Annotated in this window: 56 protein-coding genes and 1 pseudogene; 24 read left to right on the top strand and 33 right to left on the bottom strand. The window is 64.0% G+C overall.

The window, feature by feature from the left end; all coding sequences use genetic code 11:
• Positions 1-9: 9 nt before the first annotated feature.
• From ACZBJS_RS27560 to xoxF5, 3 genes are all read right to left on the bottom strand, one after another.
• Complete coding sequence (locus tag ACZBJS_RS27560; protein ID WP_026193090.1) at positions 10-1,119, bottom strand: S-(hydroxymethyl)glutathione dehydrogenase/class III alcohol dehydrogenase; 1,110 nt, start codon at positions 1,117-1,119, stop codon at positions 10-12.
• Positions 1,120-1,169: 50 nt separating this feature from the next.
• Entirely contained in the window at positions 1,170-1,652 is a 483-nt protein-coding gene (locus ACZBJS_RS27555) for a c-type cytochrome, methanol metabolism-related (RefSeq protein ID WP_076834145.1), read from the bottom strand.
• Positions 1,653-1,775: 123 nt separating this feature from the next.
• Positions 1,776-3,581: a lanthanide-dependent methanol dehydrogenase XoxF5 gene (gene xoxF5, locus ACZBJS_RS27550; protein ID WP_076834147.1), complete on the bottom strand. Its 1,806-nt coding sequence runs from the start codon at positions 3,579-3,581 to the stop codon at positions 1,776-1,778.
• Positions 3,582-4,001: 420 nt separating this feature from the next.
• Here xoxF5 and ACZBJS_RS27545 point away from each other — a divergent pair, with 420 nt between their 5' ends.
• Both ACZBJS_RS27545 and ACZBJS_RS27540 read left to right on the top strand, forming a co-directional pair.
• Positions 4,002-4,976, top strand: coding sequence for a helix-turn-helix domain-containing protein (locus tag ACZBJS_RS27545; protein WP_016847804.1), 975 nt, complete (start codon positions 4,002-4,004; stop codon positions 4,974-4,976).
• Between the two features lie 30 nt (positions 4,977-5,006).
• A complete protein-coding gene (locus tag ACZBJS_RS27540) occupies positions 5,007-5,441 on the top strand; it encodes a YkvA family protein (RefSeq protein WP_076834149.1) in 435 nt (144 codons plus the stop codon).
• Here ACZBJS_RS27540 and ACZBJS_RS27535 read toward each other — a convergent pair.
• Positions 5,438-6,802: a histidine kinase gene (locus ACZBJS_RS27535; RefSeq protein WP_463439511.1), complete on the bottom strand. Its 1,365-nt coding sequence runs from the start codon at positions 6,800-6,802 to the stop codon at positions 5,438-5,440. The genes ACZBJS_RS27540 and ACZBJS_RS27535 overlap by 4 nt on opposite strands.
• 181 nt (positions 6,803-6,983) lie before the next feature.
• On the opposite strand from ACZBJS_RS27535, the gene ACZBJS_RS27530 reads away from it, so the two are divergent.
• Together ACZBJS_RS27530 and fghA are read left to right on the top strand one after the other, a co-directional pair.
• Entirely contained in the window at positions 6,984-7,604 is a 621-nt protein-coding gene (locus ACZBJS_RS27530; protein ID WP_016847801.1) for a response regulator transcription factor, read from the top strand.
• Positions 7,605-7,634: 30 nt separating this feature from the next.
• Positions 7,635-8,474: an S-formylglutathione hydrolase gene (fghA, locus tag ACZBJS_RS27525; RefSeq protein WP_463439510.1), complete on the top strand. Its 840-nt coding sequence runs from the start codon at positions 7,635-7,637 to the stop codon at positions 8,472-8,474.
• A gap of 193 nt (positions 8,475-8,667) precedes the next feature.
• On the opposite strand, the gene ACZBJS_RS27520 is transcribed toward fghA, so the two are convergent.
• Complete coding sequence (locus ACZBJS_RS27520) at positions 8,668-9,183, bottom strand: DUF3280 domain-containing protein (RefSeq protein WP_463439509.1); 516 nt, start codon at positions 9,181-9,183, stop codon at positions 8,668-8,670.
• 146 nt (positions 9,184-9,329) lie between these two features.
• Between ACZBJS_RS27520 and ACZBJS_RS27515 the strand changes: the two genes are divergently transcribed.
• The 6 genes from ACZBJS_RS27515 to ACZBJS_RS27490 all read left to right on the top strand — a co-directional run bounded on the left by ACZBJS_RS27515 (position 9,330) and on the right by ACZBJS_RS27490 (position 14,210).
• A complete protein-coding gene (locus tag ACZBJS_RS27515) occupies positions 9,330-10,511 on the top strand; it encodes an ABC transporter substrate-binding protein (protein WP_463439508.1) in 1,182 nt (393 codons plus the stop codon).
• A gap of 5 nt (positions 10,512-10,516) precedes the next feature.
• Positions 10,517-11,494 (top strand): YVTN family beta-propeller repeat protein, encoded by a 978-nt coding sequence (locus ACZBJS_RS27510; protein ID WP_076834157.1) that lies wholly within the window; start codon positions 10,517-10,519, stop codon positions 11,492-11,494.
• Complete coding sequence (locus tag ACZBJS_RS27505) at positions 11,491-12,312, top strand: ABC transporter ATP-binding protein (RefSeq protein WP_253625930.1); 822 nt, start codon at positions 11,491-11,493, stop codon at positions 12,310-12,312. The genes ACZBJS_RS27510 and ACZBJS_RS27505 overlap by 4 nt, the downstream gene beginning before the upstream one ends.
• The gene (locus ACZBJS_RS27500) at positions 12,309-13,157 is read left to right on the top strand and encodes an ABC transporter permease (protein ID WP_028336929.1); all 849 of its coding nucleotides are present in this window, start codon (positions 12,309-12,311) and stop codon (positions 13,155-13,157) included. Before ACZBJS_RS27505 ends, ACZBJS_RS27500 begins: the two co-directional genes overlap by 4 nt.
• Positions 13,154-13,771, top strand: coding sequence for a hypothetical protein (locus ACZBJS_RS27495; RefSeq protein WP_076834158.1), 618 nt, complete (start codon positions 13,154-13,156; stop codon positions 13,769-13,771). The genes ACZBJS_RS27500 and ACZBJS_RS27495 overlap by 4 nt, the downstream gene beginning before the upstream one ends.
• A 142-nt stretch (positions 13,772-13,913) precedes the next feature.
• Entirely contained in the window at positions 13,914-14,210 is a 297-nt protein-coding gene (locus ACZBJS_RS27490; RefSeq protein WP_016847793.1) for a copper-binding protein, read from the top strand.
• A 27-nt stretch (positions 14,211-14,237) separates the two neighbouring features.
• Here the strand turns inward: ACZBJS_RS27490 and ACZBJS_RS27485 are convergent, their stop codons facing one another.
• Together ACZBJS_RS27485 and ACZBJS_RS27480 are read right to left on the bottom strand one after the other, a co-directional pair.
• Entirely contained in the window at positions 14,238-14,792 is a 555-nt protein-coding gene (locus tag ACZBJS_RS27485; protein ID WP_253625929.1) for a PQQ-dependent catabolism-associated CXXCW motif protein, read from the bottom strand.
• Positions 14,789-15,670, bottom strand: coding sequence for a substrate-binding domain-containing protein (locus tag ACZBJS_RS27480; protein WP_076834162.1), 882 nt, complete (start codon positions 15,668-15,670; stop codon positions 14,789-14,791). The genes ACZBJS_RS27485 and ACZBJS_RS27480 overlap by 4 nt, the downstream gene beginning before the upstream one ends.
• 203 nt (positions 15,671-15,873) lie before the next feature.
• On the opposite strand from ACZBJS_RS27480, the gene ACZBJS_RS27475 reads away from it, so the two are divergent.
• Both ACZBJS_RS27475 and ACZBJS_RS27470 read left to right on the top strand, forming a co-directional pair.
• On the top strand, positions 15,874-16,764 hold the full coding sequence (locus tag ACZBJS_RS27475; protein WP_410469770.1) for a quinoprotein relay system zinc metallohydrolase 2: 891 nt from the start codon (positions 15,874-15,876) through the stop codon (positions 16,762-16,764).
• A 43-nt stretch (positions 16,765-16,807) separates the two neighbouring features.
• Positions 16,808-17,632 (top strand): quinoprotein dehydrogenase-associated SoxYZ-like carrier, encoded by an 825-nt coding sequence (locus ACZBJS_RS27470; protein WP_316397603.1) that lies wholly within the window; start codon positions 16,808-16,810, stop codon positions 17,630-17,632.
• 121 nt (positions 17,633-17,753) lie between these two features.
• On the opposite strand, the gene ACZBJS_RS27465 is transcribed toward ACZBJS_RS27470, so the two are convergent.
• Positions 17,754-18,095 carry a hypothetical protein gene (locus ACZBJS_RS27465; protein ID WP_371852187.1) on the bottom strand — a complete coding sequence of 114 codons (342 nt, stop codon included), beginning with the start codon at positions 18,093-18,095 and terminating at the stop codon, positions 17,754-17,756.
• Between the two features lie 149 nt (positions 18,096-18,244).
• Between ACZBJS_RS27465 and ACZBJS_RS27460 the strand changes: the two genes are divergently transcribed.
• From ACZBJS_RS27460 to ACZBJS_RS27445, 4 genes are read left to right on the top strand one after another with little or no spacing between them, the layout of a single operon-like run.
• Complete coding sequence (locus tag ACZBJS_RS27460) at positions 18,245-19,177, top strand: ABC transporter substrate-binding protein (protein ID WP_168856108.1); 933 nt, start codon at positions 18,245-18,247, stop codon at positions 19,175-19,177.
• Between the two features lie 2 nt (positions 19,178-19,179).
• A complete protein-coding gene (locus ACZBJS_RS27455; protein WP_057020570.1) occupies positions 19,180-19,917 on the top strand; it encodes an ABC transporter permease in 738 nt (245 codons plus the stop codon).
• Positions 19,907-20,617 (top strand): ABC transporter ATP-binding protein, encoded by a 711-nt coding sequence (locus ACZBJS_RS27450; RefSeq protein WP_463439507.1) that lies wholly within the window; start codon positions 19,907-19,909, stop codon positions 20,615-20,617. Before ACZBJS_RS27455 ends, ACZBJS_RS27450 begins: the two co-directional genes overlap by 11 nt.
• 40 nt (positions 20,618-20,657) lie before the next feature.
• Positions 20,658-21,011, top strand: coding sequence for a hypothetical protein (locus ACZBJS_RS27445; RefSeq protein ID WP_141339826.1), 354 nt, complete (start codon positions 20,658-20,660; stop codon positions 21,009-21,011).
• A 5-nt stretch (positions 21,012-21,016) separates the two neighbouring features.
• Here ACZBJS_RS27445 and ACZBJS_RS27440 read toward each other — a convergent pair whose 3' ends face one another.
• From ACZBJS_RS27440 to ACZBJS_RS27425, 4 genes are all read right to left on the bottom strand, one after another.
• Entirely contained in the window at positions 21,017-21,253 is a 237-nt protein-coding gene (locus ACZBJS_RS27440) for a hypothetical protein (protein WP_168856069.1), read from the bottom strand.
• Positions 21,254-21,370: 117 nt separating this feature from the next.
• Positions 21,371-22,255 (bottom strand): hypothetical protein, encoded by an 885-nt coding sequence (locus ACZBJS_RS27435; RefSeq protein WP_375167094.1) that lies wholly within the window; start codon positions 22,253-22,255, stop codon positions 21,371-21,373.
• Between the two features lie 222 nt (positions 22,256-22,477).
• Positions 22,478-22,558 carry a pyrroloquinoline quinone precursor peptide PqqA gene (pqqA, locus tag ACZBJS_RS27430; protein WP_009031067.1) on the bottom strand — a complete coding sequence of 27 codons (81 nt, stop codon included), beginning with the start codon at positions 22,556-22,558 and terminating at the stop codon, positions 22,478-22,480.
• 335 nt (positions 22,559-22,893) lie between these two features.
• Complete coding sequence (locus ACZBJS_RS27425) at positions 22,894-23,292, bottom strand: EF-hand domain-containing protein (protein WP_092083082.1); 399 nt, start codon at positions 23,290-23,292, stop codon at positions 22,894-22,896.
• Positions 23,293-23,485: 193 nt separating this feature from the next.
• On the opposite strand from ACZBJS_RS27425, the gene ACZBJS_RS27420 reads away from it, so the two are divergent.
• From ACZBJS_RS27420 to ACZBJS_RS27405, 4 genes are all read left to right on the top strand, one after another.
• Positions 23,486-23,731 (top strand): hypothetical protein, encoded by a 246-nt coding sequence (locus tag ACZBJS_RS27420; RefSeq protein WP_246786780.1) that lies wholly within the window; start codon positions 23,486-23,488, stop codon positions 23,729-23,731.
• 220 nt (positions 23,732-23,951) lie between these two features.
• Positions 23,952-25,616 (top strand): methanol/ethanol family PQQ-dependent dehydrogenase, encoded by a 1,665-nt coding sequence (locus ACZBJS_RS27415; RefSeq protein WP_076834181.1) that lies wholly within the window; start codon positions 23,952-23,954, stop codon positions 25,614-25,616.
• Between the two features lie 79 nt (positions 25,617-25,695).
• Complete coding sequence (locus ACZBJS_RS27410; protein ID WP_229188856.1) at positions 25,696-25,983, top strand: c-type cytochrome; 288 nt, start codon at positions 25,696-25,698, stop codon at positions 25,981-25,983.
• Entirely contained in the window at positions 25,980-26,936 is a 957-nt protein-coding gene (locus tag ACZBJS_RS27405; protein ID WP_141339829.1) for a substrate-binding periplasmic protein, read from the top strand. The genes ACZBJS_RS27410 and ACZBJS_RS27405 overlap by 4 nt, the downstream gene beginning before the upstream one ends.
• Positions 26,937-26,948: 12 nt before the next feature.
• On the opposite strand, the gene ACZBJS_RS27400 is transcribed toward ACZBJS_RS27405, so the two are convergent.
• The 11 genes from ACZBJS_RS27400 to ACZBJS_RS27350 all read right to left on the bottom strand — a co-directional run bounded on the left by ACZBJS_RS27400 (position 26,949) and on the right by ACZBJS_RS27350 (position 37,083).
• Complete coding sequence (locus ACZBJS_RS27400; protein ID WP_463439506.1) at positions 26,949-27,857, bottom strand: flagellin; 909 nt, start codon at positions 27,855-27,857, stop codon at positions 26,949-26,951.
• 16 nt (positions 27,858-27,873) lie between these two features.
• Positions 27,874-29,649 carry a flagellar hook-associated protein FlgK gene (flgK, locus tag ACZBJS_RS27395; protein WP_463439505.1) on the bottom strand — a complete coding sequence of 592 codons (1,776 nt, stop codon included), beginning with the start codon at positions 29,647-29,649 and terminating at the stop codon, positions 27,874-27,876.
• A gap of 27 nt (positions 29,650-29,676) precedes the next feature.
• Positions 29,677-30,132 carry a hypothetical protein gene (locus tag ACZBJS_RS27390; RefSeq protein WP_038379117.1) on the bottom strand — a complete coding sequence of 152 codons (456 nt, stop codon included), beginning with the start codon at positions 30,130-30,132 and terminating at the stop codon, positions 29,677-29,679.
• A 19-nt stretch (positions 30,133-30,151) separates the two neighbouring features.
• Positions 30,152-30,406: a hypothetical protein gene (locus ACZBJS_RS27385; protein WP_253589700.1), complete on the bottom strand. Its 255-nt coding sequence runs from the start codon at positions 30,404-30,406 to the stop codon at positions 30,152-30,154.
• Entirely contained in the window at positions 30,403-31,692 is a 1,290-nt protein-coding gene (gene flgE / locus ACZBJS_RS27380) for a flagellar hook protein FlgE (protein WP_076834185.1), read from the bottom strand. The genes ACZBJS_RS27385 and flgE overlap by 4 nt, the downstream gene beginning before the upstream one ends.
• Positions 31,693-31,711: 19 nt before the next feature.
• Positions 31,712-32,371: a flagellar hook assembly protein FlgD gene (locus ACZBJS_RS27375; RefSeq protein WP_310885676.1), complete on the bottom strand. Its 660-nt coding sequence runs from the start codon at positions 32,369-32,371 to the stop codon at positions 31,712-31,714.
• A gap of 231 nt (positions 32,372-32,602) precedes the next feature.
• Positions 32,603-33,109, bottom strand: coding sequence for a hypothetical protein (locus tag ACZBJS_RS27370; RefSeq protein WP_076834190.1), 507 nt, complete (start codon positions 33,107-33,109; stop codon positions 32,603-32,605).
• 103 nt (positions 33,110-33,212) lie between these two features.
• Positions 33,213-33,656 (bottom strand): flagellar export chaperone FliS, encoded by a 444-nt coding sequence (locus tag ACZBJS_RS27365; protein WP_463439504.1) that lies wholly within the window; start codon positions 33,654-33,656, stop codon positions 33,213-33,215.
• Positions 33,656-35,353 (bottom strand): flagellar filament capping protein FliD, encoded by a 1,698-nt coding sequence (gene fliD, locus ACZBJS_RS27360; protein WP_463439503.1) that lies wholly within the window; start codon positions 35,351-35,353, stop codon positions 33,656-33,658. Before fliD ends, ACZBJS_RS27365 begins: the two co-directional genes overlap by 1 nt.
• 63 nt (positions 35,354-35,416) lie before the next feature.
• Complete coding sequence (locus tag ACZBJS_RS27355) at positions 35,417-36,241, bottom strand: flagellin (protein WP_028336954.1); 825 nt, start codon at positions 36,239-36,241, stop codon at positions 35,417-35,419.
• 140 nt (positions 36,242-36,381) lie between these two features.
• The gene (locus ACZBJS_RS27350) at positions 36,382-37,083 is read right to left on the bottom strand and encodes an RNA polymerase sigma factor (RefSeq protein ID WP_076834197.1); all 702 of its coding nucleotides are present in this window, start codon (positions 37,081-37,083) and stop codon (positions 36,382-36,384) included.
• A 667-nt stretch (positions 37,084-37,750) separates the two neighbouring features.
• Here ACZBJS_RS27350 and ACZBJS_RS27345 point away from each other — a divergent pair.
• Genes ACZBJS_RS27345 through ACZBJS_RS27335 form a run of 3 tightly spaced genes read left to right on the top strand, consistent with a single transcriptional unit; the run spans position 37,751 to position 42,280 of the window.
• Positions 37,751-40,099, top strand: a complete 2,349-nt coding sequence (locus tag ACZBJS_RS27345; protein ID WP_463439502.1) for a hypothetical protein — start codon at positions 37,751-37,753, stop codon at positions 40,097-40,099.
• A gap of 58 nt (positions 40,100-40,157) precedes the next feature.
• On the top strand, positions 40,158-41,516 hold the full coding sequence (locus ACZBJS_RS27340; protein ID WP_463439501.1) for a hypothetical protein: 1,359 nt from the start codon (positions 40,158-40,160) through the stop codon (positions 41,514-41,516).
• Entirely contained in the window at positions 41,516-42,280 is a 765-nt protein-coding gene (locus ACZBJS_RS27335) for a formyltransferase family protein (protein WP_463439500.1), read from the top strand. Before ACZBJS_RS27340 ends, ACZBJS_RS27335 begins: the two co-directional genes overlap by 1 nt.
• A gap of 8 nt (positions 42,281-42,288) precedes the next feature.
• Here ACZBJS_RS27335 and ACZBJS_RS27330 read toward each other — a convergent pair whose 3' ends face one another.
• From ACZBJS_RS27330 to ACZBJS_RS27320, 3 genes are all read right to left on the bottom strand, one after another.
• Entirely contained in the window at positions 42,289-42,510 is a 222-nt protein-coding gene (locus tag ACZBJS_RS27330; RefSeq protein ID WP_253607681.1) for a hypothetical protein, read from the bottom strand.
• 362 nt (positions 42,511-42,872) lie between these two features.
• The gene (locus tag ACZBJS_RS27325; RefSeq protein ID WP_310885672.1) at positions 42,873-44,327 is read right to left on the bottom strand and encodes a short-chain fatty acid transporter; all 1,455 of its coding nucleotides are present in this window, start codon (positions 44,325-44,327) and stop codon (positions 42,873-42,875) included.
• Between the two features lie 53 nt (positions 44,328-44,380).
• Positions 44,381-47,782: a molybdopterin-dependent oxidoreductase gene (locus ACZBJS_RS27320; protein WP_463439499.1), complete on the bottom strand. Its 3,402-nt coding sequence runs from the start codon at positions 47,780-47,782 to the stop codon at positions 44,381-44,383.
• Between the two features lie 145 nt (positions 47,783-47,927).
• Here ACZBJS_RS27320 and ACZBJS_RS27315 point away from each other — a divergent pair, with 145 nt between their 5' ends.
• The gene (locus ACZBJS_RS27315) at positions 47,928-48,605 is read left to right on the top strand and encodes a GntR family transcriptional regulator (protein WP_310879942.1); all 678 of its coding nucleotides are present in this window, start codon (positions 47,928-47,930) and stop codon (positions 48,603-48,605) included.
• 37 nt (positions 48,606-48,642) lie between these two features.
• On the opposite strand, the gene ACZBJS_RS27310 is transcribed toward ACZBJS_RS27315, so the two are convergent.
• From ACZBJS_RS27310 to ACZBJS_RS27280, 7 genes and pseudogenes are all read right to left on the bottom strand, one after another.
• The gene (locus ACZBJS_RS27310; protein WP_310879941.1) at positions 48,643-49,803 is read right to left on the bottom strand and encodes an acyl-CoA dehydrogenase family protein; all 1,161 of its coding nucleotides are present in this window, start codon (positions 49,801-49,803) and stop codon (positions 48,643-48,645) included.
• 121 nt (positions 49,804-49,924) lie between these two features.
• Positions 49,925-50,692, bottom strand: coding sequence for a crotonase/enoyl-CoA hydratase family protein (locus ACZBJS_RS27305; RefSeq protein ID WP_463439498.1), 768 nt, complete (start codon positions 50,690-50,692; stop codon positions 49,925-49,927).
• Between the two features lie 20 nt (positions 50,693-50,712).
• A complete protein-coding gene (locus ACZBJS_RS27300; RefSeq protein WP_463439497.1) occupies positions 50,713-51,495 on the bottom strand; it encodes an SDR family NAD(P)-dependent oxidoreductase in 783 nt (260 codons plus the stop codon).
• Between the two features lie 18 nt (positions 51,496-51,513).
• Positions 51,514-52,764 (bottom strand): acetyl-CoA C-acetyltransferase, encoded by a 1,251-nt coding sequence (locus ACZBJS_RS27295; RefSeq protein WP_057020592.1) that lies wholly within the window; start codon positions 52,762-52,764, stop codon positions 51,514-51,516.
• Between the two features lie 222 nt (positions 52,765-52,986).
• Positions 52,987-53,244, bottom strand: a pseudogene (locus tag ACZBJS_RS27290) (helix-turn-helix domain-containing protein); the annotation flags it as partial.
• A gap of 10 nt (positions 53,245-53,254) precedes the next feature.
• Positions 53,255-53,662 (bottom strand): hypothetical protein, encoded by a 408-nt coding sequence (locus tag ACZBJS_RS27285; protein ID WP_463439496.1) that lies wholly within the window; start codon positions 53,660-53,662, stop codon positions 53,255-53,257.
• A gap of 1,115 nt (positions 53,663-54,777) precedes the next feature.
• On the bottom strand, positions 54,778-54,981 hold the full coding sequence (locus ACZBJS_RS27280) for a hypothetical protein (RefSeq protein WP_463439495.1): 204 nt from the start codon (positions 54,979-54,981) through the stop codon (positions 54,778-54,780).
• Positions 54,982-55,160: the final 179 nt, after the last annotated feature.

Below are 55,160 nucleotides of genomic sequence, written 5' to 3'. Positions count from 1 at the left end.
GTTTTGATTTCAGAATACGACGACCGAACGGATCGATTTTCCCTCGTGCATCAGGTCGAAGCCCTTGTTGATCTCGTCGAGTTTCAGCACGTGGGTGATCATCGGATCGATCTGGATCTTTCCGCCCATGTACCAGTCGACGATCTTCGGCACGTCGGTGCGGCCGCGCGCGCCGCCGAAGGCCGTGCCCTTCCAGACCCGTCCGGTGACGAGCTGGAACGGCCGGGTCGCGATCTCCTTGCCGGACTCCGCGACACCGATCACCACCGAGACGCCCCAGCCGCGATGGCAGGCTTCCAGCGCCTGCCGCATCACGTTGGTGTTGCCGGTGCAGTCGAAGGTGTAGTCGGCACCGCCATCGGTCAGGCCCACCAGGTGCTGGACGATGTCGCCGGAAACCTTGGTCGGGTTGACGAAATGCGTCATGCCGAACTGCTTGCCCCAAGCCTCCTTGGAGTCATTGATATCGACGCCGATGATCTTGTCGGCGCCGACCATCTTGGCGCCCTGGATCACGTTGAGGCCGATGCCGCCGAGGCCGAACACGACCACGTTGGAGCCCGGCGTCACCTTGGCGGTGTTGACGACCGCGCCGACACCGGTGGTGACGCCGCAGCCGATGTAGCAGCTCTTGTCGAACGGCGCGTCCTCGCGAATCTTGGCCACCGCGATCTCGGGCAGCACGGTGAAGTTCGAGAAGGTCGAGCAGCCCATATAGTGGAAGACCGTCTTGCCCTTGTAGCTGAAGCGCGAGGTGCCGTCGGGCATCACGCCCTTGCCCTGGGTGGCGCGGATCGCGGTGCAGAGATTGGTCTTCTGGCTCAGGCAGCTTTTGCACTGCCGGCATTCCGGCGTGTAGAGCGGGATCACATGATCGCCAGGCTTGACCGACGTCACGCCGGCGCCGACCTCGCGAACGATGCCTGCACCTTCGTGCCCGAGGATCGAGGGGAAGATGCCCTCGCTGTCGAAGCCGTCGAGCGTGTAGGCATCGGTGTGACAGATGCCCGTCGCCTTGATCTCGACCAGGACCTCGCCGGCCTTGGGACCCTCCAGATCGAGCTCGACGATCTCAAGCGGCTTCTTTGCTTCAAATGCGACTGCGGCGCGGGTCTTCATCTGGGTCTCCACAAAACGTCAAACAGGTTTCTCGTTCGCACCGGACGGGCTCACTTCTTGTCGTTGTGCCCCATGCAGGCGTCTTCCGCCTTTCCATAGGCTTCCGACTTGTCTTCGTGCTTGGCCGGCCGAACACGCCCAACCGCGTCATTGGCGCGGGCGCGCAGGTAGACATAGAGGTCGTCCATGTAGCAGGCAACGTTGGGGTTATCGCCGAACGCCGGCATCACGTTCTCCTGCGCCGTGGAAACGTTCTTGCGTCCGCTCGCGACCACGCCCATGAAATCCGCGTAGCTCATGGTCTTCAGCGAATTCGACAGCGCCGGCGCATAGGTCGATCCCATGCCGTCGGGGCCATGGCAGACATGGCACTCCGAATGATAGCGGCGATAGCCGGAGTAGGTGTACCAGTCCGTCGTGCCGTCGGCCGTAACCTTGAACGTCGGGTTTCCATCCTTGTCGAGATACTTGCCGTCCTCGGACTTGACGGCGGTCGGGTCGCCAGCGTCCTCGGCGGAGGCAACTCCACCCATTGCCACGACAAAGATCGCAGCACTCACAAACCAGATCTTACGCAAAAGCATATCCTCGCGTGCAGATTGAAGACGGACCGGCGCATGGAGATCGCTCCATGCGCCGGAACGAGGTCGCTCAGCTCACTGCTGCGGCAGCGAGAACACGGTGAGCGTTCCGCCGAGCGCGGTGTAGTTGCTCAGCGCGGCATAGCCGCCGACTGCGCCGAGACCGGCCGTCGGATCAGTCAGACCGGCCGCGAGGCCGATGCCCGCCCAACCGCCAACACCCGACAGAATGGCGACGTACTGCTTGCCGGCATGTTCATAGGTGGTGACGTTGCCGATGATGCCGGACGGGGTCTTGAACTTGTAGAGCTCCTTGCCCGTCTTGGCGTCGACAGCCTTCAGGTAGCCTTCCAGCGTGCCGTAGAACACCACGCCGCCGGCGGTCGCGAGCGCACCCGACCAGACCGAGAACTGCTCCTTGTTCGACCACACGATCTTGCCGGTCTTGCCGTCCCAGGCGATGAAGTTGCCCATGTTGGTCTCACCGGGAGGCGGATACATCGACAGCGTCGCGCCGACATAGGGCTGACCTGCGGTGTAGCTCACCTTGAACGGCTCGTAGTCCATGCAGACGTGGTTGGTCGGCACGTAGAACAGCTGCGTGTCCGGCGAGTAGGCTGCCGGCTGCTCGTCCTTCGAGCCGAGCGCTGCCGGGCAGATGCCCTTCACGTTGACGTCCTCGCCCGCCTTGTCGGTCGACGCGGCATCAAGAACCTTCGGGCGACCATAGGTCGGCGAGTCCTTCTTCATGTCGACGCCGGAGGTCCAGTTCACCTTCGGATCGTACTTCTCGGCGACCAGCAGTTCGCCGGTGGCGCGATCGAGCGTGTAGCCGAGGCCGTTGCGATCGAAATGCGTCAGCAGCTTGCGCGCCTTGCCGTCGATCGTCTGATCCGAGAGGATCATCTCGTTGACGCCGTCATAGTCCCATTCGTCATGGGGCGTCATCTGGTAGACCCACTTGGCGACGCCGGTATCCGGGTTGCGCGCCCAGATCGTCATCGACCACTTGTTGTCGCCGGGACGCTGCTTCGGATTCCAGGTCGAGGGATTGCCCGACCCATAATAGACGAGGTTCAGTTCGGGATCGTAGGAGATCCAGCCCCAGGTCGCGCCGCCGCCGATCTTCCACTGATCGCCCTGCCAGGTCTTCAAGCTCGAATCCTTGCCGATCGGCTTGCCGAGCTCGGTGGTCTTGTCGTCGACCAGGAGCTGGTCATCCGGGCCTTCCGAGAAGCCGCGCCAGACCTGCTTGCCGGTCTTGATGTCGTAAGCGGTCACATGAGCCTGGACGCCGAACTCGCCGCCGGAGATGCCGAGCAGCACCTTGTCCTTGACCACCAGCGGCGCGGAGGTACCGGTCGAGCCCTTGCTGGGATCGCCGTTCTTCACCGTCCACTCCACCTTGCCGGTCTTGGCATCGAGCGCCACCAGTGTGGTGTCGGCCTGGTGCAGGAAGATCTTGCCGTCGCCATAGGCAACGCCGCGGTTGACCGTGTCGCAGCACATCACCGGAATGACGTTCGGATCCTGCTTTGGTTCGTACTTCCAGACGATCTTGTTGTCCTGCGAAAGGTCAAGAGCATAGACCTTGTTCGGGAACGGGGTGTGGACGTACATGATGTTGCCGACGATCAGCGGGCCACCCTCGTGGCCGCGCAGCACGCCGGTCGAAAACGTCCAGGCGACCTGCAACTTTCCGACGTTCGAGGCGTTGATCTGATTCAGCTTGGAGTAACGCTGATTGGCGTAGTCTCCGGCCGGCATCACCCAGTCCTTCGGGTTCTGCGACATCTTGTGGAGTTCGTCATTGGCGTTGGCCGCTCCGGCGGCAAATACCGCCATTGCCCCAAGACCGGTCGCGTAAAGCATCTTGCGCATCGTGGATTTCCTCCCAGGTTCAAGAGCTCAAGGGTTTCCGCCGAAACGGCCCCACTTCTTCCATTTTGGTGCCCCAGTCGTAGTCCTCTCGAAGCGCGCTGACTTGCCCAAAAGAGAAGAGCCGTTTGCTCAAAAGCGAAGCTTCGTCAGATTTTTGTCGCCCGGCCCTGAATTGGCTGGAAAGCTTGCTTCATGTTGCAGGGCATCAATCGCGGCCGGCGCGATCCGGATGCCAGATTGACGCGTGCTAAGGTTGCGCTTGACGCGCCCAGAACTAAGTCGGAGGATCACCCGACATTAACCGGGAAGAAATCCCGCCGCCTCCCTAAGCTATTCAGAATCAGGGAGAAGGCGCATCATCTCGGGCCAGACTTAAGCTCGGTGAGCAGTCACGTGGGGATCGAATCGGTGGCTGGAAAGATGTCCGATACAGTCCATTCTCTCAGCACGAACGGATTGACGCCCAAGCGGCAGATTCAGCGCTGGTCGGATGCGCTCACTGACCTTTGCGGCCAGTTCGACGTCGATGCGCTGGAAGGATCCTCGCTCGAAGCCCGGGTCAATTTCACGACGGTATCGCGCCTGAAGCTGTGTCAGATCGAGGCAAGCCAGCACCGGATCGCGCATACCATCTCGCGCATCAAGCTGAGCGAGCACCCCTACATCAAGATCGTGTTCCAGACCCACGGCGTCTCGCATTTCGAGCAAGACGGCCTGCACTTCGACATCATGCCGGGCGACTGCTTCGCCTACGACGTGTCGTGTCCGCACACCATCATCAGCCCGTCGCTGACGCGGCACGAGGTTGTCATCGTTCCAAAGGACCTGCTCAAGGAGCGCGGCTTCCAGCTCTCCAAGATGGCGCCGTGCAAGCTGTCGGCGCGCAACGGCACCGGCCGCATCGCCTATGATTTCGTCCATGCCGCCTTCGGCGAGGCACCGACGCTGACGCCGGTCAACGCCGTCGGCGTGGCTGATGCGCTGATCGACTTGCTGCTGTTGCCGCTGCGCGAGACCGGCGCCATGTTCGACCGCGGCAGCGCCGAGGCCACCTATGTGCGTGCCCAGGGCTTCATCCGCGAGCATCTGCGCGATCCGGATCTCTGCATCGACCGCATTTCCGCGGCGCTTGGTTGCTCGAAGCGCTATCTCCACATGCTGTTCAGCGATCGCGGCATGACGGTCAGCGACTACATCTGGAAGGCCCGGCTGCAGAATTGCCGGCAGGAGCTGGAGTCCCAGAACGGCAAGACCATCACCGACGTCGCGTTCTCCTGGGGCTTCTCGAGTTCGTCGCATTTCAGCCGCGTCTTCCGGAAGTATTTCGGCATCGCGCCCTCCTCCGTCCACAAGGGCCTGCACGGCGGTATGCCGGCGGATGTGGTGCTCGAATAGCGGTTCCATCCGACGCGCAGGCGTTGCGCCATGCCGTCCGCCGACAGACTTTCTCCAACCAAGTTGTCCTCAATCAAGCTGTCCTCGATCAGGGTTTGGGCGCGCAACCTCAAGCGGGACAGCGTTGCGCTGTATCTCGCATCGCGTGATCCGCGCGTGCCCTGGTATGCCAAGGCCCTTGCCGTCGCCGTCGCGGCCTATGCACTGTCTCCCATCGATCTGATCCCGGATTTCATTCCGGTGATCGGCTATCTCGACGATCTGATCCTGCTGCCGCTCGGCATCTGGCTTGCGATCTCGCTCGTGCCGGACGAGGTGATGGCGGAATGCCGTGCCAAGGCCGGCGCCGTCTTGCAGCGTCCGACCAGCCGGGCGGGAATGATCGCGATCGTCGTGCTCTGGATCGCCGGCGCGGCGGCGCTGGCTTGGGCGGCTTTCAGATATTGGCGACAGCCAATCGTCTAGGACTGTGCGGCCTTTGGCACGAGCGCCTCGACCGTCACGCCATCATCGCTGGAATTGATGTTAAGCGTGCCGCCGAGCGCGAGGATCCGCTCCTGCATCCCGGTCAATCCGCGGCCAAGCCTGTGATCCCTCAGCAAGCCACGGCCATTGTCGCGAATCCGCACCAGCGCGCAGTCGCGGCTGCCGCGTAGACCGGCCTGCCGGTCCACCGGTTCGATCGTGATATCGACCGCCGTCGCGCCGGCATGGCGGAACACGTTGGTGAGCGCCTCCTGGACGATGCGATAGATCGTGAGGTCGGCCATCTCTCCGGTATCGCCGAGCGCCGGCGAGATGCGGCTCTCGATCTCCACCTCCGGATGCGTTTCGCTCCATAGCCGCACCAGCGCGCCGAGCGCTTCCGCAAGCCCGAGCTCGGCCAGGCCGACCGGCCGCAATCGCTCCAGAATCCGGCGCGTGAACTGCTGGAGCGCGTTGACCTGCTCGAGGATGGCATTGCCGTGCTTGCGCAATGCCGCAGGGTCCGGCTTTTCGACTTCCGCCAGCCGGGTCAGCGCGCCGGCATGCGCGCGCAAGGCAAACAGATAGGGCCCGAACTCATCGTGCAATTCGCGCGCGATCTCCTTGCGCTCGGAATCCTGCAGCGAGACCGCGCGCTCGGCGAGCTGCCGCTTGCCCTCGACGGCATCGCCAAGGGTCGCCGCCAGATGGTTCAGTTTGGCACAGATGGCGGCCAATTCCGGCGATCCGCCGGGCTCGACGCGGGCATCGTAATCCCCGGCCTCGATGCCGGTCATGGCCTGCGACAGTGCCTCCAGTGGCGCCAGCGCGCGGCCGACCACCAGCATGGTGACCAGAAGCAGCGCGGCCGCGATCGCGGAGCCGACCTCGATCTGGGTGACGATGCCGTCCCAGATCTCGGCGATTTCGTCGTCGGGATGCGAGGTGATGACCAGCGATTGCGGCTTGCCGTGCACCGAGATCGGCACCCGCACCGAGGTCTGCTCGGGATGAACCAGCGCGACGAACCACTGCGGCGGAGCGCGTTGATCGCCGACGTCCTCGGGGCGATCAGGAGATTTTGCGGTCGCGCCATCCTGCCGCGTGATGCTGACGTGACGCAGCCGGCTCAGGTCCTGGACGATCTGATCGAGCCGCGCATCGGGATCCGGCGCCTCGTCGAGACCGGCCACGATCGTCGCAACGAATTCACGCGCCAGGCGGATCACGCTCTGGTCCTCGGCCTGGACACGCGGCCCCGCTTCCAGCACGAGCCGCGCAATATTGATGCCGAGGCCAAGCGCTAGGATCAGCGCCAGCAGCAGGTTGATCCGCGCGCGCAAGGATAGCTTTTGCCACATGACGTTGCCCCCGACCGCGATCCCTCCTCCGAGAGGATCGTTGACAGCCAAATTTGCCCGGCTATCTAATCGCACCCTATCGCAATCCCGCACGAGGTGCACAACCGGTCGGAACCGACCTGTCCTTCGCGCAAACCGACGTGATGATGAGTGAATCGAAGCAGGTCGCCGGAACAACGCCATGCGCATTCTGATCGTTGACGATCATCCCATCGTTGCCTCCGGTTGCCGCACCGTGTTCGCCGACGATCCCGAGATCACGCTGCTGGAAGCCGCGGATGCCGAAAGCGGCGAACGGGCGTTCGTCGCGGAGAAGCCCGATCTCTGCGTGATCGACATCAACCTGCCGACGGTCTCCGGCTTCGAGCTGGCGCGCCGCATCCTGACGCATGATGCGTCTGCGCGCCTCATCATGTTCAGCATGAACGATGACCCGGTGTTCGCCGCCCGCGCCATCGACATCGGCGCCAAGGGTTACGTTTCGAAGACCGGCGATCCCAACGATCTGGTGGAAGCAGTGCGCGAGGTCGGCAATGGCGGCGTTTATCTGCCGCCAGCGATCGCGCGCAACGTGGCGTTTGCGCGGCCGGGCTTTGCGCAAAATCCGCTCTCCAAGCTCACCTCGCGCGAAATGGAGATCCTGCGCCTGCTCAGTTCCGGCAAAAGCCTGTCGGAGATCGCCTGGCTGGTGCATTCATCATACAAGACGGTCGCAAACACGTCATCGATCATGCGCCAGAAGCTTGGCGTACGCACTTCGGCAGAGCTGGTGCGGCTGGCGATCGAGAGCGGCGTCGCCTGACGCAGCGCTCCAACCAAGAGGAATACGACAATGCAGACGGTTTCCCAGAACAAGTCGCATGGCGGCACGCAAGGCGTCTATCAGCATCCAAGCCGCGAGACCAAGACCGACATGACCTTTTCGGTGTTCGTCCCTGAGCATGCGGCCGGCGCCAAGCTGCCCGTCGTCACCTATCTGTCGGGCCTGACCTGCACCCATGCCAACGTCACCGAGAAGGGCGAATTCCGCCAGGCATGCGCCGAGCTCGGCCTGATCTTCGTCGCGCCCGACACCAGCCCGCGCGGCGAAGGCGTCCCCGGCGATCCCGCCAACTCCTACGATTTCGGTCTTGGCGCCGGCTTCTATGTCGATGCGACGGAGCAGCCGTTCGCGACCAATTACCGGATGTGGAGCTACATCACCGAGGAATTGCCGAAGCTGATCGCCGAGCAGTTCCCGGTCGACACAACGCGGCAGTCGATCCTCGGTCATTCCATGGGCGGCCATGGCGCGCTGACGGTCGCGCTGCGCCATCCCGATCGTTATCGGGCGGCGAGCGCGTTTGCGCCGATCGTGGCGCCGTCGCAGGTGCCATGGGGCAACAAGGCGCTCGGCGGCTATCTCGGCAGCAACAAGCAGGCGTGGCGCAAGCATGACGCCGTCGCCCTGATCGAGGACGGTGCCCGCTTCGCCGATCTGCTGGTCGACTACGGCGATGCCGACGGCTTTCTCACCGAGCAGCTGCGGCCCGAATTGCTGAAGGCGGCATGCGAGAAGGCCAACATCCCCCTCACCCTGCGGCGTCAGCCGGGCTATGACCACAGTTACTACTTCATCTCGACCTTCATGGCCGATCATCTGCGCTGGCACGCCGCGCGGTTGAAGGCGTGAGCGTCACGCAGTCCGTTCATCCCATCATCCTGAGAAGGCCGCGAAGCGGCCGGTCTCGAAGGATGCACGGCCCGAATTTGCTACGTGTGGCTGTAACCGGGCCGATTCATCCTTCGAGGCTCGCTCAGCGGCGCAATTGCGCCGCAAGGCTCGCACCTCTGGGTAAGGGAGGTCCATTCGTGAGCGCAGGCTACTACGCCTTCGGCACGCCGTAGTTCGGCGCGAGCAGGCGGTTGCGCACGAGGTAGTCGGTAGCACGCGACCAGGATTCGTCGGTGTTGCCGCGCATGTCGGCGCTCGCCGCCGCCAGCAATTGCCCGCTACGCACGTCGCGCAAATAGAGATTGATGTTGAGGATGAGGTTGGACACCTTCTGCACCACGCCCGTCATCACGAGATCAGCGCCCAACTCGCCGGCCAGCTTCACATCGCAGCCACCGCAGGCCTGAAGATTGCTGCCATGCGCCGCAGCATTGACCGGCGCGATGTCGAGCACGCGGAACTTGCCGGAGTCCGCGAGCTCCTTGCGCACCTGATCGCCGGCCCGGAGCAGCCGCGCCTGCTCATCACTGCGTGGCCCGCTCACTTCCCCCTGCAGGCTGGTGTCGATCATCTCGAGGTCGAACACCGCGAGCCTGGGCGGCTCGGCGCGCGCTGCCGCCGCAGACACCACCAGCAAAGAAACGGCGAAGGCAAACGCTGATCTCATGATTGTGAACCAATCGTAATTTGTAACGTCGCAACGACAAAAAGCGGGGTTGCAAGCTAGGCCAATTCCGGCATCTTGCAAGTCAACAGCATGGAAGCCGGATTTCCGAAGGCCATGCCGAGTGAAAAAAGACTGCGGGAGGAGTTATGTTGCGATGGCTGATCGGCACGATCGCGCTCAGCATGGTGGCGACCGGCGCGCTGGCGGCTGATCCCGTCGAGGTTCATATCGGCTATCTCGGCCATGCCGGCGTCAAATCGACGCTCTCGCTGGTCGAGCAACCCGCCGACAATGACGGCATCGCCGGCGCGCGCCTTGCGATCGAGGACAACAACACGACCGGGAAATTCCTCAATCAGCGCTTCGTGCTCGACGAGGTCAAGGTCAAGGACAGCGACGATGTCGCCAAGGTCGCGACCGATCTCGCCGGACGCAACGACTATATCATCACCGACCTGCCGGCCGATGCCCTGCTCAAGGTCGCCGACGCGCTGCGCGACCGCGGCACCGTGCTGCTCAACGCCGGCGCAATCGACGACCGGCTGCGCGAGCAGGACTGCCGCGCCAACGTCATCCACATCGCACCCACCCGCTCGATGCTGGCGGACGCGCTTGGCCAATATCTGGTGTGGAAGCAGTGGAAGCGCTGGCTGCTGGTGGTCGGCTCGCATGATCAGGACAAGCTTTACGCCGACGCGCTGCGCCGCGCCGCGACCCGCTTCGGCGCCAAGATCGTTCAGGAACGGACTTTCGAGGACACCGGCGGCGCGCGCCGCACCGACAGCGGCGTGACCTTGATCCAGCGCCAGATGCCGGTGTTCACGCAGCAGGCGCCGGCTTACGACGTGCTGGTCGCCGCCGACGAGAGCGAGGTGTTCGCGAACTATCTGCCGTACCGTACCTGGGACCCGCGGCCGGTGGCGGGCTCGGCGGGCCTCGTGCCGACCAGCTGGGACGCGGCGCATGACCAGTGGGGCGCGGTCCAGATCCAGAACCGCTTCGTCAAGCTGAACATGCGCCGCATGACGGCGCTCGACATGCAGGCCTGGGCCGCCGCGCGCATGATCGGGGAAGCCACATCGCGCACCAATTCGGGAGACCCCAAGAAGGTCATCGCCTTCCTCAAGGGCAAGGATTTCTCGATTGCCGCCTTCAAGGGTACGCGCTTGACCCTGCGAGACTGGAATCTGCAGCTTCGCCAGCCGATCCTGCTGGCCGATGGTCGTATGGTCGTTTCGGTCTCGCCGCAGGAAGGTTTCCTGCATCAGGTCTCCGAGCTCGACACGCTCGGAGTTGACCGGCCTGAAACGAAGTGCAAGCTGCAGTGAGGGAGATGAAACGCATGTGGCGCCGCTGTCTGTTGACCGGGATGCTCGTTTGGCTTGCCGCGACACCGGCGTCCGCCTTCGTTGCCTACGTCTCCAACGAGAAGGGCAACACCGTCACGGTGATCGACACCAGCAGCTGGACGGTGACCAAAACCATCAAGGTCGGCCAGCGGCCGCGCGGCATCGAGTTCTCGCGCGACGGCAAGTTCGTGATGGTTGCGGTTGGCGACGACGACACGATCCAGGTGATCGATACCAAGACCCAGGAGATCGTCGACACCCTGCCCTCCGGTCCCGACCCTGAACTGTTCACCCAGGATGCCGCCGGCAAGACCATGTATGTCGCCAACGAGAACGACAACACGGTCACCGTGATCGACCTCGAAAAGCGCGCCCGGATTGGCGACATCCAGGTCGGCGTCGAGCCCGAGGGCATGACGATCAGCCCGGACGGCAAGATCCTGATCAACACCTCCGAGACCACCAACATGGCGCATTTCATCGACACGTCGACGCGCCAGATCGTCGCTAATGTGCTGGTCGATTCGCGGCCGCGCTTCGCCCAGTTCAAGCGTGACGGCTCCGAATTGTGGGTCTCCTCCGAGATCGGCGGCACGGTGTCGATCATCGATCCGGTCAAGCGCGAGGTGACCGGCAAGATCACCTTCGAAATTCCGGGCCTGCGCAACGAGGCGATCCAGCCCGTCGGCATCGGCATGACTAAGGACGGCAAGACCGCATTCATTGCGCTCGGCCCCGCCAACCGCGTCGCCGTCGTCGACGGTGTGACCCACAAGGTCCTCAAATATCTGCTGGTCGGCCAGCGGGTCTGGCACATGGATTTCACCCCGGACGAAAAATATTTGCTGGTCACCAACGGCGTCTCCAACGACGTCTCGGTCATCGACGTCTCGGCCCAGAAGGTGATCAAGACCATTCAGGTCGGCGAACTGCCCTGGGGGATCACGATCGCGCAGCCATGACCGCAAGCGACGCCCATATCGCGAACCAGCTCTCGCCGGATGCGGGCCCTGGAACAGCCGCGGCCGTGCAGCCGGCCCTGTCGATCGGCAATGTCAGCCACAGCTACGGTCCGCGCCGCGCTTTAATCGATGTCAGTTTCACGGTCCAGCCTGCGAGCTTCACCGCGCTGCTGGGTCTCAATGGCGCCGGCAAGAGCACGCTGTTCTCGCTGGTGACGCGGCTGTTCGGCATCCAGAACGGCCAGATCAAGATATTCGGCCACGACATCAGCCGGACGCCGGGTGAAGCGCTGCGGCTGATGGGCGTGGTGTTCCAGCCGCGCACGCTCGATCTCGACCTCTCGCTGACGCAGAACCTGCTGTATCACGCCGCGCTGCACGGCATCTCGCGGCGCGAGGCGCGGCTGCGCAGCGCCGAGGTGCTCGGCCGCATCGGGCTTGCCGACCGCGCCGCCAGCAAGGTGCGCGATCTCTCGGGCGGCCAGATGCGAAGGCTTGAGATCGCCCGCGCGCTGCTGCACCGGCCCCGGCTGCTGCTGCTCGACGAGGCCACGGTCGGGCTCGACGTCAAGGCGCGCGCCGACATTCTCGACCATGTCCGGCAGCTCGTCGCCGAGCAGGGCATCGGCGTGCTCTGGGCGACGCATCTGTTCGACGAGATCATGCCAAACGACGACCTCGTCGTGCTGCATCAGGGCCGAATGCTGGCGCACGGCCCGATGTCACGGGTGATCGCGGACGCAGGCGCCCAGGACGTCAACACCGCGTTCATGCGCCTGACCGGAACGGCAACACTCGCGGGGAGACCGCCGTCATGACCAGCACGACGGTTACGCCTGAGCGAAGCGGCTTCTCGCTGTCGGAATACATCGTCTGCCTGAACGGCATCGTGTGGCGCGAGGCGCTGCGCTTCCTGCATCAGCGCGAGCGCTTCGTGTCGGCGCTGGTCAGGCCGCTGGTCTGGCTGTTCATCTTCGCGGCCGGCTTCCGGCAGGTGCTCGGCATCTCGATCATCCCGCCCTACGAGACTTACATCCTCTACGAGGTCTATATCGCGCCCGGCCTGATGGCGATGATCCAGCTGTTCAACGGCATGCAGTCCTCGCTGTCGATGGTCTACGACCGCGAGATGGGCAATATGCGCACGCTGCTGGTCAGCCCGCTGCCGCGCGGCTATCTGTTGTTCTGCAAGCTGCTCGCCGGCACGGCGGTGTCGCTGCTCCAGGTCTATGCCTTCCTCGTCATCGCTTGGTTCTGGGACATCGCGCCGCCGACCATCGGCTACCTCACCGTACTTCCGGCGCTGGTGCTGTCGGGCCTGATGCTCGGCGCGCTGGGCATGCTGATCTCGGCCAGCATCAAGCAGCTGGAAAATTTCGCCGGCGTGATGAACTTTGTGATCTTCCCGATGTTCTTCGCATCGTCGGCCCTCTACCCGCTGTGGCGCGTGCAGGAAGGCAGCCCGATGCTGTATTATATCTGCCAGTGCAATCCGTTCACGCATGCGGTGGAGCTGATCCGGTTTGCACTGTACGGCAAGATGAACTGGGTTTCGCTCGCGGTGGTCGGCGGCTGCACCGTCGTCTTCATGATCGGCGCGATCCTGGCTTACGATCCATCGCGCGGCCTGGTGCGCCGCGGACCCGGCGGAGGCGAGGCATGACAGGCTGGCGAACAGGACTGGGCGCGCTGCTCGCGATGGTTCTGTCGAACCAGGCCGCATCGGCTGCCGACCCGCGCTATCCGGACTGGCCCTGCCAACAGGCCAAGGTGCCCGAGATCTCGCTCGCCGCAGTCTGGGCCGGGCCGCCGCTCGGCGATGCCGAGACCAAGTGGAAGGACGACCCGAAAGTCAGCGCGCTCGCGATCAAGCTCGCGGCGCGCCGCGTTCCGCTCGAAGAAGCGCAGAAGGAAATCACCGAATTCCTGTCAGCTGCCGCGGCCGACAAGGCGAATGCGGGAAAACTGCTGTTTGCCGGTCTGTTCGATACGCTGAACGGACAGCGCGCCTCGGTCATGAACGGGCTCGAGCGCGTGATGCGCAAGCAGCGCGAAGCCGCGGAGAAGATCCGCGACGACACGCTCAAGCTGCAGGCGCTGCAGGACGCGACACCGCCGGACCAGGCCAAGGTCGACGAGCTCGGCAATCAGCTGGTCTGGGAGACCCGCATCTTCGAGGACCGCGGGCGCGTGGTGAAATTCGTCTGCGAGGTGCCGACCGCCATCGATCAGCGCCTGTTCGCGCTCGGCCGCACCATCCAGCAGGAGCTCGATTGACGCCTGCGACCGAACGCCCCGGGATCGTCAACGCGCCGTTTTGACGGTCTTTTGGGTAACAGTCTGTTGGGCCACGCCGATCCGGAACAAACTGCACTGCCCGCTCGTTGTCTCCAACTATATCTGAACTTGGGAGACCTCCATGAAAGCAGCCAAGATCGTCATGACCAGCCTTGCCGCCGCGAGCCTGGTCACCACAGCGGCTTTGGCCCAGCAATCCATGTCGGGAATGGTCACCAAGATTGACCGACTGAGTGGAACCATCTCGATCCAGCAGACGCAAGGCGGCACGGTGGGCGCGTCCGGCGGCGCGATCCAGGAATACAAGGTGCCGAAGGGACAATCGCTGGAGGCCTTCCACGCCGGTGACAAGGTCTCGTTCACCACAACGGACAGCGACGGCGGCAAGACCATCAACAAGCTCGACAAGCAGAAGTAACGGCCCGCGTGGCGCGCGAGGCCGGGCTTACTGCTCTCCCTCGCGCGGCTCGGGCTCGGCATCCGCCAGCGGCAATTTGGCACGCTCCCATCCGTCAGTTCCCTCCGGATACCACGCCACGTTGCGGTAGCCGTGGGACAGCACGCGCTTGGCCGCGTTCCACGACATCCAGCAATTCTCCTGGCAGTAGATCACGAGCAATCTGGTCGCGTCACCGCCTGAGGCGCGGACCAGCCCGCGGCGCAGGTAGTCCTCCGTGGGCGCGGCGAGCTTGCCGTAGCCGGTGTCAGGCAGCCAGATGCTGCCGGGAATGTTGAGGTGCGGCCGTTCGCGCCACACCGTGCCGGCGGGCAGATTTGGCTTCGGCGCACGCGGCAGCACGTCGACGAAGGCGGCGGACTTGTCGCGCCAGATCGCTTCCGCTTCCGCGGTGGTGAGCACCCGTGCGCCGGCAAGCGTCACCGGCACCGGAGCGCGGTAGTCCTCGGTGCGATAGCCCTCCGGCTCTGCGGGTGGGTCTTGCGCGCGGACAGGCGAAGCGGCGACGAACATCACCGCAAGCGTGGCCGCGAGCCTGATCATGGTGATTTGGTCGCGGTCTCCGGCCCGATTGGACGGTCGTTCTCGTCGAGCAGCGGGACGCCGTAGTCGAGCAGGATCTTGTTGATCTCGGGCTGGTTCTCCTGGATCAGGCGATTGAGCTGGCGCTTCCAGTTCTGGTCGGACGCCCGCACGCCCATGCCGATGCGATAGATCAGCTTCGGTCCCGTGGTCTCCTTGACCAGCGGCGTGATGTGCAGCGGCGGGTTGGCCTTCTTGGCGTAGAAGCCCGCCATCGGCCCCCACAGGATGCCGGCGTCGATCTCACCCTTGGCGAGATCGTTCATCATCGCCTCGGCCGACGAATCGTAGCGCGTATCGATCATCAGCGGATAAGGCTTCGCATTGGTCATCAGCCCGTTGATGGCCATGTTGGTCGCGGGCGGCGTTCCCGCCACGATGCCGATATGCTTGCCTTTCAGCCGCTGGTCCTCGAGCGTCGTGACCTCATCGAGCCCACTGCCCGGCTTGGCAACGATCGCATAGGCTGTGCGGTAATAGGGATTGGTGCCCTGCGCGAGGTCATCGCCTTGCGGAAAGCCCATGATCACGTCGCAGCGATGCGCGCCGAGCGTCATCCGCACGAACCCGGTCGCCTGCGGAAAGAACATGTAGTCGAGCTTCTTTTGCAGTTTCCCCGCCAGCAGCTCGCCGATCTTGTTCTCAAACCCCTCGCCCTTGTCGTTCGAGAACGGCAGGTTGCGGGGATCGGCACAGATGCGCAGCACGCGGGCATCGATGAGCTCGATGGAAAGTTCGCCCTGATCATTGACCTGTGCCCGCGCGATGTCGCGGCCGGCCAGACAGGCGATGAAGCCGACAAGCGCGAGCAGAACAGGACGGCATCCGACAATTCTCATTACGCGGTCTCCTCTTGATCGGATCGATCGCCGCCATCCAGCAATTGCCCGGCGCACCATGACGTGCAACAGGAATAATGATCGCGACCACGCCGCGCTGCCTGCTGCAGCGCAAACTGGAACGCGACGACATCGATCGCGCGTCGCGGAGTAACTGAGGCGGAAACATGGCTCATGGCGGTTCGGTGCTTGCGCTGCTCCTGATGCTTTGGGCGCCGACCATAGCGCGGGCGCAAGAGGCGGAATTGCCTGTAAGCGAAGTCGCTCCCGGAATATTCGTTCACACCGGGGTCACCGCATTGATGACGCGCGAGAACGAAGGCGCCATCGCCAATGTGGGATTCGTGATCGGCGACAGCGCCGTCGCCGTCATCGACACCGGCGGCAGCGTCCGCGAAGGACGACAGCTGCTCGCCGCGGTCCGCAGCCGTACCGACAAGCCGATCCGCTATGTGATCAACACCCACGCCCATCCAGATCACAGCTTCGGCAATGCGGCTTTCGTCGGCGACGGGACCAGCTTCGTCGGCCACAAGTCTTTGCCACGCGCGCTGGCCGCGCGCGGACAATTCTACCTCGACGGGTTTCGCCGGACCATGGGCGACGAGCTGATCGACGAGGTGAAGATCATCCCCCCGACCGTGCTGGTCGCGGACACGCTGAAGCTGGACCTCGGCGGACGGGCCCTCACCCTGAAAGCGTGGCCGCCCGCCCATAGCGACAACGACCTCACGGTCCTCGACGAGCAAACCAGCACCCTGTTCGCCGGCGACATGGTTTTTCTCATCCATATTCCCGTGGTCGACGGCAGCCTCAAGGGCTGGCTGCGTACGCTCGACGAGCTCGCGGCGATCTCCGCCGAGCGCGTGGTTCCCGGTCACGGGCCCGTGAGCGCGTGGCCGGCCGCGCTTGCCGACGAGCGGCGTTATCTTGGGGTGCTGGCCGCGGATGTGCGCGCACTGGTCGCAAGCGGCAAACCGATCACGGCCGCGGCCGAGCACGCCGCGGCCGCCGAGCGGCCGCGCTGGCAATTGTTCGACGATTACAACGCCCGCAACGCAACTGCAGCATTCTCGGAAATTGAATGGGAGTAGCTGTTCGTCCTATGATGACGCGGCTACATAGGATTTCGCGAACATGACCGGACATCGCGCCCGCCTGCTTTGCATCGCAAGCCTGCTCACGATCGCGCTGGGCACACCGGCTGCGCCCGCCGCGGAGGCCTATGATCCCTGGCCGGGTCTTGTCCAGGACATCTTCAGCAACCGTCCGATGAATGACGGCAATGATGTCATCGGCATCGAGATGCCGATGCGTGCGGAAGACGCCGCGATCGTGCCAGTGACGCTGCGCACCAAGCTGCAGCCGAGCGACAGCCGCCGCGTCGTCGCGATCACGCTTGTGATCGACGAGAACCCGGCGCCGATGGCCGCGAAGTTCACGCTGGGGCCGGCCGCCAACGTCACCGAGATCTCGACCCGTGTCCGCGTCAACAACTACACCAATGTGCACGCCGTCGCGGAGCTCAGCGACGGCAAGCTCTATGTCAGCAAGGTCTATGTCAAGGCGTCCGGCGGCTGCTCAGCGCCCGCCGGCAAGAACGTCGAGGAAGCCAAGAACCGCCTCGGCCAGATGCGCTACCGGCAATTCACCAAGTCCGAACAGGGACCTGCGACCAGCACGCGGGAAGCCCAGATCATGATCGGGCATCCGAATAATTCAGGCCTGCAGATGGACCAGGTCACGCAGCTCTATATCCCGGCCTTCTTCGTCAACGAGCTGCACATCTGGCAGGACGACAGTCCGGTGCTGGCGATGGAGGGCGGAATCTCGATTTCCGAGGATCCCAATATCCGCTTCACCTACGTCTCGAATGGCGCCAAGCGCTTCCGTGCCGAAGCCAAGGACACCGAAGGGCATATCTTCGAGCACGAATGGAAGGTCGAGAATCCCGGCACCTGACGCCTCGCGTCACGACGGACGCAAAATGCAATGAGATCAGGTTGGATCGCTATCGCGCCTTAGCCCGGTATTTAAGCATGATGTTTCCGGAAAACCGCTTCGCACTTTTCCGGATCATGCTCTAGAAGCACCTGACTTCGGCTTCGGCCTGGGCGCGCCTGAGGTCGTTGAGCGCGTTCGCGGCCTGCTCGGACGAGCGGAACTGGCCGCCCAGATTGCCCCGCACCTGCGCCATGCTCAGCACGGTCTCGGCGGTGACATAGCGATCATAGGGGATGATCGAGGCGACGACGTCGATCGAGCAGGAACATTGCTCGATCGACTGCCGGGATTCGCCATTGGCCTTCATGCAGCCGAACACATATTCCGCCCGCGCCGAGGTCGGATAGTCGTTGATCTCCTGGGCCCGCACGCTGACGGCCGTCCCGGCCAGCACCAGGATGGCGACAATCGGTCGTAGCATGCCAGCTCCTGCCATGGTCCTGCTTCCTCTTCTCTTTCCGCAAGCTATGCTATGGATGTTGATCAGAAAAGAAAACATTCGGGGAAGTGGCTCAAGAAACGATGATCATCTCTGTACGCACGGTGTTGGCTGCGGCAGTTCTGGCGGTCATGCAGTTCGGCACCTCGTGCTACGCGCAGACCATCCGCGTTGCAGCGCAGAAGACCGGAACGCTGGCCTGGGAACTGGCCGTCATTCGCTCCCATGGTCTCGACAAGAAGGCCAATCTGTCGATCGACGTCGTCGAGTTGGCCAGCCCCGAGGCCGGCAAGATCGCGCTGCGCGCCGGCACGGCCGATGTGATGGTATCGGACTGGCCCTGGGTGTCGCGCGAGCGGTCGCTCGGCGCCAAGCTGCAATTCTATCCCTATTCGAGCGCGCTCGGCGCCGTGATGGTCCCGGCCTCCTCGCCGGTCAAGACGCTCGCGGACCTCAAGGGGCGGAAGCTTGCTATTGCCGGCGGGGCGATCGACAAGAACTGGCTGTTGCTGCAAGCCGCATCGAAGCAGGACGGCGTCGACCTGAAGTCGCAGGCGACCATCGTCTACGGCGCGCCGCCGCTGCTCGCTGCCAAGACGCTCGGCGGCGAGATGGACGCGACGCTCAATTACTGGAATTTCTGCGCCGCGCTCGAAGCCAAGGGCTTTCGCCGGCTCGCCGGGATGGAAGAGATCCTGCAAAAGCTCGGCAGCAAGGGCCGCATTGCCATGATCGGCTACGTGTTCGACGAAGCCTGGGCCAATGCCAACAAGGATCTGGTGGCCCGCTTCATCGCGGTGACCCGCGCGGCGAAAGAGATTCTGGCGACCTCGGATGCCGAATGGGACGCGATCGCGCCGCTCACCGGCGCGCAGGATCCCGCAACCCTGCATGCCTATCGTGAGCGCTACCGCGAAGGCATCCCGCGCCGTCCGATCGCGGACGAAGAGGCCGATGCGCGCGTGCTCTACCGGGTGCTGGCGCAGCTCGGCGGCCGCGATCTGGTCGGCACGGCAACCGAGCTCGATCCCGGCACCTTCTACCAAGCGATCCCGGGAGACTAGCGGTGCTGCGTCTCCTCTCATTCACGCTGTTCATCGCGACCTGGTGGATCGCCTCGCTGCTGATCGGCGATGCGAAGCTGCCGGCGCCGCCGGCGGTGCTGTCGGTGCTCGTCGCCGAAGCCCGATCGGGCGCGCTGTTCGTCAATCTCGGCGCAACCCTGGCCCGGGTCGCGCTGGCCTTCACCCTTGCCATGGCGCTCGGCTCGGCGATCGGCTATTTGATGGGCCGTGTCTCGCTTGCCAATCGCCTTGGCGATCCCTGGCTGATCCTGCTGCTCAACCTGCCCGCGCTCGTCGTCATCGTGCTCGCTTACATCTGGGCCGGGCTGACCGAGGTCGCCGCGATCGCCGCCATCGCCATCAACAAGCTGCCGACCGCCGTCGTCACCCTGCGCGAAGGCGCCCGCGCGCTCGATCCTGCGCTCGACGAAATGGCGACGGCGTTTTCTTTTCCGCGCGGCCGCGCCTTCCGTCATGTGATCCTGCCGCAGCTTGCGCCCTACATCGCGGCCGCTGCGCGCTCCGGGCTCTCGCTGGTCTGGAAGATCGTGCTGGTCGCCGAATATCTCGGCCGGCCGAACGGCGTCGGCTTCGAGATCGGGGTTGCCTTCCAGCTGTTCGACATCCCCTTGCTGCTTGCCTATTCGCTGAGCTTTGCGGGTGTCGTGCTCATCATCGAAACCCTGCTGGTGCAGCCGTTTGAAACCAGGCTAACGCGGTGGCGGCTCCGTGCAGCTTGAAGTCAATATCACCGGCAAGAGTTTTGAGAGCGCGGCCGGGAAGCGGCACGACGTGCTCGACAACGTCACCTTCACGCTGAACGCTGGCGAGGTCGGCGTGCTGTTCGGCCCGTCAGGCTGCGGCAAGAGCACCTTGCTCCGGATCCTCGCCGGGCTCGACGCCAACTACCGGGGCCATGTCGCGTGGTCGCCGGGCATGCGCCTTGGCATGGTCTTCCAGGAGCCGCGGCTGTTGCCCTGGCGCACGGTCGAGGAAAATGTGCGGCTGGCCGCGCCGCATGTCGACGACAGCACGCTCTCTGCGCTGTTCGAGGTGCTCGAACTGGGCGCGCACCGCAACCATTTTCCCGCGGAGCTGTCGCTCGGCCTCGCCCGCCGCGTCGCGCTGGCCCGCGCCTTCGCCATCGAGCCCGATTTCCTGATCCTCGATGAGCCGCTGGCCTCGCTCGACAATGCGCTCGCGGGGCGGCTGCGCGACCAGGTCGCGACGCTGGTGGCGAGCCGGAAAATGATGACCTTGCTCGTCACCCACGATCTCGACGACGCCGTTCGCCTCGGCGATCGCCTGTTCTTCCTGTCATCGCGGCCGGCCCGAATCCTCCATGTCGAGACCATTGCCGCACCACGCGCGACGCGCGGCGAACCCGAGATCGACGAAATCAAGCGGCAACTCTCACAGTTGGACCTTGCAAATATGTGAGACGCCGTCATCCTTGGACGAAGCATAAAGGAGAGGCTGGATGTCGCGCGCGTTGATCGCTGTTGGTGTTGCGTCGCTTGTGCTGCCGGCGACGGTGCTCGCCCAAAGCAAGGGCAAAGGCATTCGGCTGTGGAATCTGACCAGCGCCACGATTTCGAGCTTTGAGCTGTCGCCGGCAGGCAAGAACGAGTGGGGTCCGAACCAGACGCTCAACGACAAGGACAAGGAAGTCGACCATGACGAGCGCCTGCGGATCACCGGCGTCGAGCCCGGCCGCTACGACGCCAAGGTCGGCTACAGCGGCGCCAGGCAGTGCTTCGTTCGCGACATCGAGATCAAGGCCGACGCCGTGTTTTCGGTATCCGACAAGGACTTGAAGGACTGCAACAAATAGGAAGGCTAACCCGCCGGCAGCTCGCCGCCCGTGCCGGCCCGATCGTTGCTGTGCGGATATTCGCAACGCCAGCGCACCGCGGTCCATTTCGGATGTTCGCCGACCCATCGCGCGATGTAAGGCGGCGCGGCCATGGCGCATTGCTGCAGCGAGCCGTTCCAGTTGAACACCAGATGCTGCTCCTCGCAGGTGGCGGGCGACAGCACGGCACATACCGTGACGATCAGATCAATCGGGTTCATGCGCGATCCCTAAGCGTGCTCATGCAATAGATAACACGGCGAAATACGTAATCAGCCACGTCCGGGTTTCACAGCCCCGTGAGAGGTTGGGGAACCCGGTCCGGGAGGCTTCACGCTCTAGAAGTTCAAACCGTACACCAGCCGCGCCTGATGGCGCTCGAAATTGACGAGGTCGAGGGCGGCATTGCTTCCGGCCCGCTGCCCCCAGGCCTGGACGCTCCAGGTCGCGGTCAGGCGTGAACGTTCGGAGAGCTGGAAATAGGCGGTCGGTCCGATGAACAGCGCCTGCCCGGACAGTTCATCCAGGCCGATTCCCTCGTACTTCCTGAAATAGCGCGCTTCGCCGCCGATCAGGATATCCGGCTTCACCCTGGCCATGAGGCCGAATGCGGCACCGATGGTGGCATCCTGATCCGCAGCGCCGGTGCGCGGCGTGCGCGTCCATTCCGGCTCATAGCTTAGGTTGAGGGCCGCGATGACAAAATTCGGGATCACCTCGCGGTCGAACGCGACCGTGAGTTCGGTGCCATAACTACGGACGGCTGCGGCCGTCGTCTCGTCGACGCGATCGGCACGCGTCTCCAGCGCGACCGTCATGCCAAAGGGCGCCGTCTCGCGATTCAGAAAGCGATAGCGGAAATCGACCGAGACGCTCTGCCACGACAGCTGGCGCCGATCGTCAAGACCCGGAACGCGGTTGATGTCGTATGCGCTGAATGACGTTCCGAGCTCGACACGAAAATTCGGCGCGGGCACGAGCTCGAGCTCCATTTCCTGATTGAGCGTGCGATACCGGCCGCCGTCCTTGGCGAAGCGCCCTGTGGTCTGGCTCTGGAATTCGCGCTCACCGACATTGCCCACGTCGGAGCCGATCATGAAGCCGAAGATGTGCTCGGTATCAAAGTCCTCGGCATATGCGCCAGGCGGCAACGCCGCCGCGATGCCGGCAATCGCCGCGCACAGCATCCCCGCCCAACGCCCGGTCTTGAGTTTTGGATTCATCGTCCCCGCACCACCGCCTCAGGCCACACTGTAGGACAAAGCAGCTAGGCCCGCCAATCGCGCAGGTGGTGTCGGTCTCAAGGTCTTGTGGGAAGGGTATGAGAGAAGCTGTCCGAGCGGCCGCAGCGCCCGAGAAAGACACGTTCGACAAATTCGCCTGCCCGGCTCGATGCAGCGCGCTGCACGAGCCGGGCAGGCTGTCTCGCGTTACTTGTCTTAAGATTACTTGCGCGCTGCGCAGGCGTACATGTTGATTTCCATGCCCACCGGCACTTCGACGATCTTCGGTGTTTTCCAGGCCATTTCCTTCTCCCAAGTCATAAGTTGGCGCAAGCCTCGCGCCGCGCGGCAAGCTAGGGCCGCCTTTTCCAGGGCGCAAGCCGGCCGGGTAAGGACCCGACTTCGCTGCTGGACATGCCGAAGCGGACGACGGCTCGCTGACATCTGCCCGGCATTGGGAACTCCGACACTGATCTGTCGGGCATTTTCCGGCTGCCGGGCGGCGACGCGTGGGTAAGGAGACCCGATTCATCCAGCCGCGTCTTGCCCAAGAGCGAAATCGCAACTTTTTTTGTTATGCGCGGAATTCTGCGTCAATATCCGGCAAATCCGCCCGGCAAAGTTCGCCGGCTGGCAACTTATTTGAGCAGGCGCAGCAGGGCCCGGCCGGCGCGAGAGTTCAACTCCTTCGCATCCAGCGTTCCGTCATTGTCGGGATCGGCGGCCTTGAAGCGCTGCTCGACGACCGCGAGATATTCGTCGAGCGTCAGGGTGCCGTCGTGATCCGGATCGGCCGCGGCCAGTTCTTTCGCGGTCAGCCGTCCACGCAATTCGCGCGCGTCGAGCGTGCCGTCATGGTCGGGATCGAGCTTCGCGAACAGATTGGCGGCAGCCTTCTTGGCTTCGGCGAGATCGACCGTACCGTCATTGTCAGGATCGAGCATCTTCAGCGCGCCCTTGCGGCCGGATGCCGCCAGGGCGGGCGCCGACAGGACGGCCATGGCCAAAGTCAGAGCAAACGATCGACGCGAAATCATCATTCATCTCCCTTACGTGCCGCTCCGGCGACGGGGCGAAGTGCGCCACGAAAAGCGCACCATAACAGCCTTGGCGAACCTTCGACAGCTGGCGCAACCGGTGAGTCCTTGTCGGTTTTCGGGTGGAAAGAGACCTCCCGACTGGTCACCTGTGAAGCTCCGACGTATCGCACCAAGATGATCGAGGCGACCCATGAGCGACATTTGGAGGAGCGCATTGGGCTGTCTGGTTGTGCTCGGTCTGCTTGCGCCCGTGTCCGCGCAGACCCGGCACCCTGCCCCATCGGCGGAGGCGGTCCAGCAGCGCGTGCTCACCGGCAAGGAGCGGCTCGGCCGCAAATGGACCGACGAGCAGCGTATCGATAATTGCAATGTGCCGCCGGACAAGCGGGGCGCGAAACCGCGGCCGAGTGTCTGTCCCCCGACGCCGTCCAGCTGACCGTTCGCGCCGCGGCATCACGGCGGGCCGCGCTGGTGTAGCGTATTCCACGCGGCAAGCCACGAACGCATCTGCGAAAGACCTGACGCTTTCGATCAGTCTCTTGCGGTTAGCGGGCGCTCGTTCACGTTTTCGTATTGACCCGTTTTGGTTTCAGGCGGATGGTTCCGTCCGCAACGTCAGGAATAGGCGTGCGAAAAAGGTTCATTGGGAGGATAGGATGAGACGCATTGCGCTGGCCGCAAGCCTCGTGATTCTTGCATCGTATGGTGCAAGCGCCCAGACCAACGAGCAGTTGGTCAAGGGGGCGACTGATACTTCGAACGTTCTCAATTACGGCATGGGCTACAATCTTCAGCGCTTCTCGACGCTGAACCAGATCAACAAGGACACGGTCAAGAATCTCGTTCCCGTTTGGAATTACAGTCTTGCCGACGATCGCAGCGAGCAATCGCAGCCGTTGATCTACCAGGGCACCATCTATCTCACCACGCACAACGCCACGATGGCGATTGACGCCAAATCCGGCAAGCAGGTGTGGAAGACCAAGGTCGAATATCCCGCCGAAACACCGCGCATCGTCTGCTGCGGCATCATCAACCGCGGCGCGGCGCTGTTCGATGGCAAGGTGTTCCGCACCACGCTCGACGCCAATGTGATCGCGCTCGATGCCAAGACCGGCAAGGAGCTGTGGCGCCAGAAGGCCGCGGATATCAAGGAAGGCTACTCGATGACGGTGGCCCCGCTGGTCGCCGACGGCGTCGTGATCACCGGCATCTCGGGCGCCGAGTTCGGCACCCGCGGCTTCATCGACGGCTGGGATCCCGCAACCGGCAAGCATCTATGGCGCACCCATACCATCCCGTCCCCGGACGAACCCGGTGGCGACACCTGGAAGGGCGACACCTGGAAGCTCGGCGGCGGATCGACCTGGATCACCGGCTCCTACGATGCCGAGCTGAACACGGTGTATTGGGGTATTGGCAACCCCGGACCGTTCAATTCGGCGGTACGTCCCGGCGACAACCTCTACACCTGCTCGGTGCTCGCGCTGGATCCGAAGACCGGCAAGATCAAGTGGCACTACCAGTTCTCGCCGAACAACCCGTTCGACTATGACTCGGTTGCCGAGATGGTGCTCGCCGACATGACCGTCGAGGGCAAGCCGACCAAGGTGCTGATGGACGCCAACCGCAACGGCTTCTTCTACGTGCTCGATCGCACCAATGGAAAGCTGCTCGCGGCCAATCCTTACGTGACGGTCAACTGGGCGAGCGGCATCGATCTGAAAACCGGCCGTCCGATCGAGACCGACATCTCCAAGGATGCGCGCGACGGCAAGAAAGTCCTGGTGCAACCGTCGATCCTTGGCGGCAAGAACTGGGAGCCGATGTCGTACAATCCGCAGACCGGCCTAGCCTACGCCAATACGCTCAATATCGGCGGCAACTACAAGGCCGAGCCCGCGACCTACAAGCAGGGCGAATGGTATCTCGGCATGGACCTCACCGATCCCTGGGCCTGGCCCAACGGACCGCGCGGCTATCTCAAGGCCATCGAGCCCATGACTGGAAAGAGCAAGTGGGAGGTGGCGAGCGACATCCCGCGCTTCTCGGGTGTGCTCTCGACCGCCGGCGGCGTCGTGTTCTCCGGCCAGCTGACCGGTGAATTCGATGCGTTCGACGCCGAGAACGGCAAGAAGCTGTGGAGCTTCCAGACCGGCTCCGGCATCGAAGGCCAGCCGGTGACCTGGCAGCAAGATGGCGTTCAGTATATCGCCGTCACCAGCGGCTACGGCGGAGTGTACTCGATCTTCTCCGGCGACGAGCGCCTTGCGAAAGTGCCGACTGGCGGGTCCCTCTGGGTCTTCGCCGTCAAGCAGTGAGCGCGGATCGCACGTGAAGACAGTATCGATCTGGACGGCGGCGGTGTTCACCGCCGCCGCGATGACGGGCATCGCGACCATGACGATGCCTGCCATCGCACAGCAAGCAAATGCCGACGGCGATCAGGCCACGATCGACAAGGGCAAAGTCACCTACGCCCAGAAGTGTTCGCACTGCCATGGTCCGAACATGGTCAATTCGGGCACGGTCACGCCGGACCTTCGTACCCATCCCGATGACAAGACACGGTTCGTCACCACGGTGAAGCAGGGCAAGAACGGCAAGATGCCGCCGTGGGGCGACATCCTGAGCGACGAGGAGATATCGGATCTCTGGGCCTTCGTCGCAAGCCGGAGAAAGCCATGAGGGCCTGGACCGCGGCGCTAGCCGCCGCTCTCGGCTTCGCACTGATCTCGACGCTTGCCGGCGTGACCGCGGCACGCGCGGCCGACGAGCCGCTCCGAGTCTGTCTCGACGAGGACCTGCCGCCGTTTTCCGTGCATCATCGCGGCAAGCCCGCCTCGGGCTTCGACGTTGCGCTCGCGCAGGCAATAACCGGGCGGCTCGGCCGCAAGCTCGAGATCCAGTGGTTCGAAAGCAAGCTCGATGACACCGCAAGCCCGGCGCTCGAAGCCAATGCGCTGCTGTCGGACGGGCGCTGCTCGCTGGTCGGCGGCTACGCGCTTACCACGGACTCGCTGAAGGCGCCCGGCGTCACGACGGCCAAGCTGCCGGACTTCGACGGCGCCACCCGCGAGGATCGCCGCCGGCGGATCCCGATCGGCGTGCTGGCGCCCAGCCAGCCCTACATCTATTCGCCGATGACCGTCGTGCTCGGTCCCAAGGCCAAAGACAAGATCAAGGAGCGCAAGATCACCGATATCGGCGATCTCGCCGGCCTTCGCCTGACGATCGAAAGCGGCACGCTGGGCGACGCCATCCTGATGACCTTCGACAAGGGAAAGCTGATCGACGACATCACGCACCTCGTTCCGGGGCGCAGCGACCTACTCGGAGAGTTGGAACGCGGCGAATTCGACGCCACATTGCTCGACCTGCGCCGCTTCGACGCCTACCGCGCTGAACATCCCGACACCAGGATCACGGCCTCGGGCTACTATTATCCGATCGGCGCCAACCGCGGCTACGTTGCGCTCGAAACCGACAAGGTCCTGCTGGAATCGGTCAACAAGGTCCTCACCGACCTGCAGGCCAAGGGCACCATCGCGGAGCTCGGCAAGGCTGCCGGCCTCACCTGGCTTCCGCCGCGCGAGCCGATCATTCTCGGCGATGTCTGGCTGAAGATTCTGAACCGGTGATGCCGGCGATAGCTATCGCAAATAGCTCGCCAGATTCATGCTCTGGATCTTGGAGATCGCCGAATAGGACGCCGTCAGCTGCGCCTGATAGGTCGAAAGCTGTGCCGTCACGGCCGCGACATCGACGCTGGTGAGGTCCGTCGACAGCGTCTTCGCAAAATTCTGGTAATCGCTCTGGTTTGTGCTGGCGGTCTCGATCTGCGACGCCGCGGCCGACAACTTTGCCTGCACGGTGGATGTGGCATCCAGCGCATTGCTCGCGAGGTCGAGCGCCTGCGTGATGTCGCTCGACGACAGCGTCCTGCTGTTGCCGACGTATTTCAGCAACCGCATGACCTGCTCGAATGCTGGATTGTCGGCGGTGACGCCGTACGAGATCGACTGGCTGTCCGACACGCGCACGGACGCGATCTCGCCGTCGCCCTTGTAGTAGCTGGTGTCTGATGTCGTCAGCGATCCGGTGCCCGTCCCATAGCTCGACAGGTCCGCCGGCGCGGTGTCGGTGCGGGCGCCGCTGAAGACATATTCGCCGTCATACTGGGTGTTGAGCAGCCCCTGCATCTGCGCGATGGCCTGCTGCGCATAGTTGATCACCGATGCCGTCGCCGTGCTGCTGCCGGTGGTGGCCGCGCTGAGCTGGGTTCGCAGCTGCGTGATGATGTCGGTCATCGACCCGACCGCCGAATACATCACCTGCACCTTGTTATCGGCGAGTTGGCTGGCATCGATATAGGACTGCGCGCGCGTCACCGACACCTGCAAATTGATCACGCGCCCGGCGCCGGAACCGTAGCCGCCGAAATCCTCGGATTGCAGCCCAGAGGACTCCTGCACCTGCTCGTTGGCCATCACCGCCTGCACCCGCAGCGCGTTCGATATCATCTGGTCCGACTGAGCAAAGGTGGCAACGCGCATCATCATGACGACGGCCTCGGGTTCAGCTGGCGCTCATCGCGGTCATCAGCGCCGAGAACATGGCGTTGACGGCGGTAATGATCTGGGACGCGGCGGCGTATTTGTTCTGCAACGCACTCAGATTTGCGGATTCCTCGTCAATGTTGACGCCGGACTGCGACGACAGCGAATTCGCATAGGTCGACTGCGCGGTTTGCTTGGCGGTGTAGGCCGCCGACGCCTGGGTCGCCTTGCCAGCGGCGTTGGCGACGATGGCGGCCGCGTAGTCCGTGAAAGAGCCGGTGGTCGCGCCGAGGCCGCCGGCCATGCCGAAATTGGTCGCCCCCGTCAGCGCGCTCGAGAGCGCGTTCACCACCGTTGCCGAGCCCGGTGACAGCACCGAGTTTCCGGCCGTCATCGTGGACGACGCATCGAGCGTCGCCGTCGGCAGCGCCGCCGTGCCGTTGAGGATGTCGCTGCGAACGGCGATGTCGGACGCGCCGGTCCCGGTGATCAGGTCGTTGAACCCGAAGTAATCCGAAAAGCCCTGAGCCGCACTGCCGACCGCGCTCGTCATCTCGTTGATCGCAACGCCGTTGCTGGATGTGGTCGTCGAGATCGACAAGTGTCCGTTAGCATCGACCGAAGCTGACAGCCCCGAGATGCCGTTGATCGCGGTGGCGAGATCACCGACCGTAGCGTAGGACGACAGATCGAGGTCCCGGTAGGACACCAGATTGCCGCTCTTGTCCGCAACCGCGATGCGCACCGTGCCGGTTGCCGAGAACGGCGTCGTGCTGCTCACAGTGGCAGTTCCGGTCAGGCTGGCCGGCGGCGGCACCGACGTGCCCTGGTTCGACACCGCGTTGACGCTCGCGGCAAGCTGCCTTGCCAGCTCATCGAGTTGCGACTGCGCGGCCGGCAGCGTCTGGTCGCGCAGCGTGATCAGCGCGCTGACCTTGCCCGAGGAGATCTGCGAGGTGATGTCGACGCCATTGACGGAGATGCCGCTGAAACCGCTCGACGATCCCGCGCTATACGTCGTCGACGCCGTGACGCTGGGCAGCGCCGTATAGCTCAGCGGATGCGCCGTGCTATCGACCAGCGCCTGCCCCGATCCGGTATAGATCTGCAGATCGCCGCTCGACGTGGTGAAATAGCTCACATTCATCATCGACGCGAGATCCTGGAGCGCACTGTTGCGCTGGTCCTCCAGATCGGCCGTCGACTGCCCGGCTGCCGCTTGCTGCTTGATCTGCTTGTTGAGGTCGGAGATCTGCTGCAGGTCGGAATTGATATCGGTGACCGACGATGCGATGTCCTGGTCGGCATTGGAGCGCAGCGTCTGGATGCCGTTCGAGGTCTGCTGCAGCTGCGTCGTTATCGCCGCAAGCGCGCTGACGGCGTTCGATTGCAGCGACGCGCTGCTCGGCGTGCTCGCCAGCGACGACAACGCCGACTCGAATGTCGCGATCGTGTTGGCCAGCGAGGTGCCCGTCGTGGAGCTGTCCGAGCTCGATGTGCTGCCATAGAGCTGCTGGAGCTCGGTCAGAAAACTGTTGGTGGTATCGGCGGCGCCGAGATCGGAATCGGCCCCGACCAGCGACTTCAAAAGCAGCTTGTCGACCGCGCTGCTGATCCCCGTGATCGTGACGCCGGTACCGACACCGGAAGTGACGCTGCTGCTCTGGTTGGCGGTCTTCGCGGTATAGCCCTTGGTGTCGGCATTGGAGATATTGGCCGAAGCTACGCTGATCTGCACCTGCGTGGCTGACAGCCCGCTGAATGCGATGCTTCGTGCGATATCGAGCGACGACACGACCAACTCCCTCCGGCACCGGCCCGATCAGGCCCGCACATTGGTGCCATAGGACATCGCGGGCGTGACGCGACGGCCGCCGGCGCCATAAGGCGATACGTTGGCGATCTGCTCGCGGATCGCCTGCATGATCGCCTCGATCCTGCGATTGCTGGCATCGATCGCCGCACGCAGCCGCATCACATTCTCGTCCATCGCCATGCGCAGCTTCAGGATCCGGTCCATCAGCTGCTCGCGCAGCACGCGGTCCTGGACGTTGAGATTTGCCGTCTTGCCGACCGCTTCCGCCACACACTGCTCGAACAGGGTGGCAAGGCGATGCTTCTCGTCGACCTGCTTCAGCCGCGAGGCCGGCAAGCCCTTGGCGAGCTCGACATTCTCCTCGTTCACGATCGCGATCAGATTGTCGATCAGCGCGATCAACGACCTTGCGCGCTCGTCATTTCCCGCGGGATTGATCTTGATGTTGCGTTCCGGTGTCATGTCATCGCTCCCGTTCAAGCTAGTGTCCGCGACGCAGGGCGCGAACCGATTGTGCGCTGCGCCCGTACGCGGTGATTGCCGTTACCCGGACCGCGGCCCGGTTGAGTTCATGGTCGAGCCGCGCGCATTCGCGCATTAGCTGGTCCCGCAACGTTCCGACATCGTCGAGCAACGCACGAATCTGCGCGCGATCGTCCGGCCGGACCGCAGCGGCCTTCGCCTTCAGCCGCTGAAGCCTGACCAGCAAGCGGTCATTTTGCTTTTCGGTCATCATCGCGACACCGCCGAGATCAGCGTATCGAACATCTTGTCGACTGTGGTGATCACCTGCGAGGCCGCCGAATAGGCCTGCTGCGCCGAGATCATGTTGGAGAACTGGCCGCTGGTATCGGTGGTGCTCGACTCCAGCTCGCTGCCGTAGATCGTGCCGGCGCCGTTGGTGCCCGAGGTCTGCAGCGTGGCGTTGCCGGAAGCTGCCGTCGCGGAGTACATGCCGTCGCTGGCCGCGCTCAATCCGTTGGGATCGCTGAAGGTCGCGACCGCAATCTTGTAGATCGCGATCGTCTGCCCGTTGGAGTAGGTGGCGTCGACCACGCCTCCCTTGCCGATCGAAATGCTGCTCAGCTTGCCGTAGGGCAGACCGTCCGACGTGATGCTGGTGAGATCGACCGCTGGCGTGGTCTCGCCCGATGAATACTGCGTCAGGCCGTCGGTCTTGCCGGCCGTACCGAGATTGAGCGTGATGGCCGTGCCATTGGCGGCAGAACTGTCGGCCGCCCCATCCTTCCAGCCGGTCACCGAGATGACGGGAGGGCTCGGGCTGGTCGAGGCGAGCGAGCCGTCGCTGTTGAAGGTGATATCCACCGTATCGGTGATCGCGTTGGCGCTGTCTGTCGTGGAGTCCGAGGCGAGCTTTGGCGTCTCGAAACTGGCCTGCCAGCTGTTGTCGGCGGTCTTTTTCCAATCGATCTGGATCGTGCTTGCCGTGCCAAGCGAATCGTAGACCGTCATCGAGCTGTTGAAGGTCGCACCGACCGCGGCATCGGCCGGCAGGTTCGCCGCGACGGTGGTCTTGGTGGTGGCGCTGCCGCTGGTGGACGCCACCTGCGTATTGATCGGTCCGAGGCTCGCGGCAGAGGCATTGCCGACGATATTGCCGTCAGCGTCGGTGCGCCAGCCCTCGAGGTAATTGCCGTTGTTGACGAGGTAACCCAGATTGTCGGTGGTGAACGCGCCGTTGCGCGTATAGGAAGTGGTACCGCCGGACGTCGCGTTGGTGGTGACGAAGAAGCCGCTGCCCTGGATCGCGACGTCGGTGGCGTTGGTGGTCGCGGACAGCAAGCCCTGCTGGGTGATGTTGGCGCGGCCGGACACCGTGACGCCGCCGGACGTGTATGAGGTGGCGCTGTTCGACGCGGTCACCAGATCCTGGAACATCGCCGACGTGGTTTTGTAGCCCGTGGTATCGGCGTTGGAAATGTTGTCGGAAATCATTGCCAGCGACTGGCTCTGCGCGTTGAGCGCCGAGATCGCCGAGGAAAGAGCACCAGTGAGACTCATGATAAAACTCCGGAGGCAATCAGGACGTGACGCCGATGATGTTGGCGGCGCTGACGGGAACGCCGTTCACGAGCAGCGAGGGCGTCGAGCCGGAGGCATCGATGCCGGTCACCGTTCCTGTCATCGTGGTGTAGCTGAGCAGCGAGTTTCCGGCGGAGTCGGTCGCGGTCACCTGAATCGTGTATTGGCCGCCGTCCTTGAGCTGGGTCCCGTCGGAGGACTGGCCGTTCCAGGTGAAGGTGTTGGAGCCGGCGGTTCCGGTCCCCTTGCCGCTCCACACCGTGTTGCCCGAGGAGTCCTGGATCGTGATCGCGACGTTGGACGCAGCCGAGGTGAGCGAGTAGCCGAAGGTCGCCGAGCCGTTGCTCAGCTCCGCCGTGTTCGTCTTCGCCTCGACGGTGTGGCCGATATAGTTGACCGAGTTGAGCGTCACGAGGCTCGAGAACGAGCTCGCCAGCGACGTCATGCTGGCGTTGGTCGACTGCTGCTCGGTGAAGTTGGCGTAGGAGGTGAGCTGGTTGATGAAGTCGGTCGTGCTGGTGGCGTTCAGCGGATCCTGGTTTTGCAGCTCGCTGACGAGAAGGTTGAGGAAATCGGTCGAGCTCATCCCCATCGACGCGCTCGACGACGAGCTCGACGTGGTGGAGGTTGCAGCAGAGGTTGCCGAGGAGACGGTCATGACAAGGCTCTCTTCGCCGCGGAATGCGCGACGGAACGCGGTGGAACATTGGGGTCGTGATGTCGTTCGCAGATAAAACGGACGACGCGCCGATTTCAGGCGCGGATTCATCCACCCGGAATCACTTGAAGAATCGGCAGAACTTGCCGTGTCCGTTGCGGGTTCGCGGCTCGCAGCCGTGCATCTCGCCGCGAGAGCCCGCGGACAGCTGCAAAGGCAATGCGGAGCGTTTTAGAGCGAAAGGCTGATCGGCAGATCCGGCTCGCCGAGCATCAATGCCGGCGGCGTCAATGCGGGCAACAGGCAGAGGGCCAGCAACAGCGCAGGCAGCACCTTGCCTTGCTGTGCGGATTGGTCCGGTGCTTGTGCATCGTTCGGCTGATCGTCAGCCGAGGCCGGCCCCGACGCGGGCTTCTGGGGCAATTTCGCCGCCGCGGTCACGATGCGGTCGGCAAGACCCTTGGGTGCGCGAACCGGCGGCGCCGCGAGCGCGCGGCGTACCGCACTCGCCTCCTCGTAGAGCGTCCGCGCCTCGGCCGAAGATGCCAAGAGCTGGGCGGCGGCAAGACGTTGATCGTCGGGCCAGCGGGACAGATCCTCCCCCAGCCGATCGATCAGGTCTTCGAATGTCGCAACATCCATCGCGCGCGCAGATCCAGCCTCGTCGCCAAGGCTGTCATAAAGCATTCGCGGGACGGCGGAAATCAATTTCCGCCGCTGCCGCATCAGGTCCAGCATGGCGCTCGCCGCACGGCTATTTTCCCCAACCGGGAGCGCCCGCCCAGGCCCTTGCTGCGCCGGCTAAGCGCCCTCGCCGGGTGATTCGCGGCCCTCTCCGGGCTCAGCGGTCGGCGGCTGATTCGAGCGTCTTGTCGAGTGCCCTGGCCTTGGCGGCCTTGCCGGCGGTCGCCTCGACGAACTTCCAGGCGTCGCGCAATTCCGCCAGGCTCGCGATGATGCGCCGGAAATTCTCCCTGGCCTGCGGCCGGCCATAGGAGCGCAGGCACGCCATGATCAGGGCGTTATAGGTGCGGTAGAGACGATCGGCCATCGCGCCGCCACGGGTGAAGTCGAGATTGTGGCTCAGCCCGCGCAGGATCGCGGTCGCCCGTGTCAGATAGATGTGCCCCTCTTCGAAGCGCTTCGCCTCGTGCGCATCCAGCGCCTTCTGCAACAGCGTGATCGCGCCGTCGCACAGCATCACCACCGCCTTCAGCGGCGGCACCGCCATCGCTGCGGATCGATAGGCATTGTTGGCTTGGTAGGCCGTGGCATTCTGTGTCATCAGTTACTCGATGCTGCGTCTAGGAGTGCTTTCAGGTAGCCCAGCGTATTGTTCGCGCTTTCGATGGCCGCCTGGTAATTGGCGTATTGAACCTGGAGCTGAGCCTTGAACGTCGCCGCATTGCTCTGAATGTCGCTGACCTGGGACTGCAGGTCGGTGTCGCGCGACTGCAAGTTGGTGATCATGGTCTGGAGTTGACCGCTGGTTCCGGAACTGGTGTGCGCGAGCTGGTAGAGCTGCGTCGCCAAACCGGACGACGATGTCACCGTGATCGACTGCGAGGTCGAGCCCGTATAGGTGAAGGCCATACCGGCGTAGATCGTTCCTGAATTGCCGATGATGGTGTTGCCGACCACCGAAAAGCCGGAGCTGTCGCCGCCGACCGAGGCTCCGGTCAGCGTATCGGTGGAGTCCACCGTGAGGTCGAGCGTGAAGGATTGCGGCGATGTGCCGGTATTGACAACGCTGAGCTGGCTGGACGAAGTGGTGGTCTGCGCCGACAGCAGCTGGGTGACGCCGGCGAGATTTTGCGTCAGCACCGTCGACAGCGTGCCGGTATCGAGCTGGAGCTCGTTGTTCTCGTTGAAGGACAGGCCGAGATCGGCCATCGTCATGCCGCCGACCGTCCCGCTGAGCACCTGCTGCAGCTGGGTCATGAGATCGCGCATCGTGCTGTCGCCGAACAGCACCGCGCTCGACGCGGCCGTGCCGTCGGAATTCTGCGCCGACTGCGCGATCACCTGGTCGCGAAATGCGTTGTAGTTGGTGACGAAGGTCTGCAGCGCTGACGTGATCTGGCTGGTGTCGGTCTCGATGCTGATGTTGACGCTGGTGCCGCTCGGCGTCGGCTGCAGCAGGTCGAACGTGACGCCGGACAGGACGTCGGAAATGTCGTTGGTGTTACGCGTGAGCGCGATGCCGTCGAGGGTGAACTCCGCGGACTGCGACTTCTGCAGCACGTCGGTGAACGCCCCGGACGTGTCGGTGACGCCGAGCTCGTTCAGGATGTCATCGCCCGACGTCGACGAATAGGCGATGTCAGCGGCGTCCTGCGTCCCCGTCAGCACCATCTCGTAGGACCCGCTCGACACCTGGACGATGGAGGCCTGGACATTGGTGGTCGAGGTCTGGGCGTTGATGGTGTCGACGATATCCTGCATCGACATGCCGCTGGTGATCGAGATCGCCGTGCTGGTGCCGCCGGACAGGCCGAGCGAGAAAGTGCCGGACAGGCCCAGCGCCATCGAGCTGCTCGACTGCGAGGAGCCGATCACCTTCTGCGCGGTCGCGAGCTGGGTGATCTGGAGCGTGTGATCGCCGGTCGCCGAGCCACTGTTGACGCTCATGTTGAGCGCCGACGAGGCGCTGACGTCACCGGAGGACGAGATCGTCGCCGCCCGGGTGGCGAACGCGTTGGTGGCAATCGAATTGATGATCGACGTGCTGAGCGACGACAACCCGGTCGCCAGCGTCGACAGCTCGGTCTGCAGCGATTGATAGGCCGTGATCTTGGCCTGGTTCGCGGTGATCGTCGTGGTGATCGAGGTCGCCGCTGCGAGCTTGGCGTTGACCTCGGCCTCGATCAGGGCATCCCAATCGATGCTGGTCGAATTGGTCGTGCCGGTCGTTGTCACCGTGCTGGCGGAACTGGTCGACGTCGTGTTTGATGTGCTCGAGGTGGCGCTGCTAACCGTCATGTCGACACTTCCGCCGCGATAGGAATCGGGCCGGCATCATGCCGGCCCGATCGGTCTTTCGAATTAGCCGAGCAGCTTCAGCAGGTACTGCGGCATCTGGTTCGCCGCGGTTTCAGCGGAGACCGCGGCCTGGGTCTTCACCTCGGCCGAGGACAGCGTCGCCTGCTCGGAGGCGATATCGACGTCTTTGATCGCCGAGTTGGCCGACTGCAGGTTCTGGGTCTGGGTCGAGATCGAGTCGGCGCTGAAGTTGAAGCGGGATTCCTGAGCACCGATCTCGGCGCGTGCGGACGAAACCTTGTCGATCGCGGTGTCGAGAGCCGTCATCGCGCTGGTGGCGCTCGACAGGCTGGACACATCGAGCGACGTCACGGACAGCGACGAGGCCGTGAGGCTCGTCAGCGTGATCGTGATGGTGTCGGCCGAGGTCGAACCGACCAGCACCGAGACGCCCGAGGAGAACACGCTCGAACCGTCGAGCAAGCTCTGGCTGCTGTAGCGGGTTCCGCTGGCGATCGAGTCGATTTCGCCCTTGAGCTGCGTGAATTCCGAGTTGATGTAGGCGCGGCTGGAATCGGCCACGGTGCCCGAGGCGGACTCGGAAGCCAGCGACTTCATGCGGGCCAGGATGTCCGAGATGTTGGAGGCGCCGCCGTCGGCGGTCTGCAGGATCGAGGTCGCCTGCGCCGCGTTGGTGGCGGCCTGCTGCAGCGTCGTGATGTCCGAGGAGATGCGGGTCGAGATCGCAAGACCGGCCGCGTCGTCGGAAGCCGAGGTGATGCGCGAGCCGCTCGACAGCTTCGACAGCGCGCTGGTTTCCTGCTGCGAGTTGATGTTGAGGTAACGGACCGCGGAGTTCGCGGCGGTGTTGGTGGAGATTGCCGGCATGAGTAGCTCCTGTGCTGATGGGGCATGGCATGCCGCATCGTGAAAAAGAGAGGTGACGCGGATCCAGCCCCCGTCCGCCCGATCAAACGGGCCGGCCGCCGGTGGTCAGGCGCAAAATCTTCAGAAGCTGGAATTTATGGTTAGCAGTCGGTAAACGCGCCGCGCAGGTCGCGCTCGTGCCGCTTCAGCATCTCGCGCAGCTGCTGCCGTCCTCGCTTCAACAGCGACTCCACCGCGGCCACGGTCGTGTCCATGACCTCGGCGATCTCGCCGTTGCTCATGTTCTCGTGATACGACAGGATCACTGCGACGCGCTGCTGCTCGGGCAGGCGCTGCATCGCGACCTCCAGCAGATTGCCGATCTCGTTGCGCTCGATCACGGCGGAGGCATCGAGCTGGGTGTCTGCGACCTCGGGCACGACATCGACATTCTCGGTGCGCGGCTTGCGGCGCAGATCGATGCAGCGGTTGCTGACGACGCGATAGAGCCAGGTCGAGAACTTTGCGCGGCCATGCTGCCAGCGGCCGCGATGGGTCCACACTTTCAGCATCGTGTCCTGCACGACGTCTTCGGCGTCGGCGGCGTTGCCGACGATGCGCAGCGCGATCGCGTAGGCGCGATCGACGTGGCGTTCGACCAGAGCACGAAATGCCGTCTCGTCGCCGGCGGCGAGACGGTCGAGCAAGTCCTTGTCTTCGTCGTGGATCTCGACGGTGTCGAGCGGGCCCGCATCGGCAACGGTGGGGACGTTGCTCCACGGAGCAGCCGCTTCGGCCGGTGCAACCGCGGCCGGCGTGGCCTCCACTTCGGCCGGTGCCCTCATATCAAGCGCGTAACTCATCCGCCGCTCTCCAACCAACGCCGCTGGCACACATTCCATGCGGCTTCTGAGCGTTGAACGGTGGGGTCCAGCAAACCAGGCGAACTTTTTTCGTTATTTTTCAAACGCTTAGCTGGATGTTTTTGCCGACCGCCCGGCAAAAGCTGCCGCTGCGCGCAGGCGCAGGGAAAAATGCGACGGAGTTTGGAGCAGTCGTTCAGCATCGCCTCGCATTTCCGCGGAAGAGATCGTCGCGTCGGAAAACGCTGTTGTCACACCAACTAACGCCACGCGAACCCATGCATGCGCCGAGCATGCGAGTGACTCACCGCCGTTGGTCGCCATCTTGCATTCGACGATTGCGACCAGGCAATTTTTTCCGAATCACTGTTTCGACGTTATCGGATTTTTTGAATCTGTCAGTCGCGAAGCGCGCGTTTTCGAATCTCGCATCAACTTTTTTGAACTGTCGCGCCTGATTTGTCTCACGCGCGCGTTCAACGCATGAGGACTGGCGGGAATTTTGCGCATGACGATCATGACGGTCGACGCGACGCGTCGAGCGCAGAATGTTTCTGCATGTTCATTCGATGTTTTCGATACATTTCTGTTGCGCGCCTGCACGACGCCGGATGGCGTATTTGAAGGGGTTTTTCAGCGTTGCTGCATTGCTGAAAAGTTTCCGAACATGTCCGCCAGTTTCGTTCAACATCGAATCCAGGCGGAGGCGCGGGCGCGCAAGGTAGCGCAGGAGCGGTGCGGCTCAACTGAAGTACGCATCGCCGACATCTACAAATACTTTCCGTTCAGGCTGTTCGGCCTGACCCGCGATGCGCTGCACGATCTCGCGCAGATCGAGTTCGACACCGAACTGGAGCTCTGCCGCGTCAATCCCGAAATGCTCGAGCAATATCTGGACATGAAGCGCGGCGGCTTTCGCGTCGGCTTCATTTCCGACACCTACTGGAGCACCGACCAGCTCGCGCAGCTGCTGCGTTCCTGCAGTCCCGGGCTGAGCTGGGATTTCCTTTATGCGTCCTGCGATCACGGCAGCAGCAAGAGCGAGGCGCTGTTTGAGGCCTATCTCGCCGAGCAAGGCATCGACGCGGCAAGCTCGTTCCATGTCGGCGACAACCACACCGCCGATATCAAGGGCGCGCGCCGTCACGGCATCCGTCCGCGCTACTACCCGCAGGCCGGCGCGGCGCTGGCTTCCAAGTTTCAACGCGAGACATCGATCTTTGAATTGCTGTGCCCCGATCAGCCGTCGCGGCTCGACTGCGGCGCCCGCACGCTGCGGCGCGCGGTGACGGCGAAGAGCGCGGAGCCTGCTCCCGCTTTCGACCTCGGCGTGACCGTGCTCGGCCCGGTGATGGCGGCGTTCGACGCATTCATTGCCGCGCGGCGCAGCGCGCTTGCTCGCGAGGGCGCGCGCGTTGCGGTCGGCTTCCTCGGCCGCGACGGCCTGCTGCCGCATCGCGTCTGGCAGGCAAACCACGGCGAGACCGGCGCCTATATCGAGATCAATCGTCGCGTCAGCCTGGTCGGGTCTGCCGATACGCTCGAACCACTCTGTGAGCTGCTGAGCCGGGTCGTCAAGATCGACGCGGCGACCTTTATCGACATCGTCAAGGTGCAGCCGCCCGCCGTGATGAAGTTCTTCGCGCAGTATCCCGACGGCATTGCCAGCGGCCGCGAACTCGCCGACGCCCTGCCCGATCTGATGGACCCGCGCGAGATCACCGATATCGCTGCCGGTGTCCGGACCCGTTTGCTGACCTATCTTCGCGCGGATATCCGGGATTTCGATGGCTGCACCGATCTGATCCTGGTCGACCTCGGCTATTCCGCAAGCGTGCAGAAGTCGTTGCGGCGAATTTTCGATCGCGAGGGCATCCGCATCCGCCTGCACGGCGCCTATCTGCTGACGCTTGACGATGCCTTCGACGGCATCTCCGATGACGACACCGCGGAGGGCCTGGTCTCTGATCGCGTCGTCACGCCGCACGTCAAGCGCATGCTGATCCGCAACGTCGCCTTGCTGGAGCAGCTGTGCTGTTCTAGGGAAGGATCGGCGCGGGATTATCGCGGCGGTGAGGTATTGCGCGAGGGTGATCAGCGCCCGGCCGCCCAGCTGGCGCTGGCGACCGAGGTGCAATCCGGAACGCTGGCCTATGTTTCGCGCGCCCGCGAGCTGGCACCACGCTACGGATTGCAGCCCGATGCCGCCCCCGCGGTCGCGGCGCGCTGGACGGCCGCCGTGCTCGGACGCCTCCTGCTGCTGCCGGACGATGATGAGCTCGCGCTGCTCGGCGGCATCAAGCATGACGTCAATCTCGGCACCCCGGCGCTGGCGCCATTGCTCGATGCCGACTTCGTCAATGATAGCATCATCGCCCGCGGCCTCATGACCGCCTGCACGGCTCCGGCGCCCCCGATGTGGCTGGCGGGCAGCTTTGCCGCCCTGTCGCCGTCGCATGCCTATCTCTACACGCTGTTCGGCGCCAATCGCCTGCCCGCTAGCGTGTTCGGCGAAGCGCTGTGCGGGACGCTGCAGGTCGGTCTGTTCGAGCGGAACGGCCAGGCGTCGCTGGAGGCGATCAGCGTCTATCACACCGGGCTCGGCGATCTTCGCCTGCGGATCCCGCTGTCGCGCCGGATGGCAATCGCGACTATCGTGCTGCCGCTGGCCAAGCTCACCCGCGACGGGATGCTCCACGGCATCACGGTCCAATATGGCGAGAGCGCCGCGAAAGCCGCCGAGGGTTCGAACGTGACAGCGATCGCCGAGCGACGGCTCATCGATGTCGGCCTCGAACGGCGCGGCCGTCACTTCCGCGCCACCAGTGACGACGGCATGCTGCTCATCCCCGTCGACGGCTTCGAAGACGACGTCGCCATCTACACGGTCGCGCTGACCGCCCTCGACCATGACCGCATCCTTGCGGTCGCGGACCGCGACGGCAACGGCGCCGCTTCGGCCACACTGACCTGGCGCAGCGCCAGAGGCATGCCGACAACGAACAACAACAGCTGATTTGTCCGCCTGATCCGGCCGCCCCGCACGTAGAAGGTTAACGAGGGGTAGTGCGGGCATGACTTCTGTTGACACGGCGCAAGCTGACGGCTTGCAGACGAACTTCGACCAATTGCTGGCGGCGAACGGCATCCGGATGAGCGCGGCGCAGCGCCGGCGGCTCGCATGGTTGTCGGAGCGGCTCGGACCCGCGGTCGTCCATCAGGCCGGCTCGGCGCCGGCGAGGGACCATGGCGTCATCATCCTCGTCGAGCCGCCGAGCGGCCCCGCCGCCGAGATACTTTACCGGTCGCTTCGCGCCGACTGCGCGGTCGTCGTCCCCTTCGGCGAGAATCCCGCCTTCGACTTCCTGAAATCCAAGTTGACCGACTTCGGAACGATCGGGCCGAGTTTCGATGGCCCGCATGAGATGTGGTGGGGCGGCCTCAATTGGCGCCCGATCGCGCCCGAGCAAGGCTCAAGGTCCGAGGCATCGCTGCGCGTGGTCTCCTGCTATTCCCGCGCTTGCGGCGACGACCATGCCCGCGCTCTCCGCGACAAGCTGGCCGAATTTCGGATCCCCTGCGATATCGCACCGATCGACACCGCAGACGGCGAGCACATGCGCGCAGCCGAGAAATCCGCCTTCTTGCTGCGGATGTGGGAGCAGCATCGCGAGCCGCTGCTGTTCATCGAGGCCGACGCAGTCCTCAGCGAGCCGCCAATGCTGCCGTCGACCCTCGCATGCGACATCGCGCTCCACAAATGGAACCGGTGGGAAATGTCGGCGCGCACCCTCTATCTCGCCCGTTCGCCCGCCGCCGAAGCGGTGCTGCGCAACTGGCATCACATCGCGAGCGCCTATCCCGCGGTCTGGGAAGGCTATCTGCTCGACCAGGCCTGGAGCCTGACATCGTCACAGATGGCGCTCGACACCGTCTGGCTGCCGCGCTCATACCACGCTCCGGCCGAAGACGCCGGCACGCCCCGCCACACCACGGTCGTTCACGACCTGCCCACCGACGGCAGCGATCTTGGACCGGACGCCGAATTCGGCGTCGCGATGCGGGCCGCGCGGCGCGCCAGCCGCAGCGGCGGCCGTGACGCCATGATCGTGATCCGGTCGCAGGCGGCCTCGAATAATGCGATCACCGTGATCATGCGCGATATCGCGACCAGCGACGCGCGCGAAATGGCTGCCAGCATCGAGGCGGTCACCGGCGCGTTCGCGGCCGATTGCGGGGGGTTCGGCCGGCTCGAGCTCGCACTCTGCCCCTGGCAGGACGATATCCGCGCGGCGAAATCGGCCGCGAAAAGCGCGAACAACCGCATCATCGAGATCGCGCCGTGGCAGGCGCTGCCGGCCGATCTGTTCCGCACCGTGGGCCAGTCCCGCGATGCCGGCAGCGTCGTCGTGATGGCCGGGCAGCGCGGCTGATGAATGCTGGGAAGACAGAGCAAGGCAAGGACATCGACATCGTGAAGACAATCATCCTTCTCACCGGCGTCGCCAACCAGCAATTCGCGCTCACCGCGCTGCTGAAGGCGCATAATCCGGCGCTGTCATTCCGCTGCGCGGTGACCGCCGAGGAGCTCGCCGCGATCGAGCCGGAGGTCTTGCGCGAGGCCCGGCTGTTGGCCTTCACCACCAGCGTCATCGTGCCGGAGCACATTCTGGCGGCGCTCGGCCATGGCGCCTACAATTTCCATCCCGGCCCGCCGCAATATCCCGGCTGGGCGCCGGCGCATTTCGCGCTTTATGACGGCGCCCGCACCTTCGGCGCGACGGCCCATGTGATGGCCGCGCGCGTCGATTCCGGCCCGATCGTCGGGGTCGAGTCCTTCATCATTCCCGACAAGATCAGCGTGCGCGGTCTCGAACAGATCGCCTATGTGCGGCTTGCCCATCTGTTCTGGGGGATGTCACGCGATCTCGCCTGCGATCCGACGCCGTTGGCGGAATTGGAGATCGCCTGGTGCGGAATCAAGAGCACGCGGTGGATGTACCGCAAGATGTGCGAGCTTCCCGCCGGCATCAACCCCAGTGAGCTGGCGCGCCGGATCCGCGCCTTCCACGACGACTTTCGCGGCATCCCGCTGACCTGCTCGTTGCACGGCATCCGCTTCCAGCTAGCTACGACTGCCATGCGGGTGCCCGAGGCACCACAGGTGGTCTCGCCGCCGCTCGCCGCGGCCTCCTGAGAAACGGCTCAACCGCGCGTCGCACGGCCCCGGACCTCGCGGTGCCGCTGCAAGTGCGCCCTCACCGCGCGCTCCGCGGCGCGCGCGGAGCCGAAATAGCCACCGTCGAGGCCGTCAAAGGCGCGATCCGAGGAGAAGAAGCAGAAGCCGCTTTTGTCGCTGACGACGATGCCGGCGGTCCGATCCGATACTTCGATGACATAGGCTTGAGACATTTGGGCTTGGGACATGCGTGTTCGATCGCCGGACGACGGCGCTCCTGTCTGATTGTCGGATGCTTTGGATTTGTCGAAGCGATCAACAACAGACGCCGGTCGCCGCCGAGACGCAGCGACGCTGCATGCGGCTTCGCATGTCGCACATCAAGCTGCGGTGGTCGTGTCTCATTGCGGTGGCCTTGAACAACGCGGGGTATCGCGCAGCAATATCCGGCCGAACCGCGCGGCGGTCAATGAAATGGCTGACCAAAGATAAGAGTCCGGCGCGACGCCTCATTCGCGGCCAGCGGAAAAACAGCACAGTTTTGGTGGTGACGGTCGTGGAGCGCTGAATTGGCCCGGCACCGTGCATCCCGGTGCCCGGCCATGATCGCTCAGGGCAGGATCGGCGGATGATAGGTGAAGGTCGCCATCAGGATCGCCGCCAGCAGCATCACGATCGGGAAGTGGATGAAGAACTGCACCGAGGTGTAGCCGATCAGATCCTTCGACTTCAGGCCGAGGATGCCGAGCAGCGGCAGCATCCAGAACGGGTTGATGAAGTTCGGCAGCGTCTCGGCGATGTTGTAGACCATCACGGTCCAGCCGAGATGCGCGCCGATGTCGTTGGCCGCCTTCATGATGTAGGGCGCCTCGATGATCCACTTTCCGCCGGCCGACGGCACGAAGAAGCCGAGCAGCGCCGAATAGATTCCGACCAGGAACGAAAACACGGTGGAATTGCTGGAGGCACCGACGAACCAGTGCGCGATCGTGTCCGACAGCGTCGTGCCGCTGCTGTTCGGGACCTTGGTCAGGATCTGCGCAATGCCGGCGTAGAACGGAAACTGCAACAGCACGCCGGAGACACTCGGCATCGCCTTCGAGAACGACTCGATGAGGCTGCGCGGTCGCCAGTGCAGCACGATGCCGAGGATGAGAAAGACGAAATTATAGGTGTTGAGGCCCGACAGCGTGATCAACGGATTGCCCGACTGGAATGTCTGCCACAACCAGCCGGCGGCAAGGAGCGCGATCAGGATCGTCAGCAGCGGGCTGAACTCCAGCCAGTCGCCCGGACGCGCCGGCTTCCTGGCCTCGATGCGATCATCGCCGAGCGCTACGCCGAGGTCTTCCGCCGTCCTGGCCTGATCGGGCGCCGGCGTCGTGAAATAGCAGATCGCAGCAGAGACCACGGTCACCATCACGACGGTGACCATATTCTGCCAGGTCAGGATGGTTTCGGAGAAACCGATCACGCCGGTGATCGGCAGAAGCGACGCCGGAATGCTGCCGGCATTCGCCTGCAACTGCGCAGCTGATGACGTGATGCCGAGGGTGAAGCCGCAGCCGAGCCCGAGATAACCGGCGGCGCCGGCCGCCCGGTAGTCGAGCCTGATGTCGGTGCGCCGTGCGATCTCCCGCACCAGAAGGCCGGAGAAGATCAGACTCAGGCCCCAGTTCAGCAGCGACAGAAAGATGCTGAGCACGCCGACAAAGACCACGGCTCCGCGCCCGGTCTTCGGCACGCTGGCGAGCCGCGCCAGCACGGCGGCCACCGGCGGCGACATCGCCACGACATAGCCGCCGATCGCCACCAGCGCCATCTGCATCGTGAAGGGAATCAGGTTCCAGAACCCGTCGCCAAAGGCGCGGCTGACGGCGAGCGGCGAACCGCCATGCAGGATCGCGCCGATTGCGACCGCAATCACCGCGATCAGGACGAAGACGTAGGCATCCGGAAACCAGCGCTCCGCAAACGCCACCAGGGCTTGCGAAAATCGCGCGATGATGTTGTCCGCGACAGGTTTTCGTAAGCTCACGGTTTGATCGTGCGTTGCATTCGTCATCAATCTGATCCCCTTCCGGTAATTCGGTTACTGCCTTCAATCGGGTTTCGTCATCAAAGCGCGAGCGTGAGATCGGTCAGCGGCACAGCCTGGCAGGCAAGGCACTGTCCCTCGCTGCCATCGACAGCGCCGAGATGGGTGAACTCGCCATCGACGACCTGAACCGCGCAGCTTTCGCATTGCCCGACACGGCAGCCGCTCGGCAGCGCGACGCCCGCCGCACCCGCCGCATCAAGCAGCGTCCCCTGCTCCGGCCGCCAAGAAAAACTCTGCTTGCTGCCCGCAAGCCGGACGGTGCGCGGCGCAAGATCGCTCGGCACCGACGGCGGCGACACGAAGCTCTCGGCAAAGATGTCGAAGCGCGGCACGCCGAGCGCCGTCACGGCCTCGATCTGCGCCGCAACGAATTCCGGCGAGCCGCAGATGTAGATCAGCGGCCGACGCGGCAACAGCGGCTCGACCTGCTCGAGATCAACCCTCCCCTTGCGCAACGCATGCGAGTCGATCGGGTCCTGCGCGAACGGCGCGGAATAGAACGTCACACGCATCAGCCCTGGAATACCGGCTTCCAGCTCCGCAAGCCGCTCGGCAAACGGATGCTCCCGGCTGCTGCGGCAGCCGTGGAGCAGCAGGATTTCGCCAACGCGATCTTGTGGGGCAATCCGTTGCAGCGTTTCGAGATGGCTGATGAACGGCGTGACGCCGATGCCGGCGGCGAGGAAGATCAGCGGCCGCTGCCCCTTCAATGGCGGCGTGAAGATGCCGCCCGGCGGCTCCAGCACGACCTCGTCTCCGACGGCAAGACGGTGCAGACGATCCGGCATGAAGAACGGCGCATCGCCACTCGGCGCCTCATTGAAGAAGCGCCCCTTCACCGCTATCGAGAGCACATCCGGCCGATCGCCCGATCCGGTCAGCGAATAGGCCCGTGCCTGCGTTGCGCCGGGCAGCGAGACCATCACGTGCTGGCCCGGTAGGAAGTCGGGCAGCGGACCGCCGTCAAGCGGCAGCAGGTTGAGCGCGATGACATTAGCTGCCTCGGCGCGACGCGCGCCGACCCTGAACCGCCGCTGACCGCTCCACAGGCCACGACTGGCAATTCTGTCGCGCCTGATATCGCAGACGATCGCGCGCAGCGGGACGGAGCCGCTGACCGGATCGCGCGCATCGTCATGCAGCACGGCGTTGATGTTGCGGGTGTGGATGCCTGCCGTCGCGGAACGCTCGCGGCCGAGCGGCGGACAGTCTTCCCACCAGCCGAATTCGGCGACGACGACGCGATCGTCGAGCGCCGCATTGATGCGTACCTTCAGGCGCACGGCACCGCCATGCGTCTCCACCACGGCCCAGTCGCCTTCGGCAAGGCCACGCCGCTTGGCGAGCTGCGGACTGATCTCGACGGCCGGATCGAGCGACCTGCGCCGCAGCGAGGCGACGTGCCGATAGGAGGAGTGAACGAACCAGCCGCTCTTGGCGGTGGAAAGCACGAGCGGAAAGCGTGCGTCCGGCGCTGCCGTGAGCGGGCTGCCGACCGGCTCGACGTGGTCGGGCAAGGGATCATACCCATGTCCCAGCATCAGCTCCGAATAGATCTCGACGCGGCGTGTCGGCGTTGAGAATCCGACAACCGTCCGGTCCTCGCGCGCCACGGCGTATTTTTCGTCGCGGAAGATCTGCGGGAAGCGGCGGCCTTCGGGATGCGCGCGCAGATCCTCGACACCGATGCCGAGCGGCGCCAGCTGGTAATTCCACCCGGCCTTGATGTCGCCGCCGAAGAACAAGTCGCCCATCCCGAGCTTGAGCGCGAGCGCGGCGGCGATGTCGTAATCGGCCTTCACTGCACCGACCGGCTCGACCATGCGCGGGCGAAATTGCACGGTCTCGACAGCTTCCTGCGTGATCTCGAATCCGATCTTGAGCGCATCGCGCTCCCACGGCGTGCTGGCGGGCAGCACGAAATCGGCGCTCTCCGCGGTCGGGTTCATGAACATGTCGATATGAACCTGGAATTCCAGCGCGTTCAGCGCGGCGCGGTTGCGCTCGGAATGGCCCTGCGAGACGACGAAGTTGGTGCCGAACGCGACCAGCGCGCGCACCCGGTAAGGCTCGCCGTCAAGCACGGCCCTGCTGAAATCGCGCGCCGTGATCCAGCCCTTGGCCGGCGGGCCGAGCGGCAGCTCAGTAATGCCCAGCGCCTTCGCCTGCTGCTCCGGCGACAGGATGTTGTAGTCGTTGAGGGCACGGGTCGGCGGCGGCACCGGCCAGCGATTGCCGCCGGGCCGATCGCAAGCGCCGGTCAGCGCATACAACGTTGCAATCGTGCGCTCGATCGCGGTCGCGTTGGTGTGCTGGCCGACGCCGGTCCAGGAATGGTAGGCGAGCCGCGGCCGGCGAGCGAGCAGCGTGTTGAACCCGTCGACGTCCTCGACAGGAAGCCAGGTCAGCTCCGCGACGCGCGCCGGCGTGTATGGCGCGGCTCGCTCGACGAGCAGTTCGAACGCGGTAGCCGCCGCTATCAGCCGGCCGTCGCGTGTGCGGACCTGCAGCGCGCCACGCAGCCGGCCACAGCTCTCCGGCGCGTAACGCGTGTCGCAAGGCACGGGCGCGCCCGACGCATCGAGACGAACGAAAGCCTCCGGCGCGCCATCCGGCCACAATGCGTCGGCGCGCAGGAAGCGTCCGGTCGCACGATCGACCAGCAGCGATCCATTGGTCCATGCGCTGACGAAATCCGCATCGAAGCTGCCGGTAGCGATGAGGTGACGGATCGCGCCCATCGCGAGCGCGCCGTCGGCGCCCGGACGAACGCGCAGCCACAGATCGGCCTGCTGCCCCGAGCCGTTCGGCTTGGGATCGATCACCACGACCTTGGCGCCGCGCCGCCGCGCATCGGCGATCCGCGTTGCCTGGGCAAGCCAGGTCCGCGCCGGATTGTGGCCCCACAGGATAATCGCATCGGCATTGTCGTAATCGGGAAAGCCGATGCCGCGGCCGAAGGTCAGCGCGTGCGCATAGTCCTTGTGCCAGCCGCAGATCTCGACCGCATAGATCAGATTGGGGCTGCCGAAGCCGCGGATGAAGCGCTCGACCCACTCGAAACTGTCGACCATCGGTGTGCCGCTCGGCGTGGTGACGCCGAACGCCACCGCCTCGGCGCCGCTCTCGGCGCGGATCGTGCCGAGCCGGGCGGCGATCTCGGTCAACGCCTCGTCCCACGACACCTCGACCCAGCCCGGATCGGCGGCGCCGCGCGGCTGGGTTCGCTTGAGCGGGACGGTCAGCCGGCGCGGGCTGGCGACGATTTCGGGCGCCGCCCTGCCCTTGGCGCAAAGCGCGCCGCCTGTCGGGTGGTTATTCAATACCTCTACGCCGACAAGACGCCCATCCTCGACCACGGTGACGGCACCGCAGCGCGAGCGACAAAGCGTGCAATAGCCGGGCAGCCGCTGTTTCACCGCCGTCTCACCTATCCCAGTCAATCCATGTGACGCATTTTTGTAATGCGTTACACATTTACGTCATACGCTACCGGCCGCGTCAAGGCTAAGTAATAATCAGCGACGAATCGGAGTTCCCAGCGAGAGGCGGCCACGACCACCGATGGACCAGAATTTGCGAGAACAGGTGCTGCAGCGGGTGCGGGCCGAGATCATTTCCGGGCAGAGCCTTCCGGGCACGATGTATTCGGTGCCGAGTCTCGCGGCGAGCCTCGGCGTCTCCTCGACGCCGGTGCGCGAAGCGCTGCTTGAGCTCAGCCGCGGCGGTCTGGTCGAGCCGATGCGCAACCGCGGCTTCAAGGTGGTCGAGCCGACGCTGACCGAACTGCGCAATCTGTTCGACATGCGCGAGGTGCTCGAGCTGCACGCCGCCGTGCTGGTCGCCGCCAATCCGCCAAAGGATCTAACAATCGTGCGCGGCTGGGCCGACCAGATCGCCAGGGCCGTCGAGACCGACGACGTCCAGCTCTATCTGGAAGCCGACCGCAACTATCATCGCGAGTTCGTCGCGGCCGCCGGCAACGACCTGCTGACCGACACGGTGATGGGCCTGCGCGACAAGATGCGGCTCTACGGCATCAGCTCCCGCGCCGGCCACGAGCGGCAGCAGGCGTCAGTGCCCGAGCACTATCGGTTGATCGAGCTGGCGCTCGCCGGCGAGACCGAGGCGCTGACCGCCCTGCTGCGCACTCACATCCGCTCCTGGGAGCCGATCTTCGTCGATGCATTGCTGCGCTCGAAGGAGCATGCGCGCGAGCCGCTGCGGCAGGCCCGCGGCTGATGCGGAACGGAGGCAGTTAGCCGGTCGTGCTGACCGGCTAGTCCAGAATGCTCTTGTACTGCTCCGAGAAGACATCGCGGCCGATGATCAGCCGCATCACTTCAGAGCTTCCAGCGAGGATTCGATTGACGCGCGCGTCGGTAAACATGCGACTGATCGGATATTCATCCATGTAACCTGCGCCGCCGTGCAACTGGACGCCAAGATCGAGCATCTTCCACTCGACCTCCGACGACATCATCTTGGCCTTGGCGCCCATATTGCTGGTCAGGCGTCCGGCATTGTGCTCGGCCACGCAGTGATCGACATAGACCTGCACGAGATCGATTTCGGCATCCATCTCCGCCATGCGGAACTGGGTGTTCTGCTGTTCGGCAAGCGGCCGGCCAAACAATTTGCGGTCCATCACGTAAGTGCGCGTGATGTCGAACGCCTTGCGGCCATTGGCGATCGATCCGACCGCGGAGATCAGCCGCTCCTCGGCAAGGCCTTCCATGAGATAGTAAAAGCCCTTGCCGGGTTCTCCGAGCACGTTGGCCTTGGGCACCTTCACATTGTTGAAGAAGAGTTCGGCAGTGTCCTGCGCCGGCATGCCCATCTTCTTGAGATTGCGGCCGCGCTCAAAACCTTCCATGCCGCGCTCGACGATCAGGAGCACCATGGCATGCTTCTTCTCGGCGCCCGTGAGCTTGGCCGCCACGATCACCACGTCGGAATTGATGCCGTTGGAAATATAAGTCTTCGAGCCATTGAGCAGGAAATGATCGCCCTTGTCTTCCGCGGTCGACCGCATGCCGGCGAGGTCTGAGCCCGCGCCGGGCTCGGTCATCGCGATGGCCAGGATGGTCTCGCCGTTGACGCATTTCGGCAGGAATCGGTCGCGCTGCTCCTCGGTGCCGAAGCGCTTGAAGTAGGATCCGACCAGTCGGCTGTGCAGCGTGTTGAACCAGCCCTTGCAGCCCGAGCGCGCGGTCTCCTCGATGATGATCTGCTCGTAACGGAAGTCCTCGTCGCCCATTCCGCCGTATTTTTCCTCGGGCCAGATCATCAGGAAGCCGAGGTCACCGGCCTTCTTGAACGCGCTGCGGTCGACGATGCCGGCTTCCCGCCACTCCTCCATGTGAGGCGTGATCTCGCTGGCGAGGAACTTGCGGTAGGAGTCGCGGAAAATGACCTGGTCTTCGGTAAAGCTGCGCATCAATCACCCAATAGCGCTCTCATGGAACCCCGCCGGCGTGCGGCGAGGCATCGTAAAAAGTTTAGAGCGCCGGTTCTGCTTCGATCAAAACCGACGCTCCGTCATCGAAACAGGCGAGGCCTTACTTGCCCTTCCAGTTCGGCGCGCGTTTTTCGGCAAAGGCAGCCGCACCCTCGCGGGCATCCTCGGATACGAAGACAGGACCGACGATCTCCTGCTGCTTCTTCCACATCTCATCTTCCGGCCAGAGCCGGGATTCGACGATCACCTGCTTGGATGCCTTGACGGCGAGCGGGCCGTTGGCGCCGATCGCTGCCGCGAGCTCGAGCGCGGCGTCGAGTGCCGGGCCGTCGGTCACGCGATTGATGATACCGAGTTGATAGGCGCGCTCGGCGCCGAAGAACTCGCCCGTCAATGCGAACTCCATCGCCACACGGAACGGCATCTGGCGCGGCATGCGGATCAGCCCGCCGGCGGCGGCCGCCAGCCCGCGCTTCACCTCGGGGATGCCGAACTTGGCGTTGCGGTTGGCGACGATCATATCGCACGACAGCGCGATCTCCATCCCGCCGGCGAGCGCGTAGCCGTCGACAGCCGCGATCAGCGGCTTCTTCGGCGGGGCCTCGGTCAGGCCGGCGAAGCCGCGGCCGGGGATCGACGGCCGCTCGCCTTTCAGGAACCCCTTGAGGTCCATGCCCGAGCAGAATGTGCCGCCGGCGCCGGTGATGATGCCGACGCTCAGGGAATCGTCGGCGTCGAGCCGGTCGATCGCCGCGGCCACGCCCTTGGAGAGGGCGAGGTTGGCCGCGTTCTTGGCTTCCGGCCGGTTCAGGGTGATGATCAGTATCGGTCCGCGGACTTCAGTGAGGACCGGGGTTTCTTCGGACATCGCTTTGGTCTCCTGATCGCTTAACGCGGAGCCATGCGGATGGCGCCGTCGAGACGGACGTCTTCACCGTTGAAGTAGCCATTGGTGATCATGGTCAGCGCCAGATGCGCATATTCCTCCGGCATGCCGAGACGCTTGGGGAACGGCACCGACGCGCTGAGCGCGGCCTTGACGTTTTCCGGGGCGCCCTGCAGCAGCGGGGTGTTGAAGATGCCCGGCAGGATGGTGTTGACGCGGATGCCTTCGGCCATCAGGTCGCGCGCGATCGGCAGGGTCATGCCGACCACGCCGGCCTTCGAGGCAGAATAAGCCGCCTGCCCCATCTGGCCATCCTCGGCCGCGACGGAGGCTGTGTTGACGACCGCACCACGCTCGCCGTGCTCCAGCGGAGCCAGCGACAGCATCCCCTGCGCCGACTTGGCGATGCAGCGGAAGGTGCCGACGAGGTTGATCTGGATGATGCGGTTGAAGGCGTCGATCGGAAAGTGTGTGGGCTCGCCGGTCTTCTTGTCGCGGCCGGCGGTCTTCACCGCGTTGCCGGTGCCGGCGCAGTTTACCAGGATGCGCTCCTGGCCATGCGCCGCGCGGGCCTTGGCAAAGCCCGCATCGACCTGCTCGTCCGAGGTGACATCGACCTTGCAGAACACACCGCCGATTTCCTTGGCGATTGCTTCACCCTTGTCTTCGTTGAAGTCGAAGATCGCGACTTTCACGCCTTGCGCAGCCAGCGCGCGCGAGGTGGCAGCACCAAGGCCGGAAGCGCCGCCGGTGACGACGGCGGCGACCGATGAATCGAGTTTCATGGCAATATCCTTTCGCAATCACATGCGTTCGATGATGATGGCCGGTGCCATGCCGCCGGCGGCACACATGGTGACCAGGCCATAGCGTCCGCCGCTGCGCTCGAGCTCGTCGAGCGCAGTGCCGATCAGGATCGATCCGGTCGCGCCGATCGGATGGCCGAGCGCGATCGAGCCGCCATTGATGTTGACCTTCTCGCGGTCCAGCTCGAGGTCGCGGATAAACTTCTCGGCGACGACCGCGAAGGCCTCGTTGATCTCCCAGACGTCGATGTCGTTCTTGGTCAGGCCGGCCTTGGCGAGCACCTTCTTGGCCGCCGGAACCGGCGCGTTGAGCATCAGGGTCGGATCGTCACCCTGGTTGGCATAGGCCACGATGCGGCCGCGCGGCTTGAGGCCGTGCTTCTCGGCATATTCCTTCGACGTGATCAGCACCGCGGCGGCGCCGTCCACCACGCCCGAGCTGTTGCCGGCATGATGCACGCCCTTCCAGTCGAGGTCCGGATAGCGGCGCTGGATCTGCTTCTTGAAGGTCACGCCGTTGCCGAGATCGAAATCGGCAAGCTGTTCGAAGCTCGGCTTCAGCGAAGCCAGTCCTTCGGCAGTGGTTTCCGGGCGCGGGAATTCTTCGCGATTGAGCGCAACGCTGCCGTCGTCGTTGAGGACGGGGATCACCGACTTGGCGAAGCGGCCTTCATCGATCGCCCGCTTGGCGCGCTGCTGGCTCGTCAGCGCCAGGGCATCGCAGGCCTCGCGGCTGATCCCCTCGCGCGTCGCGATGGCGTCGCCGCACACGCCCTGGTGCGACTGCGGGTGAATCTCGTCGAGCGCCGGATTGCCTGAACCCATCATCCGCGCCGGCTGCCCGGCCTTGGAACGCTCGGCTGCCAAGGTCTGTTGGTAGCTCATCATCTCGGTGCCGCCGGCGATGACGCAATCTTCCATCCCCGACATCACGGACGCTGCCGCGAGGTTCACCGAGGTGATGCCGCCACCGCAGAAACGATCCAGCGTCGTGCCGCTGGCGTTGATATCGTAGCCTGCCGCGAGCGCCGACATGCGTCCGAGATCGCCGCCCTGCTTGCCTTCCTGAGTCGATGTCGACCAGATGATGTCATCGACGGTCGACGTATCGAGCTTGTTGCGCTCCTTGAGCGCGCCGAGCACCGTCGCGGCCAGATGCTGCGGATGCAGGTGCGACAGCGCTCCCTTGCCCGGCTTGCCGATGCCGCGCGGCGTGCGAACTGCGTCAATGATGTATGCTTCAGACATGCGTTTCCCTTTGCTTCGGATGTTTCGTTAGCTCGCGCTCGTACCGATAGTCCCAACCGTTTCCGCGAGGCGTCAACGGTGTGGCGTCACCGCAAGCGGCTCGGCAATCGAGTTGCGCTGATCTTCGAAGTACCCGAAGCGCGGCACCTGCCGGAGTTGCGGCTCGTCGGCGCAGGCAGGCTTATCGCAATCCTGCGCAAACAACGGCGCACCGGCCGGGGCGGCGTGGGGACCGAGAGCATACTTCTGCTCTTGCGGCAGATAGATCAGCTGGCCGATCTGGGTAAGCGTCAAGGTGAGACGCGACACTGTCGATCGGGGAAGACCACAGCGATCGGCGATTTCGCGATTTCCCAGGCGTATGCTTCGACCTTCGAAGCAACGCACGATGTCGAATGCGCGCGACACCACCTGGATCACGCGACGGTTGTCCGTGCCGGCGGTCTCTTGCGCCATCAGTACCTCAGATCGACGTCCCATCGTTTACGCCTCACTCCTCATTTTCCATACGGGTGAACGAAGCCCACTCTGCTTCGGGCGGCAGACGCCGATCCGCGACATCACTGCCGGGGCGCGCATCGCTCGCGCGCCCGAACTGATGTGCGGGATTCGGCGGCAGGGGTCCGCGGCGCGCTCCGCGTGGGCGGCTGCAGCGGTGCTGCACGGGTTTTTCCGGGATCGACGGTCTGACGCGATGGCCGGTCGCTCCGGCGTTCGGTCTGCCCGCGGTGATCACACCGACGCTCCGCTCGGCGAAGCGTGGGGCGGGCTCGGCAAGGTCATTCTCAGCCTGTTCGAGGCCGCTGCGCACGGAATGCACGAGCACCTGGTTTTCCAGCCAAATGAAGCCGCGACCGCGCGGGGCAAGCAGCTTCGGATGTCTCTGGCCGGCCAGCATCAGGCGGATTCTTTCCCTAGGGTTTTGGGCTTTAATTAATTGATTAATTAGTCAGGTGATTAAAGTGGGCGCTGTCCCCTGTCAACAGCCCTCGCCGCAGGGCGCCCCGCGCTCAGCCCGCACCTTCATCCCAACGCCTGTCAGCGCAGTGATTACGGACCTGTCGTGGTGAACTTCGTCAGATTCAGACCGCGGCCGAGCGGCGATCGAAATTCCTCACGCGATAGCGGACGTGCCCCGACAATTTGCCAGCCGGTACGAAGCGCACGCGCAAGCGTGCAATAGACCTGTAAAAACTCAGCCGTAAAAAATGCTCTGCAATGAACGGGGACGCCGACAGAAATTGTATTACCGCAGTGGAACTAGCCAAGCTCAAATACGAAAGGCCCTGACGCAGGGCTGGATGCGTCGAGGCCTTCTCGGACGGCGGTGCTTAGTGTCCTAGTCTGCAAATGAGAGTTCCCAATCAGTGTCAACCGCGACGGAGTCTCTGGGCACAGCTGATCCACGCGCGTGTTGACTGACCGGCGATGCGGTAAGTCGGCATAGGCCTTGCAGCTTATGTGGCGTTGGCAATTTCAGTGTTCCGGCCGAGAAACTGCGGCCAGGTGTGTTTTTGAGACCGGAGGGCGCGACCAATTGGAGGTATCGTTGAAATACACAGAGCCTCTACAGTCCAGATTCGTCGTTCGGAGAGGAAGCACTGACTGGATGGTTTATGATCGAGAACTCAAGGGTCCAGCACAGTTGGAAAAAGATGGCCGCTTCGCCGGGAAACTGACGAAGGAACAAGCCGAACAGGCAAAGCAAGCGCTTGCGGCTGCCCTCCAAGGTCGTTCAGGCACAAGGTAGGCAGTTCAGGACTTCGCCAACATAGCCGCTTTAGAACTACGGTTCTTCTGGTTATTCTATTGCCTAAATGAATCTCTGGTTATTTTGGTAACGGGAGTAATCGGAATGATCGAGGTTCTTTTAGTGAGGCTGTCGGACGCCGCGAGGAAGCCCGCTAATGCGCGCTCCGTCGCTTGTTCGAAGCAACGCATGGGCGCGACCGCGGCTACCGGATGACTCTCTTCTTCAATCTAGAATGTCGAATTGGCGTCGCAAGCCGGATTCTATCTCCGTACCGGCGTCTCAATGGGCACGCCGGGCGCCCGATCAAGCGGCGGATGCGGCCTAGCTAGCCCCATCGCGCCCGGCGGCGCCTCATTGCTGGCCACACGAGTGTTGACGTTCTCCAGCGTCGTAATCGTTGCGCCGATGAGCGCCACCGCAAGAGCGACGGCAAATAGGATCAGCGCGGCTCGGTGGTTGGTCATTGCAATGCCCTCCAACCCAAACCGATTCAACGCCGTCCCGCAAGTTCGGGTTCCCTGTTCCGTCCCCTCCTAGCAGGCCGTTGAAGAACTCAGCCGCGTTCGCAAACGAAGGCTGAATCGTCGCCATTGTGGATGTAGAAGTGGCCAACGAGCCTGCCCGCAGTGCCGATCATGGCCCA

This window comes from Bradyrhizobium sp. KZN70725, from assembly GCF_055264925.1.
This window is presented reverse-complemented; position numbering and strand designations above follow the sequence as displayed.

Excerpts from the sequence above, each read along its gene's own strand:
- ACZBJS_RS27560 (WP_026193090.1), bottom strand. The coding sequence starts at position 1,119 with ATGAAGACCCGCGCCGCAGTCGCATTTGAAGCAAAGAAGCCGCTTGAG.
- ACZBJS_RS27555 (WP_076834145.1), bottom strand. The coding sequence starts at position 1,652 with ATGGGTGGAGTTGCCTCCGCCGAGGACGCTGGCGACCCGACCGCCGTC.
- xoxF5 (WP_076834147.1), bottom strand. The coding sequence starts at position 3,581 with ATGCGCAAGATGCTTTACGCGACCGGTCTTGGGGCAATGGCGGTATTT.
- ACZBJS_RS27545 (WP_016847804.1), top strand. The coding sequence starts at position 4,002 with ATGTCCGATACAGTCCATTCTCTCAGCACGAACGGATTGACGCCCAAG.
- ACZBJS_RS27540 (WP_076834149.1), top strand. The coding sequence starts at position 5,007 with ATGCCGTCCGCCGACAGACTTTCTCCAACCAAGTTGTCCTCAATCAAG.
- ACZBJS_RS27535 (WP_463439511.1), bottom strand. The coding sequence starts at position 6,802 with ATGTGGCAAAAGCTATCCTTGCGCGCGCGGATCAACCTGCTGCTGGCG.
- ACZBJS_RS27530 (WP_016847801.1), top strand. The coding sequence starts at position 6,984 with ATGCGCATTCTGATCGTTGACGATCATCCCATCGTTGCCTCCGGTTGC.
- fghA (WP_463439510.1), top strand. The coding sequence starts at position 7,635 with ATGCAGACGGTTTCCCAGAACAAGTCGCATGGCGGCACGCAAGGCGTC.
- ACZBJS_RS27520 (WP_463439509.1), bottom strand. The coding sequence starts at position 9,183 with ATGAGATCAGCGTTTGCCTTCGCCGTTTCTTTGCTGGTGGTGTCTGCG.
- ACZBJS_RS27515 (WP_463439508.1), top strand. The coding sequence starts at position 9,330 with ATGTTGCGATGGCTGATCGGCACGATCGCGCTCAGCATGGTGGCGACC.
- ACZBJS_RS27510 (WP_076834157.1), top strand. The coding sequence starts at position 10,517 with ATGAAACGCATGTGGCGCCGCTGTCTGTTGACCGGGATGCTCGTTTGG.
- ACZBJS_RS27505 (WP_253625930.1), top strand. The coding sequence starts at position 11,491 with ATGACCGCAAGCGACGCCCATATCGCGAACCAGCTCTCGCCGGATGCG.
- ACZBJS_RS27500 (WP_028336929.1), top strand. The coding sequence starts at position 12,309 with ATGACCAGCACGACGGTTACGCCTGAGCGAAGCGGCTTCTCGCTGTCG.
- ACZBJS_RS27495 (WP_076834158.1), top strand. The coding sequence starts at position 13,154 with ATGACAGGCTGGCGAACAGGACTGGGCGCGCTGCTCGCGATGGTTCTG.
- ACZBJS_RS27490 (WP_016847793.1), top strand. The coding sequence starts at position 13,914 with ATGAAAGCAGCCAAGATCGTCATGACCAGCCTTGCCGCCGCGAGCCTG.
- ACZBJS_RS27485 (WP_253625929.1), bottom strand. The coding sequence starts at position 14,792 with ATGATCAGGCTCGCGGCCACGCTTGCGGTGATGTTCGTCGCCGCTTCG.
- ACZBJS_RS27480 (WP_076834162.1), bottom strand. The coding sequence starts at position 15,670 with ATGAGAATTGTCGGATGCCGTCCTGTTCTGCTCGCGCTTGTCGGCTTC.
- ACZBJS_RS27475 (WP_410469770.1), top strand. The coding sequence starts at position 15,874 with ATGCTTTGGGCGCCGACCATAGCGCGGGCGCAAGAGGCGGAATTGCCT.
- ACZBJS_RS27470 (WP_316397603.1), top strand. The coding sequence starts at position 16,808 with ATGACCGGACATCGCGCCCGCCTGCTTTGCATCGCAAGCCTGCTCACG.
- ACZBJS_RS27465 (WP_371852187.1), bottom strand. The coding sequence starts at position 18,095 with ATGCTACGACCGATTGTCGCCATCCTGGTGCTGGCCGGGACGGCCGTC.
- ACZBJS_RS27460 (WP_168856108.1), top strand. The coding sequence starts at position 18,245 with ATGCAGTTCGGCACCTCGTGCTACGCGCAGACCATCCGCGTTGCAGCG.
- ACZBJS_RS27445 (WP_141339826.1), top strand. The coding sequence starts at position 20,658 with ATGTCGCGCGCGTTGATCGCTGTTGGTGTTGCGTCGCTTGTGCTGCCG.
- ACZBJS_RS27440 (WP_168856069.1), bottom strand. The coding sequence starts at position 21,253 with ATGAACCCGATTGATCTGATCGTCACGGTATGTGCCGTGCTGTCGCCC.
- ACZBJS_RS27435 (WP_375167094.1), bottom strand. The coding sequence starts at position 22,255 with ATGAATCCAAAACTCAAGACCGGGCGTTGGGCGGGGATGCTGTGCGCG.
- pqqA (WP_009031067.1), bottom strand. The coding sequence starts at position 22,558 with ATGGCCTGGAAAACACCGAAGATCGTCGAAGTGCCGGTGGGCATGGAA.
- ACZBJS_RS27425 (WP_092083082.1), bottom strand. The coding sequence starts at position 23,292 with ATGATTTCGCGTCGATCGTTTGCTCTGACTTTGGCCATGGCCGTCCTG.
- ACZBJS_RS27420 (WP_246786780.1), top strand. The coding sequence starts at position 23,486 with ATGAGCGACATTTGGAGGAGCGCATTGGGCTGTCTGGTTGTGCTCGGT.
- ACZBJS_RS27415 (WP_076834181.1), top strand. The coding sequence starts at position 23,952 with ATGAGACGCATTGCGCTGGCCGCAAGCCTCGTGATTCTTGCATCGTAT.
- ACZBJS_RS27410 (WP_229188856.1), top strand. The coding sequence starts at position 25,696 with ATGACGATGCCTGCCATCGCACAGCAAGCAAATGCCGACGGCGATCAG.
- ACZBJS_RS27405 (WP_141339829.1), top strand. The coding sequence starts at position 25,980 with ATGAGGGCCTGGACCGCGGCGCTAGCCGCCGCTCTCGGCTTCGCACTG.
- ACZBJS_RS27400 (WP_463439506.1), bottom strand. The coding sequence starts at position 27,857 with ATGATGATGCGCGTTGCCACCTTTGCTCAGTCGGACCAGATGATATCG.
- ACZBJS_RS27390 (WP_038379117.1), bottom strand. The coding sequence starts at position 30,132 with ATGACACCGGAACGCAACATCAAGATCAATCCCGCGGGAAATGACGAG.
- ACZBJS_RS27385 (WP_253589700.1), bottom strand. The coding sequence starts at position 30,406 with ATGATGACCGAAAAGCAAAATGACCGCTTGCTGGTCAGGCTTCAGCGG.
- flgE (WP_076834185.1), bottom strand. The coding sequence starts at position 31,692 with ATGAGTCTCACTGGTGCTCTTTCCTCGGCGATCTCGGCGCTCAACGCG.
- ACZBJS_RS27375 (WP_310885676.1), bottom strand. The coding sequence starts at position 32,371 with ATGACCGTCTCCTCGGCAACCTCTGCTGCAACCTCCACCACGTCGAGC.
- ACZBJS_RS27370 (WP_076834190.1), bottom strand. The coding sequence starts at position 33,109 with ATGCTGGACCTGATGCGGCAGCGGCGGAAATTGATTTCCGCCGTCCCG.
- ACZBJS_RS27365 (WP_463439504.1), bottom strand. The coding sequence starts at position 33,656 with ATGACACAGAATGCCACGGCCTACCAAGCCAACAATGCCTATCGATCC.
- fliD (WP_463439503.1), bottom strand. The coding sequence starts at position 35,353 with ATGACGGTTAGCAGCGCCACCTCGAGCACATCAAACACGACGTCGACC.
- ACZBJS_RS27355 (WP_028336954.1), bottom strand. The coding sequence starts at position 36,241 with ATGCCGGCAATCTCCACCAACACCGCCGCGAACTCCGCGGTCCGTTAC.
- ACZBJS_RS27350 (WP_076834197.1), bottom strand. The coding sequence starts at position 37,083 with ATGAGTTACGCGCTTGATATGAGGGCACCGGCCGAAGTGGAGGCCACG.
- ACZBJS_RS27345 (WP_463439502.1), top strand. The coding sequence starts at position 37,751 with ATGTCCGCCAGTTTCGTTCAACATCGAATCCAGGCGGAGGCGCGGGCG.
- ACZBJS_RS27340 (WP_463439501.1), top strand. The coding sequence starts at position 40,158 with ATGACTTCTGTTGACACGGCGCAAGCTGACGGCTTGCAGACGAACTTC.
- ACZBJS_RS27335 (WP_463439500.1), top strand. The coding sequence starts at position 41,516 with ATGAATGCTGGGAAGACAGAGCAAGGCAAGGACATCGACATCGTGAAG.
- ACZBJS_RS27330 (WP_253607681.1), bottom strand. The coding sequence starts at position 42,510 with ATGTCCCAAGCCCAAATGTCTCAAGCCTATGTCATCGAAGTATCGGAT.
- ACZBJS_RS27325 (WP_310885672.1), bottom strand. The coding sequence starts at position 44,327 with ATGACGAATGCAACGCACGATCAAACCGTGAGCTTACGAAAACCTGTC.
- ACZBJS_RS27315 (WP_310879942.1), top strand. The coding sequence starts at position 47,928 with ATGGACCAGAATTTGCGAGAACAGGTGCTGCAGCGGGTGCGGGCCGAG.
- ACZBJS_RS27310 (WP_310879941.1), bottom strand. The coding sequence starts at position 49,803 with ATGCGCAGCTTTACCGAAGACCAGGTCATTTTCCGCGACTCCTACCGC.
- ACZBJS_RS27305 (WP_463439498.1), bottom strand. The coding sequence starts at position 50,692 with ATGTCCGAAGAAACCCCGGTCCTCACTGAAGTCCGCGGACCGATACTG.
- ACZBJS_RS27300 (WP_463439497.1), bottom strand. The coding sequence starts at position 51,495 with ATGAAACTCGATTCATCGGTCGCCGCCGTCGTCACCGGCGGCGCTTCC.
- ACZBJS_RS27295 (WP_057020592.1), bottom strand. The coding sequence starts at position 52,764 with ATGTCTGAAGCATACATCATTGACGCAGTTCGCACGCCGCGCGGCATC.
- ACZBJS_RS27285 (WP_463439496.1), bottom strand. The coding sequence starts at position 53,662 with ATGCTGGCCGGCCAGAGACATCCGAAGCTGCTTGCCCCGCGCGGTCGC.
- ACZBJS_RS27280 (WP_463439495.1), bottom strand. The coding sequence starts at position 54,981 with ATGACCAACCACCGAGCCGCGCTGATCCTATTTGCCGTCGCTCTTGCG.